The organism is Novosphingobium sp. BAM6 (genome assembly GCF_057784955.1).
Genome location: NZ_JBYNTR010000001.1, coordinates 1814135 through 1860315 on the forward strand (window position 1 = coordinate 1814135; position 46181 = coordinate 1860315).

Sequence of the window (46181 nt, forward strand, 5' to 3'; positions counted from 1 at the left end):
GCAAAGAACGGCTTGCTACTCCACGCCGCATCCCCGAAACGGCGGTCGCCGCCCAGCGGCAAAAGCGGCAGTTCGGGCACCTGTTCGGCAGCTTGAGGTCCCATGCCGTACTGGCCCAGCACCGAGTTCACGAGCGAAATGCCTTCTTCCCACAGATGCTTGTTCACATCGGGGTCGCTGAGCGGCAACTGGCGCAGCACCGTCTCGATCGTACCTGCCCACTTCGCCGGGTCGCCCAGCGGCGATGTGCCGCCGCCGACCTTCTGCAACTGCTCGATCTGATAGTCCTGCCAGAGCGACTGCATCCGACCGACGACACCTGCCCAGTTCACGGCATTCTCGTCCGCCTCTTTCGCATCGCCCCCGCTCCCGCCCCCGCCCGCCGATGTCGTGCCCAGCATGGCCTGGAACGTATCGGTCTGCGCACGGACAATATCGGCAAGCATCGCGTTGGATTCGGTGGGCATGGCGTAGGCGCGGCTCCTTCCTCTCACCATGGTGTTGTGGGGAGCAAGCGCAGCGCTGTCGAGTCCTCAAAGCAGCGCTTTGTCGCCTCCCCCGATCGCCCCGGAAAGCAACTCGCCACTTTCGCGCGGGCGAAAGACTGATATGGGAGGCTCGCGCCAATTTTCGCGCAAGATCAGGAAAGAGACCATGTCCGAAGAGTTCTACCGCATCAAGCGTCTGCCGCCTTACGTGATCGCCGAAGTCAATGCGATGCGTCACGCGGCGCGCCAGGCGGGACGGGACATCATCGACCTCGGCATGGGCAACCCCGATCTGCCCCCTCCCCAGCACGTGCTCGACAAGCTGTGCGAGGTTGCCCAGAAGCCCGACGCGCACGGCTATTCGCAGTCCAAGGGTATCCCCGGCCTGCGCCGCGCCCAGGCGAACTATTATGCCAACCGCTTCGGCGTCGAACTGGACCCCGAGCGCGAGGTCGTCGTGACCATGGGCTCGAAGGAGGGCCTTGCCAGCCTCGCCACCGCGATCACCGCGCCCGGCGACGTGGTGCTGGCACCCAACCCCAGCTATCCGATCCACACCTTCGGCTTCATCATCGCCGGGGCGACCATCCGCTCGGTGCCGACGACGCCGGACGAGAACTACTGGCGCTCGCTCGACCGGGCGATGGCCTTCACCGTCCCGCGCCCCTCGATCCTCATCGTCAACTATCCGTCAAACCCGACAGCAGAGACGGTGGACCTCGCCTTCTACGAGCGCCTCGTCGCCTGGGCGAAGGAGAACAAAGTCTGGATCCTGTCCGACCTTGCCTATTCGGAGCTGTATTACGACGGTAATCCGACCCGCTCGATCCTCGAGGTGCCGGGTGCCAAGGACGTCGCGGTCGAGTTCACCTCACTATCGAAGACGTACTCGATGGCCGGCTGGCGCATCGGCTTCGCGGTGGGCAACCCACATCTCATCTCCGCGCTGACCCGCGTGAAGTCCTACCTCGACTACGGCGCTTTCACGCCGATCCAGGCGGCGGCCTGCGCCGCGCTCAACGGCCCGCAGGATATCGTGGAGAAGAACCGCCTGCTCTATCAAAAGCGTCGCGACGTGATGGTCGAGGCGTTCGGGCGTGCCGGATGGGACATCCCCAGCCCCAAGGCCTCGATGTTCGCCTGGGCGCCGCTGCCGCCTGCGCTCAAGGAAATGGGCAGTCTGGAATTCTCCAAGCAGTTGCTCAGCGAGGCCGAAGTCGCGGTCGCGCCGGGCGTCGGCTATGGTGAGGACGGCGAAGGCTATGTGCGAATCGCCATGGTCGAGAACGAGCAGCGCCTGCGTCAGGCCGCGCGCAACATTCGCCGCTTCCTGCAGAAAAAAGGCGTGAACACGCCCGCAACCTAAGCAATTCTGCCGATTACAGGCCCCATCTGTAATTTTCTCCGTGTTGTTCCGGAGGCTTGCCGCCCCTTACAAAATGGCAAGCGACAACAACGGGGGATTACAGATGGGCAGCCACACGGCAGCCGGTCGACAGCGCTATTTTGCGTGGGTCGGCCCAGGGGAAATCAGCGCCGAATACGATCTGAGGAAGCTCGGCTGGGGCCTCAGGCAGCGCAGTGAGTTCGAGCATGGCGCTTCCCAAACCGCCTGCCCGATGCTGCTCGACGGCAGCCGCGAAGATGCAGGCTTTCTCGACACGCTTCTGCTGTCTGTTCCCAAAGCGCAGCGACGTCGGATCGCCGTCATCGGGTTGCCGGACAATGCCGACTGCGCCGCCATCCTGCGCATGGGATATGGCGAGGCGCTGAAATCCGGCACATCGCTGGAGGAAATCGGCGCGCGGGCGGACCGCATCGATTGCCTGGGAACGTGGGTACCGCGCTTCCGCAATGTCGGCCCGCTGCATCTCGATCTCGTCGATCGCGAAGCCTTTGCCGATGGACGCTCGCTCGATCTCAATCCGCGCGAATTCTCGCTGCTCTGGCGCCTGGCCGACGAGCCTCGCAGCGTCGTCAGCAAGCAGGCCCTCATTCAGGACGTATGGCGCATGGGCTTCGTGCCGGAGACCAACAGCATCGCCGTCCACATGTCCCGCCTGCGCCGCAAGCTGGGCTACGCGGGGCTGGCCAGCATCATCGCAACCGCACCCGAAGGCGGCTACCTGCTCGCCCTCGATGCACGCGAAGGCCCTGCGGCATACCGCCCTCTCGCCTCGCAATCCGCCGGGATGGAGCGGCACACCCTCTGATCGGGGCCGTTCGCCCGGCACTCAATTCGCGTCGGGCAGTCGGGCAAGGTCGGCGGGCGTATTGATGTTGGCTGGCGCCTGCGCAAGGCGCTCCATCCGAGCACCAACCGCCTCAACGAAGCGCATCATCGAATGAACGCCTTCGCCATGCAGGATCTCCTCCAGCACCGGCAACGTTTCCACCGGCCACAGACCGATCACGGGATTGGCAGCAAGGCAGGCAGGGCCGGGAGAAAGGCGCGCCAACAGATCCTCCGGCAGGCCCAACGCATCGACGCTGCTGCTGAGCACCGCCCCATAGCCTTCATCCTGCGCCAGCCGCAGGGCGGCGGCCAGCCCGCCAAGCGGCCCCATGCCCGCATGCGGCCAATCGGGCAGCGTCGGCGCGGGTGCTGTCTCACGCCCGACCACCACCACATATTCGCACCACCCCGCCAGCGTATCCACCGCCCGCGACAGGAGAGTGTGGCCATCATAGACCGCCAGCGCCTTATCGCTTCCGAACCGGGTCGAAAGACCGCCCGCGATCACCGCACCAAGGATCAGGGTCATGACGGCAGGCTCCTTTCATGCTCCGGGTATTCCCGCAGACAGGCAAAGACATAAGCGAGGACACAAGCCTTGTTCAAACCCTCTACCCGCCAACAGGTTGCCTGGATACCGCACGCGCCGCCGTCTCTGATCCTCGCTTGTGCTACATAAAGCCAGAAACAGGATTGCGCCCTGTGCCAGAAGCCGCTAGTGGCGCCATTCCCACGCGATCGGCCCGATGGCGGAGTGGTGACGCAGCGGATTGCAAATCCGTGCACGCCGGTTCGATTCCGGCTCGGGCCTCCATTTTTGCTTCTCAGAGGGTCTGAGAGCATCGCATAAGTCGCTGTTTTTCGCCATTTTTACGTGGTAAAATGTCTCCGACAGGTTCGGGCCATTTCACCAAATCTCACCCCAATCATGGAAGATTTGATGGTACGCCCCGCCATAGCGATGGGGAGATACCATCATGTTGGAAGGAAAGCGGCAGAAGTCCGGGCTCACCGCAGCTTGGGTGTCGCGTGCTAAGCCAAAAGACAAGGCCTACAAGCTCAGCGACCGCGATGGGCTCTACCTTCAGATCGAACCCAGCGGCTTACGCGTCTGGCGAATGAATTACCGCTTTCTAGGCAAACAGAGAACCATAACCTTCGGGCGTTGGCCAGAGCTGCTGCTGGGAAAGGCGCGAGAACGACTGCTCGATGCGCGGCGGCTTCTCGCCAAGGGGGTCGATCCCGTCGAGCATGCCAAGCTTGAAAAGATCGAGAAGATGCTCGCAGCGGCGCACACTTTCGAAGCGGTGGCGAACGAGTGGCTTGAAAAGATAGCCGCCGAAGGTGCCGCAGCCATGACGCTCAAGAAGGCGCGCTGGCTGCTCGCGAAGCTCTATCCCGCGATCGGAAAGCGCCCCATCCGCGAAATATCGGCGCATGAGTTGCTTCTGGCCTTGAAGAAGATCGAGGCCACGAAACGCTACGACACCGCCAATCGGGCACGGACCGCGTCCAGCCAGGTCTTTCGATATGCGATTGCCACGGCGAGAGCCGAGCGCGATATCGCCTCGGATCTTCGCGGCGCCCTTGTCACCCCTCGAACGACTCATCGGGCCGCAATCACCACGCCGATCGAAGCCGGGGCTTTGCTGCGGACTATCGATGAATATGACGGCAATCCGCTTACGCGAACGGCGCTGCGTTTGCTGGCGCATGTTTTCGTGCGGCCCGGCGAACTGCGCTGGGCGGAATGGAGCGAGTTTGACCTGCACAAGCGCGTCTGGACGATCCCAGGTCACAAGATGAAGATGCGCCGCCCCCACGCCGTCCCCCTCACCCGGCAGGTCGTCGCCATACTTGGCGAGATCGAACACGATGCGGGCTACAGCCCTTTTCTTTTCCCCTCCCTACGCTCGGTGGACCGACCGATGTCGGACAACACGATCAATGCCGCGCTCCGGCGCCTCGGCTACGGCAAGGACGAAATGACCGGCCACGGATTTCGGGCGCTGGCCGCGACGCTGCTCAACGAAATGGGCTGCTGGAATCCCGATGCGATCGAACGCCAGCTCGCGCACGCTGATGGCAATTCCATCCGCCGCGCTTATGCACGCGGCCAATACTGGGACGAGCGTGTTCGCATGATGCAGCACTGGTCGGACCACATCGATCAACTGCGCGACGGCGCAACGGTACTGCGACCCAAATTCGGCCATAGCGGCTCATGAAGGGTTGCACTTACCTCAGCCTGCGCAACAAATACGAAAGCTTGGCGCAAGCAGCCGAAACCATGCCGGAGGAATTTTCGTGGTGCGGGCATTGACCGTTTCCGTGCGCATTTTGCAGGCCACAAGCGCCAAATGTACAGGTGCAGATCGGGTTTAGCACCATTCCGACCATTTGCCGCAAGTTGCACTGTGAAGACTTCCGGCCGTAGCGGAGCATCGGCGAGCCCCACACCGCGCCCGTAACCGACCGGACCACGCCTGCCGCTGATTATCGGCTATCCAGATCCGGAGCGGGCACCTCGTTGGGCCCCTCATCAGGTTCATCGATATCAGGGGCATCCGGCACGATCTCCGGAGGCTCCTGGAACGGGGTCTCGGCAGGCGGCATGTCTGGCGGCATCTCAATCGGCGATTGCGGATTGATGGTGTCGGGCGGCGGCATTTCTGGATTTGTAGCCATGAAAATCTCCTCTCACTGACATAGCGGGCAGGCATAATCATGGTTCCCGAAATTCCGGCCGAAGTCAGAACAGATGCCGTCGTTCAGTGCAGCCCAAACAGGGGGCAGGCTGAACTGATGTCTGGCCGCCTAGCGGTTGAGCGTGTCGCATGAGCGCGGAACGTGGCGAAGCACCAAGCGTTTGATCGGGACAATCATCCTGCAGGAGGATGTAAGATTAACCGGCAACGGCAAAGGAACGATAAATGGCGGATGCAGCCACAGCAACTCCGACCCTCGTTGAAGCGGACACTTCCGGATTGAAGGTGCGGTCGCGCGATGGCGACAACCTTGGCCACATCAAATCCTTCATGGTCGACAAGCGTTCGGGCCAGTCGGACTTTGCCGTGTTGAGCCTGGGCGGCTTTCTGGGCTTCAACAAAAGCTTCTATCCCGTGCCCTTCAGTGTGCTGGCCTACGACGCGCCGGCGGATGACTACGTGGTCACTATCGATCGGCGTGTTCTGGAAGGTGGTCCCAGTTGGGCAAACAACGCACCCGAATTCAATCAGGCGTATGCCGATCGCGTGTCGAGCTACTATGGCACGCCATCGGCGCAGATCATTTGATGGCATGAAAGGACCGTGACCCTGACTGACCCGTAAGCAGGGAGCAACACAGGGCCTGCAGTGTGTCCGCCAAGCCATATGAGCAGCTTGAATTGGCACTTAGATGCCGTAAGCGGGAGCCATCCACCTCATCCGCTTTCCAATTCTGGACGCCGAAGATTGGCCGTTAGAGGACTGGCAACTTCGGACCACGAGAAGCAAAATAGTTGCCATTCTCAGGATGGCGATGCTGGCCCAAGTGCTTCGATGATGCGGCAGTCAGCAACGATGCCGCCATCGCAGGAATCGATCACCGCTTTCAGCTCTTTGCGGAGGGCGGCAAGGTCGGCCAGTTTGCGATCCACCTCCAGCAAATGCTCTCTGGCGATCCGGTCGATACCGGCGCAATCGCAGCTGCGGTCGCCCGAAATGCCCAGTAGCGCGCGAACCTGATCGAGCGAAAACCCAAGGTCGCGGGCACGGCGGATGAAGGAAAGGCGGCCAAGTTCGGCCTGTCCATAGTCCCGGTAATTGCTTGTCGTCCGCGCCGGCTTGGGTAGCAGGCCGATCTTCTCATAATAGCGGATCGTCTCGATCTTGGTGGCCGTCGCCTTGCCCATGTCGCCGATTGTGAATGCCATGCCCTTGACCCTGTAGTTGCTACAGGGCCTATATAGCCCGTCATCACCGAAACAGGAGATGCATATGGCCGGCGGATGCTGCAGCGGATCACAGGACAATACCGAAAAGCTGAACGACGCGGCATGGCGGCGCGTGCTGTGGATCGCGCTTGTGATCAACGCGGTCATGTTCGGCGTGGATGTCGTCGCCGGGGTCACTGCCGGGTCCGCATCGCTCAAGGCCGATGCGCTCGACTTTCTGGGCGATGCCGCCAACTACGCGATCAGCCTCGGCGTTGCAGGCATGGCGCTGGCATGGCGAGCGCGGGCCGCTCTGGCCAAGGGCGTGTCGATCCTGCTGTTCGGCCTATGGGTGCTGGGCAACACCGTCTGGATGGCGGCGCAAGGCGTCGTGCCTGCCGCCGAAACCATGGGCATCGTGGGCGTGATTGCGCTGGTCGCCAACCTTGCCTGCGCCGCGATGCTATGGCGCCACCGCGAGGGTGACGCCAACCGGCGCTCGGTCTGGATCTGCTCGCGCAACGATGCGATCGGCAACATTGCCGTGGTCGCTGCCGCGCTGGGCGTATTCGGCACCGGCACGGGCTGGCCTGACATTGCAGTCGCAGCGATCATGGCTGCGCTGGCCTTGTCAGGCGGATGGCAGATCATCCGCCAAGCCCGTGGGGAACTGAGGAGCGCGCCTATTCACCGCCGAAGCGAAACCGCACCCCTCCGTTAAGGACGAACCCGTCGGTCGGTGCCCAGGCATCGACGGTCCACGCACCCGTCGCCGCCCGGCGCGGCAGGAGCAATGGATCGTATTTTGTCTGCCGCACATTGTGCAGGTTCTCGGCATTGAGGAACAGGCTGACCTTGCCCAGTATCAGTTCGCCCATCGCACCCAGTTGAACATAGGGCCTGCTGCGCGTCCGATAGGGATTGTCGTCCAGCGACTGCCGCCCGGTATAGTAGGCTTCGATACCGAAGCGGCCGCGCCCTTCCTTCTCCCACATGCCGACAAGACCTGCGCTGTCTCGGGGCGTCAGCGGCACGATGCGCCGACCGGGTCCGTCTGGGTCCGGTTCGCTCGCGGCGACATGGACGTAGCTGCCGGTCACGGACAGCGCCCGCCAGCGATAGCGCAACAGCACTTCTGCGCCGCGCGTTCGCGTGACGCCATCGGCGTTGGCCAGCGTGACATGATCGGCATCCACCACCTGCAATTGCTGGGCACGGTCGATGTTGGAAGCGAACAGGCTGACGTTGGCTTCGAATGGCCCACTGGCATAGCCGAAGTCGATCGACCCGCTATCGGCGAGCTCCGCCTTGAGCTTTCCATAGGGCAGCAGGTGCGCGAGGCCATTGGCCTCCGTTTCCTCGACGAACGGTGTCGGCGCGTAGAAGCCGCGCCCCAATGAAGCGCGGATCGTCCAGGGACCGGGCCGATAGAGCGCGGACACACGCGGACTGAAATGCGAGCCATAGTCGCTGTGGGCATCCCAGCGCAGGCTGCCTGCCAGCGTCAGCCGATCGGCCAGTTCCTGCTCGCCCTGAACGAACAGCGCGGGCACGGTGTAGCTATAGTCGAAGGCTGAGAATGCTTTGGACCGGTAGTCGTCCAACTGGACCGCGGCGCCTGCCAGCCATGTCGTCGCGCCCGCTTTGCCGCCGACTGACGCCTCGGCAAAAGCCGTGCGGTGACGGTCATTCTCGACCGTGTCGCCGAAGACATGACGATGCGACTGGGTGACGCCTGAGGCACGCAGATGCAACGTGCCGATGCCGTCCAGCGGTGTTTCGGCCGTGAGGCCCAGATCGTAGCGTCGGCTGCGCAGCGTCTGCGCATATGGCGATCCGTCCGGCGCATTGGCTCCAGGCATAGTCCCGCCGTCGCGCTGTTCGGCCATCGCACCGAAGGTCAGCAGTGCCTTAGTGCCATCGGCAGCATCGAGAAACAGGCGAGGCCGAACCGTGAAGCGGTCATAGCCGGGCATGTCTGCCCACCTGTCATCGTTCAAATCCTGACGGCTTTGCCGGTCGTAGCCAGCGGTGAGCGAGGCGCTGAGCACTCTGCTGAGCGGTGCGGCGACATACCCTGTCACATCCTGCCCGTCCCGGCTGGTGGCATTGAGCAGGAGTTCGCCTTGCGGCTCGCTCGCCGGACGGCGTGACACCAGATTGATGACGCCGCCCAGCGCCGAAGGGCCGTAAAGCGCCGATGCCGCGCCCTTGATGATCTCCACCTGTCCAAGATCGGTAGGCGGGATTTGCAACAGGCCGATAGAGGGCGTTTGCCCGCCGTAAAGCGGCAGTCCGTCAGCCAGTATCTGCGTGTAGCGGTCCTTGAGGCCCTAGATGCGGACGTTGGCCGCTCCCAGCGCGGGCGATGTTGTCTGCACGCGGACACCTGGCGTCTCACTGACCAGCATGGCGATGTTGCCGGGCCGCATGAGGAGTTTCTCCTCAATCTCCTCTCGGTTGATCACATCGACGCGGATCGGCTCGTCCTGGACACGGCGTCCCGTGCGCGTCGCCTGAACGACGATCTCGGTTTCGGCGTCTTCAGCCCGATCGGCTTCGGCCTGAGCATGGGCTGGGCCGGCCATCATGGTCGCGATTATCAGCGCGCTGCTTCCAGCATAGGTCGTGCCGCCACGAAACATTAGATTCATATTTCCCCGTTCCTGCCCGGCATGAAGCGCCGCCTCGGGAGGCTCCATAACGCCTGTAGCAACTACAGGGTCAAGGGCAGCTTTCAGGATCGATATCGGCTGTAGGAATGACGAAGATGGGCGCTTGCCTCCGAGCCGCTCACGCCGCCGTCTGATGTCTCATTATGACACGGCTAGCCGACGCCCCAGGCGACAGTTGGCCGGAACCTTTCCATCACCTTGGCGGTTGAACGGCTGCGATGCGTCCGTTGATCTCGCGCACGCGGGGAGACCAGACAATGACTAATGCGCATCACGGCCCGCTCGTTCAGGACGCGCCTGATGGGCTCTCCGACATAGACCTGCTGCACCAGATCAGCGTCGCGCTTATCAACGAGCAGGATCGCTTCGAGCTCTATGGCAAGATCGTCGATGCTGCTGTTACCATCACGGGTTCGCAGTTCGGAACGATGCAATTGCTTTGTCCGAGCGATGACCCATCGGGCCATGGCGGCGAACTGCAGCTCCTGGCGCAGCGCGGCCTGCCGCCCGAGGCGGTCGGTTTCTGGAAGTGGGTGAACCCCGCCGCTTACAGCAGCTGCACCCTAGCGCTGAAATTCGGTCAGCGCGCGATCGTGCCCGACTTCGAGGAGTGGGACGACATCAGCGGGACACCCGATCTCCAGGCATTCCGCGATGCCGGGATCCGGTCGGCGCAGACCACCCCTCTGCTTTCGCGCAGTGGCAAGCTGCTGGGAATGATCTCCACCCACTGGAGCAAGCCGCATGAGCCTTCGGAGCGGGACCTGCGCATGCTCGATATCGTGGCCCGCCAAGCTGCCGACATTCTGGAGCGCACGATCGCCGAAGAGGCGCTGCGCCATCTCAATGAGACCCTGGAAATGCGGGTGGAGGAACGCTCCCGCGAACTGATGGCGTCGGAAGATCAGGTCCGCCAGTTGCAAAAGATGGAGGCCATCGGGCAACTGACCGGCGGTGTGGCGCACGACTTCAACAACCTTCTGACTATCATCCGCTCCTCCGCCGAACTTCTCGCCCGCCGCGAACTGCCGCGCGACAAGCAGAAGAAATACATCGACGCGATAGCGGAAACGGCGGATCGCGCCGCGAAGCTGACCAGCCAGCTTTTGGCGTTCGCCAGGAGGCAGGCGCTGAAGCCCGAAGTCTTCAACGCGGCCGCGAAAGTGGGCAGCGTTGCGGATATGCTGCGCACTGTGGTGGGATCGCGGGTGGATCTCGTCGTCGATCCGATCTGCGGTTCCTGTTTCGTGGAAGTCGATGCCAGCCAGTTCGAAACCGCGCTCGTCAACATGGCGGTGAATGCCCGCGATGCGATGAACGGCGAAGGGTGCATCACCATAGCAATCGAGGCGGCGGGTTCGGTGCCCGCACGGCGCGGACATGCCGCTGCCAAAGGCGATTTCGTGAGGATTTCGGTTTCGGACAGCGGCTCAGGCATGCATCCCGAACAGCTCGATCATATCTTCGAGCCGTTCTTCACCACCAAGGAAGTCGGCAAGGGTACCGGACTTGGCCTCAGCCAAGTCTATGGCTTCACCAAGCAGTCCGGCGGCGAGATTGATGTCAACAGCCGGATTGGTGAAGGGACGACGTTCAGCCTTTACCTGCTGCGTGCCACGGCGCCGAATGCGGCACATGCCGTTTCGGCACCCGACGAAGTCGCGGCGAGCGAAGCCAGTATCCTCGTCGTGGAAGATAACGACCAAGTCGGAGAATTCGCATCACAGCTGCTGAGCGATCTTGGCTTCAGCACTCGCCGCGCCGCGAATGCCCGTGACGCGATCGCGATACTTGAGCGGGACCATGGCGAAATCGACATCGTTTTCTCCGACGTCGTCATGCCGGGCATGGACGGGGTCGAACTCGGCAGGCAGATCCGCTCCCGCTGGCCCAACCTGACAGTCGTTCTGACGAGCGGCTATAGCCATGTTCTGGCTGGCGACGCTCGTCATGGGTTTGCGCTGCTGCACAAGCCCTATTCCGTAGACGAGCTTTCGCGCGTACTGCGCGATGCCCGGCGAGGCAGCACACAGTAACGAGATACCCGCTTAATCAGACAACCCTCTGGCGAGAGCATGGCGGGGCAGCGGCCAGCAACAAGCTACTGGGCAGCTTGTTGATCAATTTCGTTATTCACGCCTCACGTCTCGGACACAGCGGGATCAGTCCGTTTAGCGCAGATCGGTTTTCTCCCGCTGGCACGCCGCTCGCGCGTTTGCTATCTCCCAATCGCTTGTTGCGGCTACTCTTTGACCGCACAGGCTCATATGAAAGCCATAAGAATTGCGGAGCTTCGACTTGCAGGCAATATCCCCGCAGGACATTGTTGATACGGTCCGCGAAGGACTGGTGATCCTTGATGGCGATCTGACAGTCGTCTCAGCCAACCGTAGCTTTTACAGACTTTTCGCGGTGACGCCCGAGGAGACCATCGGCCGCAGGATCTACGATCTTGGCGATGGCCAGTGGGATGCACCGGGGCTTCGGTTACTGCTTGAGGAAATCCTGCCCAAGGAACAGAACGTCGAGGCATTCGAGGTCGAGCACCGGTTCCCCCGTGTCGGCCACCGGATCGTCAATCTCAATGCCCGCAAGGTCTATCGCCTTGGCAACCATGTCGAGCACATCCTGATCACGATCTATGACGTGACCGACGTTCGCAATGAGCAGCTAAAGGCCAAACGCTCCGCGAAACTCATGCAGGCCATCGTGGATACGGTACGCGATCCACTCGTCATCCTTGATGAAAATCTGAAAATATCGGCGGCCAGTCGCAATTTCATCGAGTTGTTTGGCGATGCGGAAAAAGACATCCTCGGCAGGCACCTTGACGAGTTGAAGCAGGGGCAATGGGACGTCGCCGCTCTGAAGGAGCTGCTTGAAAAGGTGGTTCCGGATGAAGCCCCTTTCGAGGACTTCCTGGTCGAAGACGAGTTCCCGACTCTTGGCCATCGGGTTTTCAAGCTCAATGCCCGAAAGATTTACGTCCCCGGCAATCACGTCACGCAACTGCTGCTGGCATTCGAAGATGTGACCGAGGCTGTCGCCGCCGAGCGTTACAAGGAAATGATGGCTGCCGAACTGGCACACCGCATCAAGAATTCCCTCACCGTCATCTCGGCATTCGTGGCGTTCGAAATTCGCCGGGCGGCTGCGCCTTGCATTGATGGCTACCAGGCCATGCAGAGCCGGATCAGCGCGGTTGCCAGCCTATACGATGTCATTGCCCAGTCGAGCGCGTTTGGTCCGGTGGACATGCCCTCCTATCTGAGCGGGGTCGCGTCCAGCATTCGATCCAGCCTGATTGGCGCCGATGGCGCGATCACGGTCAACGTCGCCGCCGAGCCACTTTCCATCAATGCCGATCATGCTGTCCCTGTCGGCTTGCTGGTCAATGAACTGGCCACCAATTGCGTCAAGTATGCCTTTCCGAGTGGCAAAGGCAAAATCTCGCTGGGCTTCAGGCGCCACGACGGGGAAGTGGTTCTTCTGGTAGAGGATAACGGTGTGGGCTTGGATGCCGCAGCTTCGCGCGAAGGTAGCTCGGGAATGGGTACGCGTTTCGTTGACGCCTTCGTTCGCCAGATCGGCGGCACCCTTGCGCGGGCATCTGGCCCCAGCGGAACGACAATCACCGTAAGGTTGCCGGCCAGCATTCTGCAGTGAGGGCGGATCGAGTCGCGCCGACGTTGTAGGCAATGGCGGTTGGCAATGACTGCTTATGGCATGTCTGCGGGCAGACTCACCGACGCTAATGGGCGTATTGCAGTCTCAGGCTGAGTGCGGTTACCCGAGAGCAAACCGCAGAGCCGCAGCCGACAGGATCGCGATCGCAACAGTGGCCATCATCGGCAATCGAAACGCCGCCAGAGCGGTAATGCCGAGCGCCAGAATATCCGCTGGCCGTGGGGACACGAACGCGGGAGCAATTACCGATATCAGGACGCAGGCCGGGGCAGCGTCGAGCATGGTCCGCGCGCGCGGGCTCAGCGTCCGGTTTCCCAAAACAGCATAGCCCAGCGCGCGCGTGGCATATGTCGCAAACGCCATCAGCACGATTGTCAGGATTGTGGTGCTGTGGATCATGTCTGCTCACCTGCAAAAAACCATGCGGCAATCAATCCCGCGATCGCCCCCGCTGGCACGTACCAGGCTCCGGGAACCAGCATGTATGTGAGTGCTGCTGCGACGAGGCTTACTGCCCAGGGCCGGGCGGCGCGTATCGATGTCCACATGCCCCGGATCAGGACGAGGAAGATCGCAGGGAATGCCATGTCGAGACCCCAGCGTTCGATGTCTCCGATGACGGGACCAAGCACGGCTCCGAGGGTCGCGCAGCTGAACCACGTAACCCAGAACATCAGACTGAAGCACATATAGAATGTCAGGCTGAAAGCCGGTGCGAGGCCGCGCGCGCCTCGGCTGCGGGCATCCGCAATACCAATCGCCCAACTTTCATCGACCATGAAGAACAGGGCAGGATAGACGATACGCCGCGGCAGGTGGCTGAGATAAGGTCCCAGGGCAGCGCCCATGAGCAGATGCCTGCTATTGACCAGAAACGTCATGCCGACGATCACCACCACAGGCAGTGGAGTAGTCCACAATCCGATAGCCGCGAATTCCGATCCGCCCGCGTAGTTGAGTGCAGTCATCAAGGCGACCTCGACCGGGCTGAGACCCTTGCGGGCGCTTTGGGCGCCAAGCACCATTGCGAGCGGAATGAGCGCGACGAGGATCGGCAGCGCTACTCTGACTGCGCGGGCACACTCCCCACTCCGCGAGGACGCGGGGGCAAACGGAATTGCCTGTTGCATGATATATGATTCCTCGGCGGCCAAGCGTGCTCGGCCCGCTATTTCGATCGCAGTGTCGTGCCTAAGAAAGCTAGGCGTTCAGGCTGCCGCTGGCGCAGGTCACGCATTGCCCGCCTACCGATATTCCGCCGTTGGCCGTGAAGTCCACGATCACCCGACCGTCCCGCCCGGTGCGAGATCCTTGTGAGGCGACATATCGTTGGCGCGCGAGCGGAAGGCCGAGAGCACTGCAATAAGCGGCGACGCTACCATTGCCGCTGCCGCAAACCGGATCCTCGTTCACCCCGCACGATGGTGCGAACGAGCGGACCTCGATGTCAGTCGCAGAACCTTGCTCATATGTTCCAAAGACGGTGATACCCGTTGCACCCAACCGCCGCTCGAATACAGCCGACCGCGCGAAATCTGGCTGGAGTGACAGGATAGTCGAAGCATCCTCGATCCGGGCAACCACCCAAACCGCACCGACATCGACGATTGCGGGGGGATTGGTCCGATCAAGGCTGGTGCCGAGAATGGCCTCGAGTTCAACGATATCATTCTCGTCGAGCGAAGTGATTTTGGCATCGGGCAGTTCAAGGTGCAGGAACCGCTCGCGACCGTCTCCATTGACCTTGATCTTCACAAGGCCTTTCGCACACTCCTGCACGATGAAGCCGTCATGCGGGCGAACCAGCCCCGCCTCCAGAATGGCATGGGCGCTGCCCAAAGTCGGATGACCGGCAAAGGGCAGTTCGGAGCGGGGCGTGAATATGCGCAGGCGATAATCGGCGCCATCTTGCGTGGCGGGCAGCACGAACGTGGTCTCGGAAAGGTTGGTCCAGTTCGCGATAGCCTGCATCTCGGCGGCGCTCAGGCCTTCCGCTTCAAGGACGACCGCCACGGGATTGCCTTTGAACGGCACGGCGGAGAAGGCATCGACGACTGTATAAGCACGCATGATTTCAATCCGGGAGTGGGTTTGACGGGTAGGCCGCGTCTTGCGGTGTAACAATCCACCTATAGCCGCAGATCGGACCGGCCGGGTTGCGAAGAATCTCCGTTCTGCCGTGGATTTTGAAACGTGAATCGTAGAAAGACGGGATTTATGGCATTCTATGCCAATGAAGCTCGATGATATAGATCGCAGTATCCTTCGGACCCTCCAGCGAGATGGTCGGATTCAGAATATCGAGCTTGCTCGAGAAATAGGACTGTCGCCATCTCCCTGCCTTCGGCGCGTAAAATTGCTCGAAGATGCTGGCGTAATCAAAGGCTACAGCGCAGTTATCGATGCCGCGACTGTCGGTTATGGCGTAACGCTGTTTGCCCGCGTTTGGCTGACACATCAGGATGCCACCACCATCAGCCGATTCGTCGAAGCGATTGCAGCGATGGAGCAGGTGGTGGAATGTCACCTGATGGCCGGGGAATGTGATGCGCTTCTCCGCGTCGTCGCGTCAGACCTCAATGATTATTATCGGTTCCAGGCCGACCACCTCAGCCGTGTCGAGGGGGTCAGCAACGTCAAGACCGACGTGCCTATGCAAACGGTGAAAACAGGCCGTGGTATCCCGATATCCCGACGATGATCGTGCGTTTATGAACGGCTGGTTCTAGGATCGTCGATAAGACTTGTGAACGGCTGAAATGGGCGCAATCCGGGCTGACGGCACACGCCCCGTTGCGGATACATCCAGTGTTCCAGCCACCCCGCAGCACACGACCAGCAATCTAAGATTTTCTAAAAAAATTAGTCTCACAACGAGGGAGTGACTGTCAGCATCTTGTCCTGTGCTGCTTTAGTTCTCGCATCTTCTGTGTTTTGTGCGCGTTCGGCAAGCTCACTCCAGGCATACGAAGCACGCAGGCAGCGAGCGCGTACCTCCGGCAAGCTGGCTGCGCCGGCAGCGATTTCCTGAAGCTCGGCTTGCTCACGGTAAAATGTCAATGACGACATTAAGCTCGCTCCCGATACTATATTTGGGAATGGCGGGCCTCGCAAAAGACCCGCCGGTTCGGTCGTTCAGGCCGACTGGAGATTAACAGCCGAGGTCTTCCCACGCTGGTCGGTTTCCAAATCGTAGGATACGCGCTGATCCTTGTTTAGCGTGCGCATGCCTGCGCGCTCCACCGCGCTGATATGAACGAAGGCGTCATCGCCTCCGGCTTCAGGGGCAATAAAGCCAAACCCCTTGTCAGCGTTGAAGAACTTTACGGTGCCGGTGATCATATGGGTATCCTTTGCCCAATGTAGTATGACGGGCATGCGCCAACAACAGCACATCCCGGCTTCGTGAGGCTAGTAAGGGACAAAGAGGAGCCGTTGCGGTTCAATATGCGTCGCAGGCGACGTTTCAGCAAAGCTCTTGTAGGCGCAACCGCAAAAAATAGATATAGCTATTCTATGCCTTTTACCGATTAAATGCGGATTCCATCATTTATGTGGTATATGGAATTATGAATTCCGCTCAGATGCACGACTGCTCGCTCACGATCGATGCCCATGACATTGACTTTATGGGGCATGTCAACAACTCGACGTATTTGAAATGGGTGCAAGCCGCGATTATCGAGCATTGGCACCGGGTCGCCTCCCCTGCAGCAGTTGGTGCCTATCTATGGATCGCCCTCAAGCACGAGATCACTTACCGAAAACCTGCATTTTTGTTCGACCGGCTAACAGCCAATGTTGTCCTCGAGCGCGTGCGCCGGGAAAGCGCGTTTTATGACACGACGATCCGACGCGGGAGTGAGGTGATCGCGGAAATACAGTCGCGCTGGTGCTGCATTGATGCCCTGTCGCGACGTCCCGTCCGGGTGAGCGAGCAAGTCAGATCCTGCTTTTTCCCTGAGGGCGAGAACGCTGAAGAGGCTGAAGTCATTCAAACCTCAGGATGATGCAAGCTTCAGCTGGTCTTCGTCGGTGTAGACCTCAAATCGTGAGAGGGTGGCGGTGCCGAAGCCCATCGTCAGGGTCGCATCGGCAGCATCGCGGCCCTGCGCCATCAGTATACGTCCACGTCTTGGACGATTATGTCTGGCGTCGAACACATACCATCTCCCGCCCAGCCACACTTCGAACCAAGCCGAAAAATCCATGTCGCCCACCGGCGCGGGCAAGTCCATGTCCCCAAGATAGCCGGTGCAGTATCGTGCTGGCACATTCATGCACCTGCACAACGTGATCGCCAGATGCGCAAAATCACGGCAGACGCCGTTGCGCTCCTGAAACACGTCCCAAGCGCTCTTGGTCGCCCTTGCCTCCAGATAATCGAAGCGGATATGCTCATGCACATAGTCTACGATCGCCTGGACCAGAGGCCAGCCTGCAGGTGCATTTCCGAACAGGCCCCATGCGATCTCGACCAGATGATCCGTTTCACAATAGCGGCTGCCAAGAAGATAGATCAGGACATCATCAGGTAGATCTTCGATGGAAGACTGCAAGGCATCCGGCGCAAACGCATCGGGTTCGAAGGCATCTTCGATGACGAACCCGCACGAGATCGTAATGCCACCTTCCGGAATGGTGAAGCGCGTGCAAATGTTGCCGAACCCGTCGACATAGTCGTAAATCGGTACGTCCGGTGTGGTAAACAGGCGCTGCGGCGTTCGCAGGTCCTTATGGCGCGAAGGATGTACGCTAAGATGCGCAAGAGTCGGCACCCGCTGCTCACACGTAAATCCTATATCGTATCCCGCCCGGATCAGCATACCGGCTTCAAGGCTGCAAGCGAGCGCTCCACGCGCCCTAGGCCTTCGGCCGATTCGATAGCCAGATCGAGCGGGCGGCCGCCAAGTTTCCCACATGCCGTATTGAGATAGGCGATGGCCACATCCCGATTGCCCAATGTATCGAGCGCAAGCTTGGTTACCTGTCCCTGACGGCTGGCAGCATCCGGCGCTAACCTGGGCTTGTCCGACCACCGCACTTTTGACCGGAAAGGCCTGCCGGGCTTTTCTTCGCTGTCCATTTTGAGTTTCCTATTGATAGGCGCGCATCCGGTGTGCTGCGATCTTCCAGAGAAGATGCACGATCTGGGCCTGGCCACTTGCGCAAGCGCATCCGAATTCAAGCATGCTGCGGCTTCGATCGGGTCCAATACCGGAAAGGAAATCGCGCGCGGCGACGTGGCCACCAAGAAGTGCCAATGCGAGATCAGCTATTTCGCTTCGCCGTTTATAAATCTGACTTTCTCTCGATACACGAGGCCATTGCCGCCCATATGCGGGAACACCGGCCTTTCTGCTTCGGAGCAAGCCGCAACGTTTGGCAGAGGCGAACTCATAACCATAGGGGATAGGAGGGCACTCCCATGTCTTGCCGCAAACGCGCGATACGCGTTTCGTAATGGCGAACCATATCGAAACGCGATCCGCGTTGGCGATCGTCATCACCCCGAGCCGCGTATTCGATAAGTGCCATCTGGTGATGATAAAGTAGTTGATTGAGGTCCATATGGGCTCTCCTTCCTGCGGGAGCGCATTGTGTCTCTCAGTCGCCGGCATGCAAAAATGACCGGCAATAAAATTCTTATACACGAAATTTTATCGAGCAGCGAGAGCAATCGAAAAATCGAACATAATAATATAAATTGTGATTTGCATTGAAAAATTATATTTTCGATATATATAGCTCTCGCTGCCTCGTTTTTGCGAATGCGCACCTGCCTTGTGCGGGTATTTTTTCCAGCATCAGCCTGGCTCTCATGATCGCCGTTTTTGCGCATGCATGACGGCAGGCCCGCTCGTTTTCGGGACACATGGATTGGCGAAGGAAGAATTGCTGACGATGGAAGGGTTTATCGAGGAAATTCTCCCCGATGGGCGCTTTGCAGTTTTGCTCGACAATGAGCACAAGATCATTGCCTACACCGCGGGGAAAATGCGAAAGTTTCGTATCCGCTCAGTGGTTGGGGATCGCGTGCATGTCGAAATGACGCCTTACGATCTTTCCAAGGGCCGGATCATATTCCGCGAAAGAGGGCTTGGGCAGGCCGGAGGGCCTCCAAAACGGGGCAGCGGTTTCAGAAGATAGAACGCGGCGCAAGGCCGCACATAGGATAACATGCAAAGCAATACCTCCGGCGCACAACCGCGCCGCCTCAATTCCCCGTTCCACGCACAGGCCGAAGGTGCCGTTTCCCCCGCGCCTGGCCAGCGAATGCCAGGCTTTCTCAGCAGGGCTCATCTTTGCCGTCTGGTCGCGGACATGGTGGACTGATCCCCTTTCGGCCTACGACCAAGCACTGTGAAACCTGCTAAGGGTATCACGGCTTGCGGGCGAACCAGATAAGATGGCGAACCCCTCTATTGCCCGCTTGCGCCCTGACCACCAACCTTGTCACCTCATAGCCCACCTCCCGAAGACGCCTGGTGAACGCGGCTTCGGGAAAGGCCGACCAAATGGCAAGAATGCCCCCTGATCTCAGTGCTGACATTGCACGCTCCAGACCGGCTATCGAATAGAGGCTATCGTTCTGGCGTCGCGTAAGGCCTTCGGGCCCATTATCGACATCCAGCAAAATGGCATCGTATGCGTTTCGAGCCGAAGCTATCAGCAGCGCCACATCTTCATCCACGATGTGCACGCGCCGATCATCGAGACATCCATTCGTAATGGCTTTCATAGGCCCTCTGGCCCATCTCAAAATTTCAGGGACGATTTCGGCAAGCGTAATGCTTGCCCCGTTGCCCAGCACCGCCAGAGCAGCACGAAGCGTAAATCCCATGCCATATCCGCCAATAAGCAATTGCGGCTTGGCACGCTCGGTGAGCTGTTGGCATGTGAGAACGGCCAAGGCCTCTTCGGAGGCATTGGCCTGAGTGCTCATCAGTCCATTGTCGTCGAGCAATATGGTGAAATCGGAGCCATGCCGGACCAGTGTCAATTCTACGCCATTCGGTACGGTCGCCTGACCAAGCACGACATCATCTAACATTGCATTTCCTCAAACACCCCTGACCCAGGCCATGTTCTCGCTCCCCGCTAACCGGTAAGGCCTTGCAGCGCTTTGACGAGCGAGCTTGCGAGGTAGGGCTTGTCAAGGAACACGGCGCCCGCTGGAATTTCCTCTCGGGCCGCGGGCCAACGCCCGGACGTGATGGCGATACATATGCGGGGCCACCGCTTACTTACCTCAAACGCCAATCCCATGCCGTTCATTGATCCAGGCATATCGACGTCGGTAAAAAGGATGTCGATCGCTCTATCGACTTCGAGAATATGCATGGCCTGGTCAGCGTTTCCGGCCTCTCTCACTTGGAAGCCGGCGCTTTCCAACATGTCTGAGGCCCCGAGCAGAATCAAAGGTTCATCCTCGACAACGAGGACGGTACGCTGGGGAAGCATAGAATGACGGCTTTCTGCGGGGCACAGTAGACAGCCTGGCTTGCCGTCCCGATTTCATCGGCCAGGTCTCGCAGGCTCCGTTTGAGCCTCATGAGGTAATAGCAAAACTGCCTGAAAGTTCCCGGTAAAGTGGTAAATTTGCCGTTCGTATGCGGAACAAGAAATATACCAAAGCCTTTTTCCTAAACACTCTTTTTCGCCCGCCGGCTGTATTTATAGCGTTGAATGAAATCTAAACGGATAGGGTTCATGATCTGAATGTTTTCGCCGGCTCGGCATTGACCCGTCACATCGGCCACTTGTGTGAACGCCGATTCTCAATGTCATCACCATGGCCCGCGTGCGCGGTAAAACGGAAAACGCCTCACAATTCCGGCAATCAGTTTTTTTTCGAACACCTGCCGCATGGTATCAGCACCTTCCGGAAGGATGCATACCAGATGTGTACCGCCGGAAGGCAACGGCTCTATCGCGCTAATGGCTACATTATGTGCCGCACATGCCTTCTCGACTTCTGCCTCCGGCAGATCGATGTTCAAAAGGCGGCTCATGTGACAAGTCCTGCAGCGCGGTCAAAACCTTCGTCGAGGTTCTCCATGCTTGCACGCCATCCGTCAGCCGCGCCAGCACCTATAGAAAGCTGATGGTTGCGAATTCGGTTAGCAGTAGCGCCTGCGGCAGCAAGATGTCTTGTTCTGCAGAGGCGCGATGAGGCGTTTCCTGCTCGTATAAGCGATATCTGATGTGCGGAATATAGGATGTTGAGATCCATGCGGATGCTCCTGTCATAAGCGGGAGCGCGATGGTCTCTCAGCCAAGGGGGCTTATAATTAATCAGATTCCCTCGATGCTGGGAATATGGGAAAGATTTTTAGAAAATCAATGTTCGGCATGGAAAATAAATTTGAACTTCGTCTATCATGAATTTGCACTTTGACTTACATCTGATTGAATTTGCACGGTAACGGCAGCCGTAAAATTCGACCCTTATGAGACGCTCAGCACCCGTTTGCAGCGCTCCAGGTGCGGACGGTCCGCAATCGCTTGTGCTCAAAATCGCTGACGCTTTGTCTCAAGGCGGCTTCAATGGCGACCATCTAAATCGAGCTCTGGTAGCACGGGCTTCCGTGTCGTAAGCCACAGCCTCCTGCATGGACAACGAGAGAGCTTATGGCGCTGGTAAAGAAATCGACCCTAAGTTCTCGTGCAAACGGTCCGACCTCGGATCTTGCAAAGGGGACACCATCAGCAAAAGTCAGCGCTACTCGCCGGCCGGCTGCAAAGCGGAGATCGGCCTCGCCGACAGAGCGCATCGACCAAGCCACGCAGGAACTTGCTAGCGGCCTGGGCGAAGCCTCGGCGGCAGCAGCCGAGTTGCAGCGCACGATGGACCAGATTTCGAGCGGGGCCGAGGAGGCGGCGGGTGCAGCCCAGGAATCGCTCGGCCTGATTGCCGCGCTCGGCACGAATTTCCGCGACGCGCGGAGCCGCGCCGAACAATCCCGTCGTCAGACCGAGGCGGTGCAGAGCAGCTTTGCCGAGATCTGCACGCAGATCGAAGGATCGGTTGCCGCCATCGAGCTGAGCGCGCAGCGGCAGCTGACGACCGTCGATCTGATGTCCACATTGGAAGAAGCCGCCGGGAACATCGACGAGATCGGGGCCTATGTCGCAGACGTGTCGGACCAGACCAGCCTGCTCGCTCTCAACGCCGCCATCGAAGCCGCGCGCGCGGGCGACAGCGGTGCGGGCTTTTCGGTCGTCGCGGACGAGGTACGCACGCTGGCCGAGAATTCCGAAGCGGGCGCGAGCGACATTCGGCGCCTCTCCGCCAGCATCGGTAGCGAGGTTCAGCGTATCGCGGCAAAGATTCGCGCCGCCTCGACGCAGGCTACGAGCGAGGCCAGCCTTGGTCATGACGTCGTCGCGCGCCTGAAGGTTGCGCGCGATGATCTGGCGTCGCTGGGCATGAATATGCAGGACATCCTCCAGACCGCAGTGGAAGCGGAAAGTGCGACCCGCGAGGCGGAGCGCGGCGCGGAGCAGGTGGCGAGCGCCGCGGAGGAGCAGTCTGCCGCGGCCGCAGAAGCCCAGCAGGCTATAGAGCAGCAGGGATCTTCGCTGGAGGAAAGCCAGCAAACGGCAGAGGCGCTTGGCGACTTGACCGAGCAGTTGCAGAGCAATGCCGGCGAGGTCGTGGTCGAACAGGTGGCAGCGGCAGCGGAAGAACTGTCAGCGACGGTGCAGGAACTGTCCGGCGCGTCCGGACAAATCCTCGTGGCGCTCGAACAGATCAGTCGTGGCACTCAGGTTCAGGCATCAACCACGCTTCAGGCCAATGCCGCGATGAGCCAAATCGAAAAATCCGCTCGCATTGCCCAAGAGCGAGCTGAAGCCGCTAACGGCCGGATCACCGCGATCGTGCGATCGGTGACGGAAGGCCGGGCGATGATGGAGCGGCTGGTTGATGGCGTCGGCACCGCGCTGCAAGAGGTCAACGGCGTGCAGGGCCTGTTGGCAGGCCTGAACGACACTACGCGAAAGATCGAAAAGATCGCCGACAGCCTCGCCCTGATTTCCATCCAGACGAATATGCTAGCCGTTAGCGGCGCGGTCGAGGCGACCCGTGCCGGGGACGCAGGGTCGGGATTTGCAACGGTCGCGGGAGATATCCGCAAGCTGTCTCGCGATGCCGCCGATAGCGCAGAACGGACCAAGGACATCGTCCGCACGATACAGGATCAAATGGTTTCCGTCCGCCGCGATCTCGATCAGGTCGTCGGAGCCGCTGAGGCCGAAATAGCCCGCAACCGCGCCATGGTGGAACGCTTTGCGCTGGTAACGGCGGAACTGGAGGATGCGCAAGCATCCAACGGCGCGATCGTGGCGAGCGCCGATGCCATGCTGCGGTCCGTTCGGGAGGTGCAGAGCGGCACCAGTCAGATCGCCGAAGCGGCCGATCTGGCTGCGGCGGCCGTCCGGGAAGCAAGCGCAGCCGCACGCCAGCAGGCGCAGGGCGCCGAGGCGCTGGCGGCGGCGATCGAGGAAATCGCGTCCATCGCCACCGTCCTTGCCGCACAAGAGAACTGAGTTTGGCCTCCGCCCCCCTTCCCGCCATGCAGCTGCTGACGTTCACCGTCGGCGAGCGGCGTCTGGGCCTGCCCGCCGTGCAGGTGCGGGATATCCTGTCGATGCCGCGGATTTCGCGCGTGCCGCATGCGCCGCGTGCGCTGCTGGGCGTCGCGAACATGCGCGGCACGGTCATTCCGGTGATTTCCGTTGGACGGCTGGTCGGTCAGGAAGAGAGCGGAACCCGGCGCTTGATCGTCGTCGATGTCGACGGCCTCATCGGGTTGGCCGTAACGAGCGTTGCGCAACTTGTGGACCAGCGCGCGTTCGATGATGTCTCCCTGCTCGACGTTGCCGAACTGGTCTCACGAGCCGTGCCGGAGAAACGTCAGCACCAGTCCGGCGGGCGCGTCATCGCGTTGGCTAGCCGTGCTGCCCGGCAAGATACCGTGCCGCTCGTCGCCTTCACGATCAGCGATCAGGCCTTTGCGCTCCCCTTGTCCAACGTAGACAAGATCCTACGCGTGCCAGACGACATTGCCCGGATGCCAAATGCGGACGATGTCGTGGTCGGCACAATGCCGATGCAAGGCACCGTCCTGCCGTTGCTGTCGCTCGCGGCCCTGCTGGCACTGCCCATCCGGTCCGCAGACCATCATGCCCGCATTCTCATCGTCAGGATTGGCACGCATCGCGTCGGTCTGCTGGTCGATGCGATGCAGTCCGTTGTGCGCGTCGCCGAGACCGACATCGATCCCGTTCCGCAAGTGCTGAACCGGGGCGGTGCGGAAGCGCGTATTCAGGCGATCTGCCGGCTCGGAGAAGGCAGGGGCCTGTTGTCCGTCCTCGCCACGGATCAACTGCTGCGGGGGGACATCATGGCAAGGCTGCTACAGGGCGATGGCAAGGAACAAGGCGACATGACAGGCGGCGCGGCCAGCGAACGAAGCGAGCGGTTTCTTCTGTTCCGCATCGGCGACGACAGCTTCGGCTTGCCCCTCGATGCGGTCGAGGAGGTCCTCCCCTTGCCGCCGCGCCTCACGCCTCTGCCCAAGGCGCCCGACTTCGTGCAGGGAGTCATGAACGTGCGCGGTCAGGTCATCCCGGTGATCGACCAGGCGCGGCGGTTCAGCGGCACCGCCGTAGGTAGCGCCAAACCCCGTGTGATCGTGGTGCGCATCGGTTCGCTGACTGCCGGCTTCATCGTCGACGCCGTCTCCGAAATCGCCCAGGTGGCCGAAAGCGCGCTCCACGAAGCCCCCGATCTGGGGACGGAGGGGACGCGGGTTTTCGACCGTGTCGCGACGCTTGGCGGCCGGGACAGCCTCGTCCTGATCGTCAGTGCGTGTGAACTGCTAGACCGGGCCGAGCAGGATTTGCTGACCAGGCTGGGAAAGAAGAGCGTGACCAAAGCGCCGTGACCCGATTGCTGATCATTGACGATTCGGCGCTGATGCGGCGTCTGCTGACAGAAATCTTCACGGCGGCGGGCGACTTCGAACTCGCCGTCGCGCGAAGTGGCGCAGAGGCGCTGGAGATGCTGTCCGACGTCGCGCCGGACGTCATCACGCTCGACATCAACATGCCCGGCATGGACGGGCTGGCCTGCCTCGACCGGATCATGGTGCTACGCCCCTGCCCCGTCGTCATGGTCTCCTCGCTCACCACAGACGGCGCCGAGGAAACGCTGGAGGCAATGGCGCTGGGTGCAGTCGATTTTATCGCCAAGCCCAAGGGCGCCGTATCGCTCGAAATCGACGCCATCGCCGACGATCTGGTCGACAAGGTGCGCGCCGCCGCGAAAGCGCGCATTTCCCGCACAACCCGCCTTCAGGAGCGCGTCCGTGCCCGCGCCAGCGGCACGCTCGCCAGCCGCAAATCGCGCCCTGTCCGCTTGATGCCGGATGGTGCCATGCCCCTGCCGCCCCTGTCCCGCGTGGATGGAGAAACGGGCGTAATTGTCATCGGCTGCTCGACGGGAGGCCCCCCTGCGCTCGACACCGTGCTCGACGGGTTGGCCGCGGATTTCCCTTGGCCGATCCTGATCGCCCAGCACATGCCCGCCAGCTTTACCGGACCGCTTGCGCGCCGCCTCGACCGTATGTGTGCGCTGAGAGTACAGGAGATCACGGGCACCACGCCGCTGCTGCCCGGCCATGCCTATATCGGAAAGGGGGACGCCGATCTCATCCTCTCCCGGCGCAATGGGCATCTCATCGCGCTCCCTGCTCCCAGCAGCAGCGATTATTTCTGGCATCCCAGCGTGGACCGGCTCGTTGACAGTGCGATGCGCCTGATTGCGCCCGACAGGCTGATCGGGGTGTTGATGACTGGCATGGGCACAGATGGAGCGGCAGCGATGACACGGTTGAAGCAGGCAGGCGGGCTCACCATCGCCGAGGCCGAGAATACGGCCGTTGTCTGGGGCATGCCGGGCGCCTTGGTGCAGGCAGACGGTGCCAGCATCGTCCAGCCTCTCGACCGCATTGCCGATGCACTCACGGCTCTTTTGCCGGCGTGAGCGGTGTCCCCTCTGCCGCGAACATACCGATCGCCCTATCGGCAGAGGAACTGGCGACGGTCTGCACCCTGCTCTACCGCTGGACGGGCATGATCTTCGGCGAGAACAAGCGTTATTATATCGAGCGCCGCATCACCGAGCGGATGAAGCGCACCAACGTCACCACGGCGAAGGCCTATCTCGGCTATGTCGGCGCGCACCTCGCTGAGCGCGAGGCGCTCATCAACGCCTTCACGATTAATGAGACCTATTTCTATCGCGAAGAGCATCAACTCGCGGCGCTTTCCCGCGACATTCTCCCCGACCTGGTCCAGACCAAGCGGCCGGGCGATCTTGTCCGCATCTGGTCCATGCCCTGCTCGACGGGCGAGGAGGCCTATTCGATCGCGCTCTGGCTGCTGGAAAACTGGCCGCTGGTGGATGCCTATAATGTTGAGATCGTCGGGTCCGACATAGATACAGGTGCCATTGCCAAAGCGCAGGAGGGCCATTTCGCGGAGCGGGCGCTCGCCCGGCTGCCCGACATTGTGCGCGAAAGCTATTTCGAACCGGAACATGGCCATCGCCGCCGCATCATTCAGGATTTGCGGGAATCGGTGCGCTTTGTCGCCGCCAACATCATCGACGCGAGCAGCCTGAGCGGGCTGGGCCTGTTCGATGTGATCCTGTGCCGCAACCTGCTGATCTATTTTGACGACAGCTCTCGGTTGATTGCAGCGAACAATCTCTTCGATGCCCTCAACCCCGGCGGGACCATTTGCCTCGGCCATAGCGAGTCCATGGGGCGCATCTCCGATCGCTTCACCCTCTCTCGCCTTCCGGACGCAATCGTCTATCGTAAGCCGTAATGGACGAACTGCTTGAACAATTTCTGATCGAGGGGCGCGAACTCGTCGCGCAGGCGAGCAAGGATTTTGCCGCCCTGTCGCGCGATCCCACCGACGTCGCCGCCATCGACAGCGCTTTTCGGGCGATCCATACGCTCAAAGGGTCCGTGGTGGTGTTCGACCTCGGCCCTGCCGAGCGGTTGTTGCATGCCGCCGAGGATCTTCTGGACCGGGTCCGCAAAGGCACCTGCGCTCTCGAAGCGGCAGAGACCGCCGCGCTTGTCGCCAGCCTTGATGAGGTTGACCGCTGGATCGACGACATGGAGCGGGACGGCCGGTTGAGCGAGGATGCCCCGGCAAGGAGCGAACAGGCGATTACCCGCCTGATATCACGCGCTGCCGAGCCTCCTTCCCATGACCCGATAGCAGGCAACCAGAAATGGGTCACCCGCCTGTCGGAAAGAGAGACCTCGATCATCGCCGGTGCGGCAGGGCCCGTCGTCGCGTTTTGCTACACGCCGGATGCAGACTGCTTCTTTCGTGGCGAAGACCCGCTGGCGGTGGCGGAAGCAGTTCCGGACCTCCTCACACTTGCCATACTCCCCCGCGACGGGGCATGGCCCGACCCCGCGGCCATTGAGCCATTCTCCTGCTTCAGCATCCTGGAGGGCCTCAGTTCGGCCTCTCTGGACAGCGTTTGCGCTGCCTTCCGACTGCAACCCGATCAGGTGCAATTCGCCGAGCTGGCGTCCGATAACCGGCCCGACGTCGCGCGCGCAGCTCGCGTCGATACGAGCGTGCTGCGGGTCGAATCCGCACGGGTAGATGCGATGGCTGACGGGCTGGGCGACCTTGTCGTCGCGATCAACGCACTCGCCCCGCTGGCCGAGGACGCGCAGAGCGTCGATCGTGCCCTTGCGGCACGCATCCGCACCGTCCAGGCGAACATCGAGCGGGCGACGGGTTCCCTCCATCGCAATCTGACCGCCGTGCGTCTGGTCCCTCTCGAACCCGCTCTCCAGCGCCTACCACGGCTCTCACGCGAGATTGCGCAAAGCCTGGGCAAGAGCGTGGCGCTCGCCATTGCCGGGGAAGGGATCGAGGTCGACAAGCAAATTGCCGACGGCCTCTTCGAACCGCTCCTCCATATGATCCGCAATGCCATCGATCATGGCATAGAAGCCGTCGAGGTTCGCCGCGCGACGGGAAAGCCGCAGGAGGGCAGGATCGCTCTTGGCTTCACTCGTGAAGGAGACACGGTAGTCGCCACGCTGAGCGACGATGGGGCAGGCATTGATCCCGCCCATATTCGGCAGGTCGCCGTTTCGCGCGATCTCCTGACGCAGGACACTGCAGATAACCTGACCGACGCGGCCGCGCTACGCCTCATCTTCGCTCCCGGCTTTTCGACTGCTGGCGCTGTCACGGAAGTATCCGGACGAGGCGTCGGCATGGATGCCGTGCAGGCGGCCATCGACAGGTTGCGCGGCTCCATCGAGATCGACAGCACCGCCGGCCAGGGTACCATTTTCCGCATGCGCCTGCCGGCCAATGCGCTCACGACGCGATTGCTGGTCGTGGAGGTCGGCGGAGAGAGATATGGCGTCGCCCTCGATCAGGTGGTCGAGACGGTCCGCATCGACCGTTCCGCGCTGTTCCCCGTCGGCCGGGGTATCGCCTGCGTCCTGCGGGACCGGACCGTGCCCGTTCTCGACCTCGCGACCCTGCTGGATGCCCACCACGCGGAAGGGCCGCATGCCAAGCTAGTGGTGACGCAGAGCGGCGGTGAGCCGGTGGCGCTGCGGGTCGATGATTTCGCCGAACGCATCAATACGATCGTGCGCCCGCCGACGGGCATGCTGTCCTCTGCCCGAGGTGTCATCGGCTCCGCCCTCATGGGCGATGGCAGCGTCCTTCTCGTTCTTGACCTGCCGGAGCTGGCGACATGACCGTGCGCAAGACCGACGACGCCATACTTCTGGAGGGGCGCTGCGGCGTCGAGGATGCGGAAACGCTGCTCCTGGCCTTGCAGGATGCGCCGGAAGCCGTCGTCGATGCCACCGCCGTTCAAAAGCTGCACATGGCCGTCGCACAGGTCCTTCTCGCGCTTCGTCCCACCATTCGGGGCGCACCGGAGCCACCCTCTCTCTCGCGAAATATTTTTGGGCCGATGGTTTCGGATAGCGACATGGCGACCAAAACGCCTTAGCAACCATGACCAAGAATGCTGTGATATCCCCTGTTTCCGGAGTGCCCGATGTCCGTTACCGTTTTGATTGTCGATGACAGCAAGCTGGCGAGGATCGTCGCGGGAAAGGCCCTCGCGGAACTGCAGCCGGACTGGCAGAAGATCGAAGCGGGCAGCGCCAGTCAGGCGCTGGAACTCATCGCCGAACAGCCCGCCGACGTCGCGCTCATCGATTTCAACATGCCGGAGAAGGACGGGCTTGAACTTGCGGCCGAGTTGCACGTTCTGCGACCAGATATGCCCATCGCCATCATCACCGCCAATATCCAGGACGAGATCATAGCGCGCGCGAGAGAAATCGGCGCCGCTTTCGTCGCCAAGCCTGTGACGCCTGACGCTTTGGAACCCTTCCTCTCGGGGGCCGCACTCCGTCTCAGGTCGCAGCGCACGTGATTCCTGAAAGTATTGTCCTCGCCGAGCTTGAACGCGACGCACTGACCGAAATCGTGAACATCGGCGTCAGCCGCGCAGCATCCAGCCTGCGCAAGATGATCGGCGACCAGGTGTTCCTGTCGGTGCCGTCCATCGAAGTGGTGAGCCAGAAGCGAGCCGCGCGGCTCATCAGCGAACGGGAAGTGACCGATCTCGTTGCCGTGCGTCAGGATTTTTCCGGCCCGTTTTCCGGCCGTGCACTGCTGATCTTCCCCGAGACGAACAGTCTGGAACTGGTGCGGGCGGTGACCGGCGGCGAATTGTCCGCGCAGGATGTCGTCGACATGGAGCAGGAGGCGTTGGCCGAAACCGGCAATGTCATACTAAACAGCTGCCTCGCGACGATGGCGAACATGCTCCGTCGCTCGCTCACCATGACCATTCCGGAGGTTCTGCGCGGATCCGGGGCCAGCCTGTTCGAGGTTAGCGAGGACGGTAAGACGGACGGGCTCGTTCTCTTCCTCTATATCGACTTTGCGGTGCGCAGCCGGGACATCCGTGGCTATATCGCGATGATCATGGACCTGCCGTCGCTGGCAATGTTGAAGGAACTGCTGGGCGAATTCATCGCGCGTGTGGTCGGCGAGGACGGCATCTGATCGTGATCAAGCCAGAACAAATCGGTTCCATCCTCGCGGCGGCGGGCGCTAGTGGAACCTGGGATTGGGACATTGCGGCCGACCGATTGTCGGTCGATGCGCACTTCGCGGAACTCTTCGGACTTGATCCGCAGACGGCGAACGACCTCCCGACCAGCACCTTTTTCACCGCTATCCATCCGGAGGACCGCGCCCGTATCCGCATCGCAGTGGCGGGCATCCTGTCAGGCGCGGAACTCTTTTCCAAGGAGTTTCGCGTCGTCGATCCCGTCGGCGTCCCGTTGTGGATGCACGCGCGGGGGCAAGGCCATCTCGACCAGAATGATCAGCCGGTGCGGTTCACCGGCATCCTGGTCGACGTTACCGAACGCAAGCGGACAGAGGAGCGCCTTCGTGTCGCCCAGAGCGCAGGCGGTGTCGGCACTTTCGAATATGTCGACGGCTATGCAACGGCGGCGGTTTCCGATGAATTCTGCCGCTTGCTGGGCCTCCACCCTGCCCCCGTCCTGCCCGTACAGACGATCAACGGCGTGTTGCAGGGGGAAAATGCCCTCCTCATCCCCAGCCACCGCGAGGGCGCCATTCCCGATGGCCTCGACGCGGAGTTCTGCATCCGGCGAAACGACGATGGTGCGATGCGCTGGATAGCGCGGCGCGGCGAGATTGTGCGCGAAGGCGCCGGTTATCGCCTGATCGGCGTCATCTATGATGTCACCGCGGCCAAAGAGAACGAGGCCAAGCTGCGCGAATTGAACGATACGCTGGAAAGCCGCGTCGAGCAGGAAGTCGCCAACCGCCAGCAGGCCGAGGACGCGCTGCGACAGGCGCAGAAGATGGAGGCTGTCGGCCAACTCACCGGCGGCATCGCGCACGACTTCAACAACCTCCTGATGGCGATCACCAGCAGCCTCACGCTCCTCCAGAAGCGCATCCCGGCCGATCCGCAGACGCAGAAGCTGATCGAGAATGCCCAGCAGGGCGCCGAGCGGGGCGCCGCCCTAACGCAGCGCATGCTGGCATTCGCCCGCCGTCAGGACCTCGCATCGGAGCGTATCGACGTGCCGGTGCTGGTCAATGACGTGCGCGAACTGATCGAGCGCACTTTGGGCCCGGCCTGGTCTCTCGACCTGCAATTCCCGGACCATCTTCCGGCCGTTCTGGCGGACGGCAACCAGCTCGAACTGGCGTTACTAAACCTGACCGTCAATGCCCGCGACGCCATGCCAGAGGGCGGCACCATCAAGGTGGTTGCCCAGTGCCGTGAAGAGAAGGACATTCCGTCTGACGGCCTCTTGGAGGGCACCTATATCGGTCTTTCGGTCATCGACACCGGCAGCGGTATGGATGAAGCGACGCTCGCCCGCGCAACCGAGCCCTTTTTCACGACGAAAGGTGTAGGCAAGGGCACTGGCCTTGGCCTCTCCATGATCCATGGGCTGGCCAAGCAACTGGACGGCGGCTTTACACTGGATAGCATTATCGGGCGCGGCACCACCGCAACCTTGTGGCTGCCTGCAGCCGAGCCGGACGCCGCGCCGGCGGCACCCCAACGCGAAAGCAAGGTATCCTTCGCTGGCAAGCTGAAAATCCTTGTCGTGGACGACGACTTCCTGATCCTCATGAACACCTCCGCCTTGCTGGAGGATTTGGGGCATGAGGTTCTGGAAGCAAATTCCGGCGAGGAGGCTCTTGCCCTTGTCCGGCAATATCCGGACATCGATCTGGTCATCACAGATCAGGCGATGCCACAGATGACGGGAACCCAATTGGCCGACCATGTCACGGAGATACGGGCGGACATCCCTATCATCCTTGCCAGCGGATATGGTGACGTACCGGCAGGCTCGCAGCAGCGGATCGTTCGATTGGGCAAACCGTTTGGACAGACTATGCTTGATCAGGCTATTTCTGCTGCCATGGCTGGATAGGCTCCCAGCGACCCTTGTCGGTCGTTCAGCACCAAATTTTACGCTCTCAGGGTGCGGACCGGCAGCTTCGTCATTCTGGATGCCTTTGACTGGCCGTTTCCGGAAAGGCAGCTTCAGGTCGCAGACTGGTCTAAGTTGCCATTGCTGCTGGCCAGAAATGCATCGGGAAAAATCGATCCTTTATTGACGGAGCAGGTTGCATCGGATAATTCCGATGCATGAGCACTGATGATGCACTCTTGATTCTCTCCGCGCTTGCGCACCCGACGCGGCTAGAAGCGTTTCGCCTGCTGATCCGACACGAGCCTGAAGGTATGTCGACCGGCGAACTGGTCGAGGCATCAGGGCTGTCCCAGAGCACGTTCTCGACGCATCTCGCGGTGATGGCGAAGGCCGGGCTGGTGCTGTCCGAGAAGCGTGGCCGCCAACAAATCCAGCGTGCGAACCTCGACGCGCTGCGTGGACTGATGGTCTATCTGGCCAAGGATTGCTGCCAGGGGCGCGCCGAACTGTGCGAGCCGCTTCTGGCCGAACTCACCTGCTGCTGAAGAGGCAACAATGACCGATATCGTGATCTACCATAACCCGCTTTGCGGGACCTCTCGTAATGCCCTGGCTATGATCCGCAATGCCGGCATCGAACCTCATGTTATCGAGTACCTGAAGACGCCGCCAAGTCGCGCGCTGCTGATGGAACTGATCGCGCGGGCGGGCATCACGCCACGCGCTCTGCTGCGCGAGAAGCGTACGCCCTATGCCGAACTGGGCCTCGGCGACGAGACCTTGACGGACGAGGCCTTGGTCGACGCGATGATGGAGCATCCCATCCTCATCAACCGGCCGCTTGTGGTGTCGCCGCTGGGCGTGAAGCTCTGCCGGCCTTCCGAAGAAGTGCTGGACCTCCTGCCTACCGAGCAGCGTGGCACTTTCGTCAAGGAAGACGGCGAAGTCGTCGAAGCGACCCGGCGATGACCCTTTCGGTTCGTAAGGCGACGGTCGACGATGCGCGGGCCATTGCGCCCATCTACGCCCATCATGTGTTGCATGGCACGGCGACCTACGAAGTCGTACCGCCGACCGAGGACGAAACCGTCGAGAAGATCTTGACGGTGACTGGCCGGAGTTGGCCGTTCCTCGTCGCCTGCGATGGCGATCAAGTGGTCGGCTATGCCTACGCCACGCAGTTTCGAGATCGCCCTGCCTACGCCTATGCCTGTGAGAACAGCATCTACGTGGCGCACGACCGGCGCGGTGGCGGCATTGGCAAATTGCTGCTCAAGGCCTTGCTGGAAGCCGCCGAGGCTCACGGGTTCCGCCGCATGGTTGCGGTCATCGGCGGAGCGGAGCCCGCCTCGGTAGCCCTCCACGGTTCCTGCGGTTTTGAGCACGCTGGACGCTTGACCGGCATGGGCTGGAAGGCCGGCCGCTGGCTCGACACGGTTTACATGCAGATCGCCTTGGGCAGCGGTATTTCGACCGCGCCTATCGCTCCTGGGAAGGACTGACGAACATGTCGCTGTTCGAGCGCTATCTCTCGCTGTGGGTGGCCCTGTGCATCGTAGTCGGGATTGGTCTCGGCCACTTGCTTCCGGGCGCCTTCGAGGTGATCGCAGCGCTGGAGATCGCCAACGTCAACCTCGTGGTGGCGGGCCTGATCTGGCTGATGATCATCCCGATGCTGCTGCGGGTCGATTTCGGCGCGCTCCATAGCCTTCGGCGGCACTGGCGCGGCATTGGCGTCACCCTCGTAGTGAACTGGGCGATCAAGCCATTCTCGATGGCGCTGCTCGGCACGTTTTTCCTCGGCTATCTGTTCGCGCCGTTGCTGCCAGAAGGCGCATCGACGTCCTACATCGCGGGGTTGATCCTGCTGGCTGCAGCGCCTTGCACCGCGATGGTCTTCGTATGGTCCAACCTCGTCGAGGGCGAGCCGAACTATACCTTGAGCCAGGTCGCGCTGAACGACCTGATCATGGTCGTTGCCTTCGCGCCGCTGGTGGGCCTGCTGCTGGGCGTGGCATCGATCACCGTGCCGTGGAACACGCTGGCGCTGTCGGTGGGCCTCTACATCGTCGTCCCGGTGGTCATCTCGCAACTGCTCCGCCGCGCGCTCCTTGGCTGCGGTGAGAAGCGGCTCCAGCATTTCCTGTCCGCCATCGGTCCGATCAGCCTTGCCAGCCTGCTGGTGACACTGGTGCTGCTGTTCGGCTTTCAGGGCGAGCAGATCATCCGGCAACCGCTGGTGATCGCGCTGATCGCCGTGCCGATCCTGTTTCAGGTCTATCTCAATGCCGGCATCGCCTATTGGCTCAGCCGCCGTTTTGGCGTGGCATGGTGCGTCGCCGGCCCTTCGGCGCTGATCGGTGCCTCCAACTTCTTCGAACTGGCTGTGGCCGCCGCCATCAGCCTCTTTGGCCTCAGTTCCGGCGCCGCGCTGGCAACGGTCGTGGGCGTGCTGGTCGAAGTGCCAGTGATGCTGTCGATCGTCGCCTTGGTGAAGCGGACCCGCCCCTGGTACGAGAAAGGTATTTCCGCATGAGACTGCGCGAACTCGCCGCCCCCGATCATCTTCCTGCTTTGGATAAGGCTTTCGCGTTGGCTCGTCCCGCCGCTGGCCTTGGCCCGGATCAACCGCCTCCGCGCATACTGCTGCTCTACGGCTCACTGCGGGAACGCTCGTTTTCGCGCCTCGCCGTGGAAGAGGCGGCGCGCCTGCTGCAATTCTTCGGCGCCGAGACGCGGATTTTCGATCCCAGCGACTTGCCACTACCCGATCAGGTGGCAGGAGACGACCATCCGGCGGTGCATGAGCTGCGTGAGCATGCGCTGTGGTCGGAAGGCATGGTCTGGTGCAGTCCAGAGCGCCACGGCCAGATAAGCGGCATCATGAAGATGCAGATCGACCACCTTCCGCTCCAGATGCGCGGGATGCGGCCAACGCAGGGCCGCACGCTGGCAGTCATGCAGGTGTCCGGCGGCTCACAATCGTTCAACGCCGTCAATTCGCTCCGCCTGCTGGGGCGCTGGATGCGGATGTTTACAATCCCCAATCAGTCGTCGGTGGCGATGGCTTACAAGGAGTTCGACGAGGACGGTCGGATGCGGGCGTCGAGCTATTACGAGCGCATCGTCGATGTAATGGAGGAACTGGTGCGCTTCACCGTGCTGATGCGTCCGCACGCGGCGCAGCTTGTGGACCGCTACTCCGAACGAAAGGAAGCCGGGCTCCCGGTTGATAATTCAGCGGACCACTCAGCAATGGCAATCGCGCCTCAAACCTGATTGTCGCACCGACCACCGGATGACTGGTTACAGGTGCAGACGCGATGAGGGCGTATGGCTGGAATGGGCGTGTAGAAACCTTTGCCGCCCCCGACCCTTTGCAGCCACTCAGGTGCCAATTTATGCTCCCCAAGAGCGGACTGGCAGCTTTCTTGTCCCACACCTGCGAGACCGGAGGTAAAAAGACCGATGGCTTTGAGGCGCTTTGAAAGTTCCGATTTTAAGCGGCGATCCGTCGAGTGGCTGCAAAACGCTAGAGGTTCAACAGCGATGAACGACCGGGGTCATGGCTGCTCGGTGCAGTGCGCGGAAAAGCGCCGATCGAAATCTTCAGCAATTGCGGCAAGGGTAACTTCGCCCAGTTCAGCGATCAGCCTCGCCTCTGCCTTTTTCAATGCGCTGGTCATTGAGGCATTTACTGCCTGCTCGACGAGGCAATCCGGCGTAGGATCAGCCAGGCCGATTGCGAAAATACGCGGTTCACCCACGGCATTGTAGACATCGAGCATCGAGACGCTTTCCAGGGGCTCAAGAAGCGTCCACCCGCCCGCATGCCCTTTGACGGAACGAACCAGCCCTGCGTCGCGCAGGCCCGCCATCGTGCGCCGAATGACAACCGGATTGGTATGCAGCATTTCCGCGGCCTCTCCGGATGTGATCGGTCCATTCGCCCGATCCATGTGGATCAGCAGATGCAGCATCCTCGATAATCGGCCGTCCAGTTGCATCGTTTTCCTTTCAGGCTCGCGCTATCATGTCACACCAAGAGTTGCAAATCACTCGCGCAGCCCATACGTAATGTGAAATGTTACATATGGAATAAAACGGGATTTGAAGAATGCATGATGTGATCGTAATCGGCGGTAGCTTCGCCGGACAATCAGCGGCTATGCAACTCGCACGGGCACGTATGAACGTTTTGCTGATCGACGCAGGGTCACCGCGAAACCGCTTCGCAGAAGCCTCTCATGGGTTCTTGGGCCAGGACGGCAGAGCGCCTACCGCCATCATGTGTGAGGCCGCTTCACAATTGCTGCGATATCCAACTGCGCAGGTCTTGCAGGGTGAAGCGCAGGACGTCTTGCAGGAGCCCGACCGGTTTATCGTGCAACTTGCTGACGGTGGAGAGTATCAGGCCAAGCGGCTGGTACTTGCCACTGGTGTTTCCGATACTTTGCCCAATATCCCTGGCATGGCGGAGCGATGGGGTGAAACCGTCCTTCATTGCCCGTACTGCCACGGATATGAGGTCCGCGATCACTGGCTCGGAATTATCGCCACGAACCCGATGTCAGCGCATCAGGCTGCGTTGATCCCCGATTGGGGGCCGGCAACCTACTTCACCCAAGGAATTTACGAGCCGGACCCGGAGCAGGCGATCTTGCTTGGCAAGCGTGGCGTTGTGATCGAGCGTGTTCCGGTCATTTCCCTCATCGGCGATGCTCCCGGATTGGATGCAGTGGAACTGGCGGACGGGCGCCTTATCGAGATCGCCGCTGTGTTCACGGCACCGAAAACCAGACCCACCAGCCCGATAGCCGAGCGTCTCGGATGTCTCATGGAAGACGGGCCGACCGGGCCTTTCATCAAGGTCGATGCCTGGGGAGCGACCTCCGTCTCCGGGGTTTATGCCGCTGGCGATGCGACCAGCCCGATGCACAATGCCACGGTCGCATCGGCATCTGGCGTGCTCGCGGGAATAGCAGCGCACCAGTCCTTGGTCAGGTCGTAATCACGTGAAACCTCTGACAGCTTCTGGCGGTCAGAGGCTTCATTGATCGGTTGAGTTATGATTTGTCAGCGTTAACTCACTGAATATCATGAAATATCTGATATAAGGCGTTCGACTCTCGGAATCATCAAGATGGATTCTGGATCACCGGGAGGGTCGTATTGTCGCGAAAACCGACCCCTCTGAGACGCTCACGGGCCGTCTCCGGCCTCCAGTTAACCGTCATGTCCTGACTGCGCTCAGGTCCACCGATCATGTCGGCTTTCGCCGCCATAGCCGCCGTTCAAGGCTGAAACTGAGGCCTTCAAAACTTGTCTTACGTTCATCGATTAATGGGTGCGCCTGATTGACTGATCTCGGCCGCGATTTACCGAAGACACAGTTGCTCGCATATTTTGCCCGCCGCTAATGTCGAAGCGTGCTAGCCCGTGCCACATGTCAACGAAGTCCACAGCACAGCACGTCAGCGAATTTCTCGACGAATGGCAGGCTACGACGGTGATGGTGCAGGAACGCGTCGGCCGTGGCGACAGTGCGTTCCTACAGGTGCCCGTTGATATTCAAGCAGGGAGAGTTTTTTGATTGCTCCGTCCCCACATGCGATCGGAGCGATGTTGATCGCGGTAACGGCGTTCTGGTTTTTTGCGAGCGGCCGTGTCCGGATAGAGATTGTCTCGCTCGTTCTGATCGCCGTGCTCGCGATTAGCGCCTATTTTTTTCCGATCTAGCATGACGGATCCTACACCGGGCTGGAAATTGCCTTTGGCGGATTTGGCCATGAAGCGCTGCTCGCCATTTGCGCCCTGATGATCCTCGGGCGCGGGCTGGTTGTTACGGGTGCACTTGAACCGGCAGGACGTTTGCTCACGCGTCTGTGGAAGTTCAGCAGATTGCTGGGTCTTCTGTTCTCGCTCGTGGTCGGTGGCCTCATGAGCATGTTCGTGAATGACACGCCGGTGCTCGTCCTGACCATGCCGATCATGATCAACCTGGCCATCTGCGCCGGCATACCCGCATTGAAAACGCTGATGCCGATGAATTGCGCCATTCTCATCGGCGGAATGGCAACCACGATTGGAACCTCCACCAATCTGCTGGTGGTTTCCATCGCAGAGGATCTTGGCCTGCCCACGGGAAGCTTCGCCTGGAATCGGCCAATCCCTGCAGGCTCTGCGCCAAAGGTTCGATGGGGCGCTTGAAGTGGTCGGGGCTGTTCGCAAGGGCAGCTTGCAGACCGATTCGCGGTTCATTGTAGAATTTGGCGATGCCATAGAGGTCGAGGGCACAAGCGCCGAGTTGCAGGAACTCAGTTCGGCGATGAAAATGCCTCTAGTGCGCCCGGCAATGATGGAGACCGTAGAGACCTTTGCCGGAGACAAGGGTAAAGGCCAGGTGATGGCGGAACTCGTCATTGGAGCGGATTCCTCGCTCATCGGGCAGACTATAAGATCAGCACAAGTCATCGACCGTTATGGCGTTGCAGTCATGGGGCTTCATCACCCGGAACAAGCATTTTTCCCTGGCAGGTCCAGGGCCGATGCTGAACGCCTGGAAGTTGGCGATGTGCTGTGGGTACAGGGCGGCAGCGCTGCGTTGGAGCAAATCCAGATAAGCGAAGGCACAATGATACTCGAGGGCGCAGCGGAAATTCCGCGTACGGCGAAGGCTGGCGTTGCCTTGCTGATATTTGCGGGAGTTGTCCTGCTTGCGGCGCTGCATCTTGTCCCCATTGCAGTCGCGGCCCTTGCCGGATCGATCGTCATGCTGGCGACGGGATGCGTGAAGTTCGATCGGTTGGGCCAGGCCTTGAGCGCCAAGGTTATCGTGCTTGTCGCTGCCAGCATCGCGCTTGGCCGGGCATTACTGGAAATGGGCTCATCGGAGTGGCTTGGCAGTTCGCTTGCGCTTGGGATGCAGGGCTTTCCAGGAGCGGTAGTCCTGGCGATCATGATGGCCTTTGCGACATTGCTCACCAATTTCTCGTCAAACACGGCGGCTGCAGCGGTAGGCACGCCCATCGCGGTGAGCCTGGCCGAAAAGCTTGCCATACCAGCGGAGCCATTGGTTCTCGCCGTGCTGTTCGGATGCAATTTATGCTATGCAACTCCCATTGCCTACCAGACCAACATCTTGATCATGAGCGCGGGTGGATATCACTTCCGGGACTATGTGCGCGCCGGCCTGCCCCTTGTCCTGCTGATGATTTGCACGCTTTCGGTGTTGCTGGTCTGGAAATACCAACTTTGAGAAATATGGCCCATTCGAGCCCTTCGTAGGAGAAGGCGCCCCATCGTCTCAATATTCTCACTCCGACCTTGTTTTTTGCGGCGGCGCACTCCATTTCACAATAGCTACCTGTCGCGAACGACGGTGACTGGCGTAGCCGAAACGCCTCTTTCCTTCTTTTACGCCTTTAGCTGCGGATGCAGCCAATCAGGGCTCTCCCAGAGCAGAAGGAATGCGCGTGATGACCCAGCACGGGAAGGTCAGCCACTACAACGATACAACTGGCACGGGCTTCATTGCACCCGAGAAGGGTGGCGGCCCCTTGCCTTTCAGGTGGGCCGATCTCCAGGACAAAGCTCAATTGCCGAAGCAGAATGACCGCTACGGATACAATACGCAATCTGACCATGATGGCGAAATTTGCGCCGTGAACCTGAAGAAGGCCTGATCAGAAGTAAACTCGCCCGGCGGGAAATCCCCCATTGGGTGGCTCCAACCAGGAAAGGAGCAGTGATGGATCTCAATCAGCTTTATGCCAACCATCAACGTGCCCTCGTCAATGCGCGGCGGTCGGAGGGGCCCGAAGATCGGCAGACCTACTTCGATCTGGTGGAATATTATGCGAAGCGCATCGGCCAATATCGGCATGACGCCGGCCTGCCGCGATATCATTGGAAATGAGAGGCGTCGGGCGATGAAAGAGCAATCTCCCGGTTTTCCCGTCGATGCGGAACCTCCGGCGGAGCTCGTCGAGAGACGCGCCGCACTTACCTTTCAGGAACGTGAGATCTCTGCGCTGGAACGGATTTCCGATCAGCTTGCCTTGTTGAAGGACATGTTTGCCGTTTGTCGCGAGCAAGATCCCCCGGCAGTGACATCTACGTCAAGCCGACCACAAGGATTTCGGGAAGGTGCGGTCGAAAGAAACGCGCGCAGTCCGCACGAGCCGGAGATCCCAGCCGGGATCACAGCGAGTACCGTGACGAACTACCGGGTCGGTCCTTACAATTATACGGATCTCGAGCTCGCAAAGGCTGAATTGGAGCGCCAGCGATCTGCCCGATAGGCCAGCTTCAGTGACAGTCTCCGCACCAGGAACGAAAAAGGAAACGAAAATGGAAGCCGAAGCAACCGAGCTGGAGCGCAGAGTACTCGCGCATGCCAGGATTCTTCAGTCGTTGATCTGCTTTCTTGCAGAGAGCCAGCCCGAAATTCTCGAGCGCATGAAGTCAGCCTTCGGCTCCAGCCATAACGTCGGGGAATACGAGCAAGACTACAGTTCAACCGAACAATATGGCGACATGTTCGTCAGGATGATCGAAAAGGAAATCGCTCGCGGTGCGCCTCACTGATCGCGCCCTCCGATTTTGACCTTCCGACGAGGCATAGAACATTATCGATAAGAACAGGAACCAGGGTCTTCCGATCGAAGTCGCCGATCGCGTAACCAGGCCATTTGCGCGCTTCCTCAAGATTGAGGCTGCGGCAGGGGGACTGTTACTCCTTTGCGCCATGGTCGCACTGGTGTTGGCCAACTCGCCCTTGTCCGCCCCTTTCCTGAACTTCTGGAAGATGCCGATAGGCCTTCAGGTGGGTCAGCTGGATTTCACCCGCTCGTTGCACCATTGGATCAACGATGCCTTGATGACCTTGTTCTTTTTCATCGTCTCGCTCGAACTCAAGCGGGAATTCGCTCTGGGCGAGCTCCGCAATCCGCGAGCCGCGGCCTTGCCCTTCCTGGCCGCGCTCGGCGGCATGGCGGTTCCCGTCTCCATCTATCTCGTCCTCATGAACGGGCAGCCCGGTGTACACGGCTGGGGAACCGTGATGGCGACCGATACGGCCTTTGTAATCGGCGGCCTTGCGCTGTTTGGATCATCCATACCTGCGCAGTTGCGGATATTTCTGGTTTCTCTGGCGATCTTCGATGACGTTGGCGCCATATCCGTCGTTGCGGTCGCATATGGTGAGACACTGAACTTCGGTGCGCTTGGCCTGGCAATGCTTGGTCTTGGCGTTGTGGCGATTTCCGCTCGCATAGGAATCAGGAGCATCCCGGTCTATTTTGTGCTCGGCGGAGGCATCTGGCTATGCTTCGATGCCTCCGGTCTTCATGCGACAATTGCCGGCGTAATTCTCGGCTTGATGACCCCCGCTCGCGCGTGGGTTGGGGATGAGCGTCTACGTTCCATCATGAGTAAATTGACGGCCTACCCGACTGGCGAGCATTGGAGCGGCGACACATCGGAACGCCATGATCTGAGGGAAACCGGGCGTGCGATCGAGGAATCGCTCTCTCCCCTGGAACGCCTAGAAATGATGCTGCACCCTTGGGTCGGGTTTGCGGTCATGCCGATTTTTGCACTGGCCAACGCCGGCGTGGCATTTTCGGGAGTCGATCTGGACCAGCGGGTCTCCGCTGCCATCTTCGCGGGCCTGGTGGTCGGTAAGCCGGCAGGTGTGCTGCTGTTCGCTTGGCTGGCGGTGCGCCTCCGTGTTGCAACACTCGGTAAAGAGCTCGATTGGGGATTTCTGACCGCTGGAGCCTTCCTGACGGGAATTGGCTTCACGATGTCCATCTTCATTTCGAACCTGGCTTTTAGTTCGGCATTGCTGCCGGCTGCCAAGCTGGGAGTTTTCCTGGGGTCGGCGACATCCGCGATAATCGGGTTGCTGATCCTGCTCTGGTGGACATCGAGACGAAATCAGGAGCAATCGTCCGAAGAGGCGACGGAGACCTCGACGTTCATCGCATCCACCAGTCCCGACAAGCCCACATAGGTTCCGGTGACCGGAATCGTTTGCTCGATTTCGCGGGCTACTGCCACAGGCACGAGATTGGCCCCGCCAACACTCCGATTGGTTGGATCGAAGGGTATCCAGCCGGCGCCCGGCACAAAGACTTCCGCCCAGGCGTGCGTCGACCCGCCCCCCGATGTGCCGTCCAGAATTTGATCCGGATTGTGGAGATAGCCGGAAATGATCCTCGCCCCGAAGCCGAGGCTTCTGGCCGCTTCGACAAACAGCACAGCAAAATCCCGGCACGAGCCCCAGCCGCGGTTCAAGGTTTGCTCTGGCGACCGAGTACCCTCGTCATCACGCGACTGGTACGCGATCCATCCGGTCACGCCGGTACTCAGATCCTTGAGCATGGCCAGTGTATCGGTCGGATTGCCGCCAACGGACGCTTGCGCCCAATCGCGTAATCTACCGCCCGGATCAGGATAGCTCTGCACGGTCAGGGCACCGAGGTCGGTCCATTCGTCGTCTGCGTAGCGGAAGGGGTAGGAAATTGCGGACGCCGCTATATCGAACACGGGCCATGCCACCGCTTCAAGCTGCACGCGCGCGGAGCTTTCGATGACGAGCTCGTCGGTCAGGTCCGCGAACACCGCTGTCGCGACGGCATTCCCGAAGACGTCATGCGCCCAGGACACCTGAGCTTGCGGGAGGACCGTGAGATCGAATGTCTTGAGGCGGACCTCGCAGCTTTCGCGCGGCCGAAGCATAAGCCGATGCGGCCCGAGCTCAACCGGCACCTGATATCGGTAGCTCGTGCGATGCCTGATGAGCAGGTCTTCCATGAGCCTCTAAATGTCCGCGAAACCGCGATCCGGATTCTCGCTGAAAGTTCTTCTATCGTCATCATCGGTCCGCTGCCGTTGCACCTGCATCATTTCGGCGATCGCAACTGTGCGGCGCTTGCGAGCTTCCCGCTGTTCTGCAGCCGTCGCTTCATGCCCCCAGGCGATTGCAGCTCTCAGAGCCACAATCCGGACGTTTTCGAGCGGCTCGCTCTGGGCGCGTTCCCATTGAATGGCTTCCTGTGCACGGCACTGGTCGGATGTAAGTTCCATTGGTAGTCCTTTCCTGGACGGTGAGCATGGATCGGACTCAATTGTTCATGGCAAGTCTGGCGCCGGGTGCCCCGGCCGCTTGCACGACAATTGGCCAGCCCGGCTTTCCATCAGAAGTTCCAGGCAGTGCCTCAGAATGCGATCTCTCTTCGCTTCGCCTCGGCAAGCGCATCGGCGAGCTTCGAATAGCGATAAGGCCCAACCAGATAGACCACATCGGGCACGCGCGTGATGCCGTATCGCTGCATTGCTTCCAGTTCGGCATCGCTTGCGTTCTCAGTCGGGAGTGCTGTCGGATTGCCGGTCATATTTATTCCTTTTAAGATTTCAGAAGTTCGAGCAGCGCTGCAGTCTCAACGGTTGCGAAGGTCGAAAAGGTGTCGGAGATGGCATAGGGAAGCACGATTCTGCCCTCCAGTTGCATGGCGCCGCAGGTGTACACGACGTTCGGCACATAGCCTTCGCGTTCGGATGCCGCCGGCTGGATGAGTGGTTGGCGGGATCGTCCAATGACCTTGGAGGGATCGTCCTTATCCAGCAGCACGGCGCCGATCGAATAGTGTCTGACCGGGCCGACACCGTGCGTGAAGAGCAACCATCCCTCGGCCAGTTCGATAGGCGAACCGCAATTGCCGATCTGGATAAACTCCCACGCATGCGCTGGCTGGAGGATAGGCTGGCCAAGACCCCATTCATGCAAATTGTCGGAATAGATAAGGTAGAGATTTTCGTTGTCGTGGCGCGCTATCATCGCGTAACGTCCGCCAATCTTCCGAGGGAATAGCGCCATTCCCTTGTTGCGTGCGCCTACACCTTTGAGCGGTGCCATGCGGAATGAAACGAAGTCCTCCGTTTCAAGTAACTCAGACCTGATCGCCTGGCCGCTATAGGCGGTGTAGGTCGCGTAGTAGGCTGTCTTGCCCTTGTCCTGGAAGGCGACGAAGCGCGCATCCTCGATACCATTTGCCTGATGCTCTGTGATAGGAAAGATCACCCGCTCGGTAATCTCGCTGGCGGGATCGAAGGCGAGCTCCACCCGATCACCAACTCGCGCGGTAATTTCGGGAACACTCGCAAGGCGCTCCGGGGCATCAATCGTAACGGTACCATCAGCCGCGACATTGCCGGTCCGGAAGGTCAGTGACGAAATGTGGCCTTCACCCACTGCCCTTGCGCTCAGGATGAATCGGCCTCCGGTGGTGCCTAACTGGTCTGGATGCGGAACAATGCTTGGGTTGAAAAGCGCGGCTGCCTCGAAGCTGTATTCATTGAGGAAATAGGCGCCGATCAACTGATGCCGCGCTTCGGATAACGATGGATCGCAAGCAAATGCGCCGGACATTTCTGTCGCTCGCCGATCGAAGATGTCGAGCAGGTTCCGGTGTCTGCCTTTGAAGTTCGCGAGCGTTGCCGCCAGCAAGGTTTTGACGCCTGTTTCATCGAGGGCGAGAATTCGCTCGAAGATGCGGCAAGCTCGCGACTTGTCGATCCGGTTCAGGGCTCTGGGCTCGGGCGCAGGCTCGAATGGACGCAGCACCACGCGCGCGGGATCCGGCCTCAGGTGCAATGTTTGGCGATTGAAAAATGGCGTCGTGCGCGTGGTCGTTTCATGCATCGGCACGGTCCAGACAAACAGAGGGTTCAGGGCTGTGGCCGACCGACACGGTGTCGCTGCGGGTCATCGCTTCAAGGGCATGCATGTCCGCCAGCCCCAGCAGATAGGACAAGACGGACTCGGCGCCCCGGTTTTCATTCGCGCGGTCGGGATGAAGGCCATCCCGGCAACTCCCGGATTCGATATCGACCAATGCAATGGCGAGATCGTTCTCACCCAGGAACCAGGCGAATGCCCGCCGTGCCTCATCCGGCCACGGCGCTGCCGGATCGATTGCATTCGCAGCCACGCATGCAGCAATCGTTGCGCAGGCTTCCAGCGGCTGCTGGTCGAACAGATGGCGGGGCGCGCGTTGCCGCATAAACCCCATCGAGCCGACAGGCCGGAAATGGCCTTGCGGAGCCGTTTGAACCTGGATCAGCCAGTGCAGGCTGCGGAGCCCCGCTTCGGTGAAATGGGTGATCCACGTCGCTTTGCCGGTGCGGATCAATGCTTCACAAAGACGGGCATTGTCATAGGTCAGCCGCTCTTCGAACCAGGTCCATGCAGGCGTTTCGTTTGCAATCAGAAGGCGCTCAAGCCGCCGGCCCAATTCTCCACGCAGGGTGTCAGCGTTCCTGTCCTGCGGACAAGTCGCGCAATAGTGGTCGAGGCCGAGCAGCGTGAAGGCCCATGCTCGGGGAGACGTGAAGGCCGTGACCTTTTCCAGCGCTTCGCTGAACAAGTGCCCGGCCCAACTTGCTCGTCCCGGGTCTGAAGAGTGCCGGGCACAGGCACCGAGCGCCCACAGAGTGCGGCCGTGACTGTCCTCGGACCCGGCCGGCTCCAGCCATTCGCGGTTGAACCCCATGAAATTACGAAATCGCCGTTCATCCGGGTTCCAGGCATGCTGGACAAAGGCAGCAAATCGCTGGGACATGGCTTCTGCAAAGGGCTCATCCAGTCCGTTTGCAGGAGTGCAGCACAGCAACAATCCCCTGGCATTGTCATCGATGCAATAGCCGTGATGGCGATCCGGGATTGAGAACACTGCATGCTGGAACATCCCGGTGTCGTCGCACATGTCGACGAGATGCCGCGCAGACGCTGCCGGAAGCATGCAGTTTGCGATCAACAAGTGCTCCGGCGGCAGAACGTCTGCCAACGGAGTTGTCGGCAGAGCCCGGCGCGCTGCGCCAAAACACTGGACATACCGCTTCGCCGTATTCGCCCAGATCATTGGGCGACTGGCCGCATAGGCCTTTTTTGCCATGTCCAAACGCGCTGAGACGTCTTCGAGCAGGCCAGCGACAGCGCGGCCCAGACTCGCCGGATCGCCGAATGGCACCAGGACTCCCGAGCCGTCTTCGAGCAGTTCGGCGGCATGCCAATAGGGTGTA

At 60.6% G+C, this 46181-nt stretch carries 55 protein-coding genes, 1 tRNA gene and 2 pseudogenes (1 of these 58 cut by a window edge); 34 read left to right on the forward strand and 24 right to left on the reverse strand.

What is annotated here, in order from left to right; genetic code table 11:
- Positions 1-467, reverse strand: partial view of a PHA/PHB synthase family protein gene (locus AC3EC3_RS08400; protein WP_488489122.1) — the start only. The gene continues 1417 nt to the left of window position 1, outside the view; 467 of the gene's 1884 nt are visible here — the first part of the coding sequence; it begins with the start codon at positions 465-467; the stop codon falls past the left edge of the window.
- Positions 468-654: 187 nt separating this feature from the next.
- Between AC3EC3_RS08400 and AC3EC3_RS08405 the strand changes: the two genes are divergently transcribed.
- Both AC3EC3_RS08405 and AC3EC3_RS08410 read left to right on the forward strand, forming a co-directional pair.
- Positions 655-1854, forward strand: a complete 1200-nt coding sequence (locus AC3EC3_RS08405) for an LL-diaminopimelate aminotransferase (protein WP_260924587.1) — start codon at positions 655-657, stop codon at positions 1852-1854.
- A 73-nt stretch (positions 1855-1927) separates the two neighbouring features.
- Complete coding sequence (locus tag AC3EC3_RS08410; protein ID WP_488489123.1) at positions 1928-2701, forward strand: winged helix-turn-helix domain-containing protein; 774 nt, start codon at positions 1928-1930, stop codon at positions 2699-2701.
- A 21-nt stretch (positions 2702-2722) separates the two neighbouring features.
- Here AC3EC3_RS08410 and mobA read toward each other — a convergent pair whose 3' ends face one another.
- The gene (gene mobA / locus AC3EC3_RS08415; protein ID WP_488489124.1) at positions 2723-3253 is read right to left on the reverse strand and encodes a molybdenum cofactor guanylyltransferase; all 531 of its coding nucleotides are present in this window, start codon (positions 3251-3253) and stop codon (positions 2723-2725) included.
- Between the two features lie 211 nt (positions 3254-3464).
- Between mobA and AC3EC3_RS08420 the strand changes: the two genes are divergently transcribed.
- Both AC3EC3_RS08420 and AC3EC3_RS08425 read left to right on the forward strand, forming a co-directional pair.
- A tRNA-Cys gene (locus tag AC3EC3_RS08420) sits at positions 3465-3538 on the forward strand.
- Between the two features lie 163 nt (positions 3539-3701).
- Positions 3702-4952 (forward strand): tyrosine-type recombinase/integrase, encoded by a 1251-nt coding sequence (locus AC3EC3_RS08425; RefSeq protein WP_488489125.1) that lies wholly within the window; start codon positions 3702-3704, stop codon positions 4950-4952.
- A gap of 268 nt (positions 4953-5220) precedes the next feature.
- Here AC3EC3_RS08425 and AC3EC3_RS08430 read toward each other — a convergent pair whose 3' ends face one another.
- Positions 5221-5412, reverse strand: a complete 192-nt coding sequence (locus AC3EC3_RS08430) for a hypothetical protein (protein WP_488489126.1) — start codon at positions 5410-5412, stop codon at positions 5221-5223.
- A gap of 245 nt (positions 5413-5657) precedes the next feature.
- On the opposite strand from AC3EC3_RS08430, the gene AC3EC3_RS08435 reads away from it, so the two are divergent.
- Complete coding sequence (locus AC3EC3_RS08435) at positions 5658-6020, forward strand: PRC-barrel domain-containing protein (protein ID WP_260924599.1); 363 nt, start codon at positions 5658-5660, stop codon at positions 6018-6020.
- Positions 6021-6235: 215 nt separating this feature from the next.
- On the opposite strand, the gene AC3EC3_RS08440 is transcribed toward AC3EC3_RS08435, so the two are convergent.
- Entirely contained in the window at positions 6236-6640 is a 405-nt protein-coding gene (locus tag AC3EC3_RS08440) for a MerR family transcriptional regulator (protein WP_488489127.1), read from the reverse strand.
- A gap of 64 nt (positions 6641-6704) precedes the next feature.
- Between AC3EC3_RS08440 and AC3EC3_RS08445 the strand changes: the two genes are divergently transcribed.
- Positions 6705-7361 carry a cation efflux transmembrane domain-containing protein gene (locus AC3EC3_RS08445; RefSeq protein WP_488489128.1) on the forward strand — a complete coding sequence of 219 codons (657 nt, stop codon included), beginning with the start codon at positions 6705-6707 and terminating at the stop codon, positions 7359-7361.
- Here AC3EC3_RS08445 and AC3EC3_RS08450 read toward each other — a convergent pair.
- The 3 genes and pseudogenes from AC3EC3_RS08450 to AC3EC3_RS08460 all read right to left on the reverse strand — a co-directional run bounded on the left by AC3EC3_RS08450 (position 7324) and on the right by AC3EC3_RS08460 (position 9342).
- Entirely contained in the window at positions 7324-8796 is a 1473-nt protein-coding gene (locus tag AC3EC3_RS08450; protein ID WP_488489235.1) for a TonB-dependent receptor plug domain-containing protein, read from the reverse strand. The two genes, AC3EC3_RS08445 and AC3EC3_RS08450, sit on opposite strands and share 38 nt — an antisense overlap.
- Before the next feature lie 21 nt (positions 8797-8817).
- A pseudogene (locus AC3EC3_RS08455) lies at positions 8818-8961 on the reverse strand (TonB-dependent receptor plug domain-containing protein); the annotation flags it as partial.
- 12 nt (positions 8962-8973) lie between these two features.
- Positions 8974-9342, reverse strand: a complete 369-nt coding sequence (locus AC3EC3_RS08460; protein ID WP_488489129.1) for a hypothetical protein — start codon at positions 9340-9342, stop codon at positions 8974-8976.
- Positions 9343-9572: 230 nt separating this feature from the next.
- Here AC3EC3_RS08460 and AC3EC3_RS08465 point away from each other — a divergent pair, with 230 nt between their 5' ends.
- A complete protein-coding gene (locus AC3EC3_RS08465) occupies positions 9573-11351 on the forward strand; it encodes an ATP-binding protein (protein ID WP_488489130.1) in 1779 nt (592 codons plus the stop codon).
- Positions 11352-11598: 247 nt separating this feature from the next.
- Positions 11599-12981, forward strand: a complete 1383-nt coding sequence (locus AC3EC3_RS08470) for a sensor histidine kinase (protein WP_488489131.1) — start codon at positions 11599-11601, stop codon at positions 12979-12981.
- 120 nt (positions 12982-13101) lie between these two features.
- Here AC3EC3_RS08470 and AC3EC3_RS08475 read toward each other — a convergent pair whose 3' ends face one another.
- The 3 genes from AC3EC3_RS08475 to AC3EC3_RS08485 all read right to left on the reverse strand — a co-directional run bounded on the left by AC3EC3_RS08475 (position 13102) and on the right by AC3EC3_RS08485 (position 15072).
- Entirely contained in the window at positions 13102-13401 is a 300-nt protein-coding gene (locus AC3EC3_RS08475) for an AzlD family protein (protein WP_488489132.1), read from the reverse strand.
- Positions 13398-14132: an AzlC family ABC transporter permease gene (locus tag AC3EC3_RS08480; protein ID WP_488489133.1), complete on the reverse strand. Its 735-nt coding sequence runs from the start codon at positions 14130-14132 to the stop codon at positions 13398-13400. The genes AC3EC3_RS08475 and AC3EC3_RS08480 overlap by 4 nt, the downstream gene beginning before the upstream one ends.
- A 70-nt stretch (positions 14133-14202) precedes the next feature.
- Positions 14203-15072: a PhzF family phenazine biosynthesis protein gene (locus AC3EC3_RS08485; RefSeq protein ID WP_488489134.1), complete on the reverse strand. Its 870-nt coding sequence runs from the start codon at positions 15070-15072 to the stop codon at positions 14203-14205.
- 163 nt (positions 15073-15235) lie between these two features.
- Here AC3EC3_RS08485 and AC3EC3_RS08490 point away from each other — a divergent pair, with 163 nt between their 5' ends.
- Positions 15236-15703 (forward strand): Lrp/AsnC family transcriptional regulator, encoded by a 468-nt coding sequence (locus AC3EC3_RS08490; RefSeq protein WP_488489135.1) that lies wholly within the window; start codon positions 15236-15238, stop codon positions 15701-15703.
- Between the two features lie 434 nt (positions 15704-16137).
- Here AC3EC3_RS08490 and AC3EC3_RS08495 read toward each other — a convergent pair whose 3' ends face one another.
- Entirely contained in the window at positions 16138-16344 is a 207-nt protein-coding gene (locus tag AC3EC3_RS08495; RefSeq protein WP_488489136.1) for a cold-shock protein, read from the reverse strand.
- 227 nt (positions 16345-16571) lie between these two features.
- On the opposite strand from AC3EC3_RS08495, the gene AC3EC3_RS08500 reads away from it, so the two are divergent.
- Positions 16572-17012, forward strand: a complete 441-nt coding sequence (locus tag AC3EC3_RS08500; protein ID WP_260924606.1) for an acyl-CoA thioesterase — start codon at positions 16572-16574, stop codon at positions 17010-17012.
- Here AC3EC3_RS08500 and AC3EC3_RS08505 read toward each other — a convergent pair.
- Genes AC3EC3_RS08505 through AC3EC3_RS08515 form a run of 3 tightly spaced genes read right to left on the reverse strand, consistent with a single transcriptional unit; the run spans position 17004 to position 18509 of the window.
- Positions 17004-17828: a transglutaminase-like domain-containing protein gene (locus AC3EC3_RS08505; RefSeq protein WP_260924608.1), complete on the reverse strand. Its 825-nt coding sequence runs from the start codon at positions 17826-17828 to the stop codon at positions 17004-17006. The two genes, AC3EC3_RS08500 and AC3EC3_RS08505, sit on opposite strands and share 9 nt — an antisense overlap.
- On the reverse strand, positions 17822-18088 hold the full coding sequence (locus AC3EC3_RS08510) for a hypothetical protein (protein ID WP_260924610.1): 267 nt from the start codon (positions 18086-18088) through the stop codon (positions 17822-17824). The genes AC3EC3_RS08505 and AC3EC3_RS08510 overlap by 7 nt, the downstream gene beginning before the upstream one ends.
- Positions 18089-18098: 10 nt before the next feature.
- A complete protein-coding gene (locus AC3EC3_RS08515) occupies positions 18099-18509 on the reverse strand; it encodes a hypothetical protein (protein ID WP_488489137.1) in 411 nt (136 codons plus the stop codon).
- Between the two features lie 373 nt (positions 18510-18882).
- On the opposite strand from AC3EC3_RS08515, the gene infA reads away from it, so the two are divergent.
- Positions 18883-19152, forward strand: a complete 270-nt coding sequence (gene infA, locus AC3EC3_RS08520; RefSeq protein WP_260924615.1) for a translation initiation factor IF-1 — start codon at positions 18883-18885, stop codon at positions 19150-19152.
- 232 nt (positions 19153-19384) lie between these two features.
- Here infA and AC3EC3_RS08525 read toward each other — a convergent pair whose 3' ends face one another.
- The 3 genes from AC3EC3_RS08525 to AC3EC3_RS08535 form a co-directional block, all read right to left on the reverse strand.
- Entirely contained in the window at positions 19385-20056 is a 672-nt protein-coding gene (locus tag AC3EC3_RS08525; RefSeq protein WP_260924617.1) for a spermine/spermidine synthase domain-containing protein, read from the reverse strand.
- 47 nt (positions 20057-20103) lie between these two features.
- Positions 20104-20466, reverse strand: coding sequence for a response regulator (locus tag AC3EC3_RS08530; RefSeq protein ID WP_260924619.1), 363 nt, complete (start codon positions 20464-20466; stop codon positions 20104-20106).
- A 326-nt stretch (positions 20467-20792) separates the two neighbouring features.
- Complete coding sequence (locus AC3EC3_RS08535; RefSeq protein ID WP_260924621.1) at positions 20793-21017, reverse strand: hypothetical protein; 225 nt, start codon at positions 21015-21017, stop codon at positions 20793-20795.
- A gap of 619 nt (positions 21018-21636) precedes the next feature.
- Here AC3EC3_RS08535 and AC3EC3_RS08540 point away from each other — a divergent pair.
- Genes AC3EC3_RS08540 through arsH form a run of 15 tightly spaced genes read left to right on the forward strand, consistent with a single transcriptional unit; the run spans position 21637 to position 35372 of the window.
- Positions 21637-23556 carry a methyl-accepting chemotaxis protein gene (locus tag AC3EC3_RS08540; RefSeq protein WP_260924623.1) on the forward strand — a complete coding sequence of 640 codons (1920 nt, stop codon included), beginning with the start codon at positions 21637-21639 and terminating at the stop codon, positions 23554-23556.
- 26 nt (positions 23557-23582) lie between these two features.
- On the forward strand, positions 23583-24956 hold the full coding sequence (locus tag AC3EC3_RS08545) for a chemotaxis protein CheW (RefSeq protein WP_488489138.1): 1374 nt from the start codon (positions 23583-23585) through the stop codon (positions 24954-24956).
- On the forward strand, positions 24953-26056 hold the full coding sequence (cheB, locus tag AC3EC3_RS08550; RefSeq protein WP_260924631.1) for a chemotaxis-specific protein-glutamate methyltransferase CheB: 1104 nt from the start codon (positions 24953-24955) through the stop codon (positions 26054-26056). Before AC3EC3_RS08545 ends, cheB begins: the two co-directional genes overlap by 4 nt.
- Positions 26053-26904, forward strand: a complete 852-nt coding sequence (locus AC3EC3_RS08555) for a CheR family methyltransferase (protein WP_488489139.1) — start codon at positions 26053-26055, stop codon at positions 26902-26904. The genes cheB and AC3EC3_RS08555 overlap by 4 nt, the downstream gene beginning before the upstream one ends.
- Positions 26904-28832 carry a chemotaxis protein CheA gene (locus AC3EC3_RS08560; RefSeq protein WP_488489140.1) on the forward strand — a complete coding sequence of 643 codons (1929 nt, stop codon included), beginning with the start codon at positions 26904-26906 and terminating at the stop codon, positions 28830-28832. The genes AC3EC3_RS08555 and AC3EC3_RS08560 overlap by 1 nt, the downstream gene beginning before the upstream one ends.
- Positions 28829-29092: a hypothetical protein gene (locus AC3EC3_RS08565; RefSeq protein WP_260924641.1), complete on the forward strand. Its 264-nt coding sequence runs from the start codon at positions 28829-28831 to the stop codon at positions 29090-29092. The genes AC3EC3_RS08560 and AC3EC3_RS08565 overlap by 4 nt, the downstream gene beginning before the upstream one ends.
- A 48-nt stretch (positions 29093-29140) precedes the next feature.
- Positions 29141-29524, forward strand: coding sequence for a response regulator (locus AC3EC3_RS08570; RefSeq protein WP_488489141.1), 384 nt, complete (start codon positions 29141-29143; stop codon positions 29522-29524).
- The gene (locus AC3EC3_RS08575) at positions 29521-30162 is read left to right on the forward strand and encodes a chemotaxis protein CheX (protein ID WP_488489142.1); all 642 of its coding nucleotides are present in this window, start codon (positions 29521-29523) and stop codon (positions 30160-30162) included. Before AC3EC3_RS08570 ends, AC3EC3_RS08575 begins: the two co-directional genes overlap by 4 nt.
- Positions 30163-30164: 2 nt before the next feature.
- On the forward strand, positions 30165-32090 hold the full coding sequence (locus AC3EC3_RS08580; protein WP_488489143.1) for a hybrid sensor histidine kinase/response regulator: 1926 nt from the start codon (positions 30165-30167) through the stop codon (positions 32088-32090).
- Positions 32091-32141: 51 nt separating this feature from the next.
- Positions 32142-32312, forward strand: coding sequence for a hypothetical protein (locus AC3EC3_RS08585; protein WP_488489144.1), 171 nt, complete (start codon positions 32142-32144; stop codon positions 32310-32312).
- Positions 32309-32638 carry an ArsR/SmtB family transcription factor gene (locus tag AC3EC3_RS08590; protein ID WP_277667751.1) on the forward strand — a complete coding sequence of 110 codons (330 nt, stop codon included), beginning with the start codon at positions 32309-32311 and terminating at the stop codon, positions 32636-32638. Before AC3EC3_RS08585 ends, AC3EC3_RS08590 begins: the two co-directional genes overlap by 4 nt.
- A 10-nt stretch (positions 32639-32648) precedes the next feature.
- On the forward strand, positions 32649-33062 hold the full coding sequence (gene arsC, locus AC3EC3_RS08595) for an arsenate reductase (glutaredoxin) (protein ID WP_488489145.1): 414 nt from the start codon (positions 32649-32651) through the stop codon (positions 33060-33062).
- Complete coding sequence (locus AC3EC3_RS08600; protein WP_452665334.1) at positions 33059-33595, forward strand: GNAT family N-acetyltransferase; 537 nt, start codon at positions 33059-33061, stop codon at positions 33593-33595. Before arsC ends, AC3EC3_RS08600 begins: the two co-directional genes overlap by 4 nt.
- A gap of 5 nt (positions 33596-33600) precedes the next feature.
- Positions 33601-34629, forward strand: coding sequence for an ACR3 family arsenite efflux transporter (gene arsB / locus AC3EC3_RS08605; protein ID WP_488489146.1), 1029 nt, complete (start codon positions 33601-33603; stop codon positions 34627-34629).
- Positions 34626-35372 carry an arsenical resistance protein ArsH gene (arsH, locus tag AC3EC3_RS08610; protein WP_452665332.1) on the forward strand — a complete coding sequence of 249 codons (747 nt, stop codon included), beginning with the start codon at positions 34626-34628 and terminating at the stop codon, positions 35370-35372. Before arsB ends, arsH begins: the two co-directional genes overlap by 4 nt.
- Before the next feature lie 284 nt (positions 35373-35656).
- Here arsH and AC3EC3_RS08615 read toward each other — a convergent pair whose 3' ends face one another.
- Positions 35657-36100 (reverse strand): RrF2 family transcriptional regulator, encoded by a 444-nt coding sequence (locus AC3EC3_RS08615; protein ID WP_488489147.1) that lies wholly within the window; start codon positions 36098-36100, stop codon positions 35657-35659.
- A gap of 110 nt (positions 36101-36210) precedes the next feature.
- Here AC3EC3_RS08615 and AC3EC3_RS08620 point away from each other — a divergent pair, with 110 nt between their 5' ends.
- Positions 36211-37104, forward strand: a complete 894-nt coding sequence (locus AC3EC3_RS08620; RefSeq protein WP_488489148.1) for an NAD(P)/FAD-dependent oxidoreductase — start codon at positions 36211-36213, stop codon at positions 37102-37104.
- A 560-nt stretch (positions 37105-37664) separates the two neighbouring features.
- Here AC3EC3_RS08620 and AC3EC3_RS08625 read toward each other — a convergent pair.
- On the reverse strand, positions 37665-37883 hold the full coding sequence (locus AC3EC3_RS08625; RefSeq protein WP_488489149.1) for a hypothetical protein: 219 nt from the start codon (positions 37881-37883) through the stop codon (positions 37665-37667).
- Between the two features lie 27 nt (positions 37884-37910).
- Here AC3EC3_RS08625 and AC3EC3_RS08630 point away from each other — a divergent pair, with 27 nt between their 5' ends.
- The 7 genes from AC3EC3_RS08630 (at position 37911) to nhaA (ending at position 42111) form a co-directional block, all read left to right on the forward strand.
- Complete coding sequence (locus AC3EC3_RS08630) at positions 37911-38303, forward strand: SLC13 family permease (RefSeq protein ID WP_488489150.1); 393 nt, start codon at positions 37911-37913, stop codon at positions 38301-38303.
- Positions 38304-38331: 28 nt separating this feature from the next.
- Positions 38332-39351 carry an SLC13 family permease gene (locus AC3EC3_RS08635; protein ID WP_488489151.1) on the forward strand — a complete coding sequence of 340 codons (1020 nt, stop codon included), beginning with the start codon at positions 38332-38334 and terminating at the stop codon, positions 39349-39351.
- A gap of 220 nt (positions 39352-39571) precedes the next feature.
- Positions 39572-39778 carry a cold-shock protein gene (locus AC3EC3_RS08640; RefSeq protein ID WP_488489152.1) on the forward strand — a complete coding sequence of 69 codons (207 nt, stop codon included), beginning with the start codon at positions 39572-39574 and terminating at the stop codon, positions 39776-39778.
- 65 nt (positions 39779-39843) lie between these two features.
- Positions 39844-40011 (forward strand): hypothetical protein, encoded by a 168-nt coding sequence (locus tag AC3EC3_RS08645; protein WP_197164030.1) that lies wholly within the window; start codon positions 39844-39846, stop codon positions 40009-40011.
- Between the two features lie 13 nt (positions 40012-40024).
- Entirely contained in the window at positions 40025-40396 is a 372-nt protein-coding gene (locus AC3EC3_RS08650) for a hypothetical protein (RefSeq protein ID WP_488489153.1), read from the forward strand.
- A 49-nt stretch (positions 40397-40445) separates the two neighbouring features.
- Positions 40446-40682: a hypothetical protein gene (locus tag AC3EC3_RS08655; RefSeq protein ID WP_488489154.1), complete on the forward strand. Its 237-nt coding sequence runs from the start codon at positions 40446-40448 to the stop codon at positions 40680-40682.
- A 121-nt stretch (positions 40683-40803) separates the two neighbouring features.
- Entirely contained in the window at positions 40804-42111 is a 1308-nt protein-coding gene (gene nhaA, locus AC3EC3_RS08660; protein WP_488489236.1) for a Na+/H+ antiporter NhaA, read from the forward strand.
- Here nhaA and AC3EC3_RS08665 read toward each other — a convergent pair.
- From AC3EC3_RS08665 to AC3EC3_RS08685, 5 genes and pseudogenes are all read right to left on the reverse strand, one after another.
- Positions 42036-42914 (reverse strand): transglutaminase family protein, encoded by an 879-nt coding sequence (locus AC3EC3_RS08665; RefSeq protein WP_488489155.1) that lies wholly within the window; start codon positions 42912-42914, stop codon positions 42036-42038. The two genes, nhaA and AC3EC3_RS08665, sit on opposite strands and share 76 nt — an antisense overlap.
- A 6-nt stretch (positions 42915-42920) precedes the next feature.
- Positions 42921-43187: a hypothetical protein gene (locus AC3EC3_RS08670; RefSeq protein WP_488489156.1), complete on the reverse strand. Its 267-nt coding sequence runs from the start codon at positions 43185-43187 to the stop codon at positions 42921-42923.
- A gap of 131 nt (positions 43188-43318) precedes the next feature.
- The gene (locus AC3EC3_RS08675) at positions 43319-43495 is read right to left on the reverse strand and encodes a hypothetical protein (protein ID WP_488489157.1); all 177 of its coding nucleotides are present in this window, start codon (positions 43493-43495) and stop codon (positions 43319-43321) included.
- A gap of 11 nt (positions 43496-43506) precedes the next feature.
- Positions 43507-44802 carry a glycoside hydrolase family 130 protein gene (locus AC3EC3_RS08680; protein ID WP_488489158.1) on the reverse strand — a complete coding sequence of 432 codons (1296 nt, stop codon included), beginning with the start codon at positions 44800-44802 and terminating at the stop codon, positions 43507-43509.
- Positions 44795-46181, reverse strand: a pseudogene (locus AC3EC3_RS08685) (glycosyl transferase family 1); the annotation flags it as partial. The gene AC3EC3_RS08680 and the pseudogene AC3EC3_RS08685, both read right to left, overlap by 8 nt.

Excerpts from the sequence above, each read along its gene's own strand:
- AC3EC3_RS08405 (WP_260924587.1), top strand. The coding sequence starts at position 655 with ATGTCCGAAGAGTTCTACCGCATCAAGCGTCTGCCGCCTTACGTGATC.
- AC3EC3_RS08410 (WP_488489123.1), top strand. The coding sequence starts at position 1,928 with ATGGCAAGCGACAACAACGGGGGATTACAGATGGGCAGCCACACGGCA.
- mobA (WP_488489124.1), bottom strand. The coding sequence starts at position 3,253 with ATGACCCTGATCCTTGGTGCGGTGATCGCGGGCGGTCTTTCGACCCGG.
- AC3EC3_RS08425 (WP_488489125.1), top strand. The coding sequence starts at position 3,702 with ATGTTGGAAGGAAAGCGGCAGAAGTCCGGGCTCACCGCAGCTTGGGTG.
- AC3EC3_RS08430 (WP_488489126.1), bottom strand. The coding sequence starts at position 5,412 with ATGGCTACAAATCCAGAAATGCCGCCGCCCGACACCATCAATCCGCAA.
- AC3EC3_RS08435 (WP_260924599.1), top strand. The coding sequence starts at position 5,658 with ATGGCGGATGCAGCCACAGCAACTCCGACCCTCGTTGAAGCGGACACT.
- AC3EC3_RS08440 (WP_488489127.1), bottom strand. The coding sequence starts at position 6,640 with ATGGCATTCACAATCGGCGACATGGGCAAGGCGACGGCCACCAAGATC.
- AC3EC3_RS08445 (WP_488489128.1), top strand. The coding sequence starts at position 6,705 with ATGGCCGGCGGATGCTGCAGCGGATCACAGGACAATACCGAAAAGCTG.
- AC3EC3_RS08460 (WP_488489129.1), bottom strand. The coding sequence starts at position 9,342 with ATGGAGCCTCCCGAGGCGGCGCTTCATGCCGGGCAGGAACGGGGAAAT.
- AC3EC3_RS08465 (WP_488489130.1), top strand. The coding sequence starts at position 9,573 with ATGACTAATGCGCATCACGGCCCGCTCGTTCAGGACGCGCCTGATGGG.
- AC3EC3_RS08475 (WP_488489132.1), bottom strand. The coding sequence starts at position 13,401 with ATGATCCACAGCACCACAATCCTGACAATCGTGCTGATGGCGTTTGCG.
- AC3EC3_RS08480 (WP_488489133.1), bottom strand. The coding sequence starts at position 14,132 with ATGCAACAGGCAATTCCGTTTGCCCCCGCGTCCTCGCGGAGTGGGGAG.
- AC3EC3_RS08485 (WP_488489134.1), bottom strand. The coding sequence starts at position 15,072 with ATGCGTGCTTATACAGTCGTCGATGCCTTCTCCGCCGTGCCGTTCAAA.
- AC3EC3_RS08490 (WP_488489135.1), top strand. The coding sequence starts at position 15,236 with ATGAAGCTCGATGATATAGATCGCAGTATCCTTCGGACCCTCCAGCGA.
- AC3EC3_RS08495 (WP_488489136.1), bottom strand. The coding sequence starts at position 16,344 with ATGATCACCGGCACCGTAAAGTTCTTCAACGCTGACAAGGGGTTTGGC.
- AC3EC3_RS08500 (WP_260924606.1), top strand. The coding sequence starts at position 16,572 with ATGAATTCCGCTCAGATGCACGACTGCTCGCTCACGATCGATGCCCAT.
- AC3EC3_RS08505 (WP_260924608.1), bottom strand. The coding sequence starts at position 17,828 with ATGCTGATCCGGGCGGGATACGATATAGGATTTACGTGTGAGCAGCGG.
- AC3EC3_RS08510 (WP_260924610.1), bottom strand. The coding sequence starts at position 18,088 with ATGGACAGCGAAGAAAAGCCCGGCAGGCCTTTCCGGTCAAAAGTGCGG.
- AC3EC3_RS08515 (WP_488489137.1), bottom strand. The coding sequence starts at position 18,509 with ATGACGATCGCCAACGCGGATCGCGTTTCGATATGGTTCGCCATTACG.
- AC3EC3_RS08525 (WP_260924617.1), bottom strand. The coding sequence starts at position 20,056 with ATGTTAGATGATGTCGTGCTTGGTCAGGCGACCGTACCGAATGGCGTA.
- AC3EC3_RS08530 (WP_260924619.1), bottom strand. The coding sequence starts at position 20,466 with ATGCTTCCCCAGCGTACCGTCCTCGTTGTCGAGGATGAACCTTTGATT.
- AC3EC3_RS08535 (WP_260924621.1), bottom strand. The coding sequence starts at position 21,017 with ATGAGCCGCCTTTTGAACATCGATCTGCCGGAGGCAGAAGTCGAGAAG.
- AC3EC3_RS08540 (WP_260924623.1), top strand. The coding sequence starts at position 21,637 with ATGGCGCTGGTAAAGAAATCGACCCTAAGTTCTCGTGCAAACGGTCCG.
- AC3EC3_RS08545 (WP_488489138.1), top strand. The coding sequence starts at position 23,583 with ATGCAGCTGCTGACGTTCACCGTCGGCGAGCGGCGTCTGGGCCTGCCC.
- AC3EC3_RS08560 (WP_488489140.1), top strand. The coding sequence starts at position 26,904 with ATGGACGAACTGCTTGAACAATTTCTGATCGAGGGGCGCGAACTCGTC.
- AC3EC3_RS08565 (WP_260924641.1), top strand. The coding sequence starts at position 28,829 with ATGACCGTGCGCAAGACCGACGACGCCATACTTCTGGAGGGGCGCTGC.
- AC3EC3_RS08570 (WP_488489141.1), top strand. The coding sequence starts at position 29,141 with ATGTCCGTTACCGTTTTGATTGTCGATGACAGCAAGCTGGCGAGGATC.
- AC3EC3_RS08590 (WP_277667751.1), top strand. The coding sequence starts at position 32,309 with ATGAGCACTGATGATGCACTCTTGATTCTCTCCGCGCTTGCGCACCCG.
- arsC (WP_488489145.1), top strand. The coding sequence starts at position 32,649 with ATGACCGATATCGTGATCTACCATAACCCGCTTTGCGGGACCTCTCGT.
- AC3EC3_RS08600 (WP_452665334.1), top strand. The coding sequence starts at position 33,059 with ATGACCCTTTCGGTTCGTAAGGCGACGGTCGACGATGCGCGGGCCATT.
- arsB (WP_488489146.1), top strand. The coding sequence starts at position 33,601 with ATGTCGCTGTTCGAGCGCTATCTCTCGCTGTGGGTGGCCCTGTGCATC.
- arsH (WP_452665332.1), top strand. The coding sequence starts at position 34,626 with ATGAGACTGCGCGAACTCGCCGCCCCCGATCATCTTCCTGCTTTGGAT.
- AC3EC3_RS08615 (WP_488489147.1), bottom strand. The coding sequence starts at position 36,100 with ATGCAACTGGACGGCCGATTATCGAGGATGCTGCATCTGCTGATCCAC.
- AC3EC3_RS08620 (WP_488489148.1), top strand. The coding sequence starts at position 36,211 with ATGCATGATGTGATCGTAATCGGCGGTAGCTTCGCCGGACAATCAGCG.
- AC3EC3_RS08625 (WP_488489149.1), bottom strand. The coding sequence starts at position 37,883 with ATGGCCAAATCCGCCAAAGGCAATTTCCAGCCCGGTGTAGGATCCGTC.
- AC3EC3_RS08630 (WP_488489150.1), top strand. The coding sequence starts at position 37,911 with ATGATCCTCGGGCGCGGGCTGGTTGTTACGGGTGCACTTGAACCGGCA.
- AC3EC3_RS08640 (WP_488489152.1), top strand. The coding sequence starts at position 39,572 with ATGACCCAGCACGGGAAGGTCAGCCACTACAACGATACAACTGGCACG.
- AC3EC3_RS08645 (WP_197164030.1), top strand. The coding sequence starts at position 39,844 with ATGGATCTCAATCAGCTTTATGCCAACCATCAACGTGCCCTCGTCAAT.
- AC3EC3_RS08650 (WP_488489153.1), top strand. The coding sequence starts at position 40,025 with ATGAAAGAGCAATCTCCCGGTTTTCCCGTCGATGCGGAACCTCCGGCG.
- AC3EC3_RS08655 (WP_488489154.1), top strand. The coding sequence starts at position 40,446 with ATGGAAGCCGAAGCAACCGAGCTGGAGCGCAGAGTACTCGCGCATGCC.
- AC3EC3_RS08665 (WP_488489155.1), bottom strand. The coding sequence starts at position 42,914 with ATGGAAGACCTGCTCATCAGGCATCGCACGAGCTACCGATATCAGGTG.
- AC3EC3_RS08670 (WP_488489156.1), bottom strand. The coding sequence starts at position 43,187 with ATGGAACTTACATCCGACCAGTGCCGTGCACAGGAAGCCATTCAATGG.
- AC3EC3_RS08675 (WP_488489157.1), bottom strand. The coding sequence starts at position 43,495 with ATGACCGGCAATCCGACAGCACTCCCGACTGAGAACGCAAGCGATGCC.
- AC3EC3_RS08680 (WP_488489158.1), bottom strand. The coding sequence starts at position 44,802 with ATGCATGAAACGACCACGCGCACGACGCCATTTTTCAATCGCCAAACA.